Below are 57,671 nucleotides of genomic sequence, written 5' to 3' on the forward strand. Positions count from 1 at the left end.
AGAAATGGTAATGCCAGGAGATAACGTAAACTTAAAAGTTGAATTAATATCTCCTATCGCAATGGATGAAGGCTTAAGATTTGCTATTCGTGAAGGTGGTCGCACTGTTGGTGCTGGCGTTGTTGCTAAAATTTTAAAATAGCAATATTTATAACCATAAAAACTACCTAAGCTGACCTAAAAATTAGCTAAGGTAGTTTTTTTGCTTAAAAACTAAAAAGAATACTTGATTTATTGAGTAATAGTGTTATTAATCAATACTCTTGATCTTTCAATGCGATTTAGGCATTGACGTTAAAACAACGTAAAAGTTATAAAAATACTAGGAGTGTAGCTTAGTTGGTAGAGCGTCGGTCTCCAAAACCGAAGGTCGGGGGTTCGAGTCCCTCCGCTCCTGCCAATTTAAAAATATTTTGGTGTAAAATATGGTAAAAGTAGTAGAATTTATAGATCAGGTAATCAAAGAAACCAAAAAAATCACTTGGTCGAGTAAAAAAGAGACCATGGTCTCAATTATGCTAGTGCTTGTAATGGTTGTTATAGCGTCTTTGTTTTTTTTAGGCGCAGATGTGGTTATATATAAGCTAGTAAGCTTAATATTAAATCTAGGAGTTAATTAAAGTGGCCTATCAATGGTATATAGTCCATGTAGTCTCTGGACATGAAAAGAAAGTAGCTAAAGTAATTGAAGAGCAAGCAAGAAAAAAGAATCTTCAAGAGCAAATAGCAAAAGTTGTGGTACCAACTGAAGAAGTAATGGAAGTCAGAAGAAATCAAAAAATAAATGTAGAAAAAAAGTTTCTTCCTGGTTATATTTTGATTAATATGGAAATGAATGATGAAACTTGGCATTTCGTTAGGAATGTGCCAAAGGTAACTGGTTTCCTTGGTAGTGCAAGCAAGCCCTCTCCTGTTAGTGAATCTGAGGTTCAAATTATATTCAAACAGATGGAAGAAGGGATTGATAAGCCTAAAGCTGCAATAGTTTTTGAGGTGGGTGAATCAGTTAAAATTAACGATGGTCCATTTGAATCTTTTGTTGGTTTAGTATCAGATGTTGATGAAGAGAAGTCAAGGTTGAAAGTATCTGTAACTATTTTTGGTCGTTCAACTCCTGTAGAATTAGAGTTCTCTCAAGTAGAAAAAGAATAAATATAAAGGTTAATGTTTTATGGCAAAAAAAGTTCAAGGTTATATAAAATTACAGATTCCAGCTGGTAAAGCAAACCCCTCTCCTCCTGTGGGACCAGCTTTAGGTCAACGTGCTTTAAATATTATGGAGTTCTGCAAAGCATTCAATGCTATGACTCAATCAATAGAGCCAGGTGCTCCAGTTCCTTGTGTTATAACATATTATGCAGATCGTACCTTTAGTATTGCAGTTAAAAAACCTCCGGTATCATATTTTATTACTAAAGCAGCAAAATTAAAGAAAGGGTCTGACAAAACAGGTAAAACTGCCCCGGTTGGTACGTTAACGATGGATCAAGTAAAAGAAATAGCAAAAGAAAAAATCGAAGATATGAACGCATTTGATGTGGAATCAGCTTGTAAGTCTGTGATTGGTACGGCTATATCAATGGGCGTAAAAGTAGAGGGATAATAAAAATGACTAAAACAACTAAAGTAAAGCATCTTGAAGAAGGAAAAGGCGGTAAAAACATTCGTCAGAAAAGGGCTCTTGTTGATAGCGCTAAACAATATAGTATTGGCGAAGCGGTAACATTCTTAAAAACTAATAGTTTTACAAAATTTGATTCTAGTATTGAAGTGATATGCAATCTTGGTGTTGATACGAAGCATTCTGATCAACAAGTTCGTGGTGTTGTTTCTATGCCTCATGGTACTGGAAAAGAAGTTAGAGTTGCAGTTTTTGCTAAAGAAGCAAAAGCTGAAGAAGCTCAAAAAGCTGGTGCTGATATTGTAGGTAGTGATGATTTGCTTCAATCAATTCAATCTGGTAAAATTGACTTTGACTGCTGTATTGCCACTCCAGATATGATGGGATTTGTTGGTAGAGTAGCTAAAGTTCTTGGGCCAAAAGGATTAATGCCGAATCCTAAACTAGGTACAGTTACAGTTAATGTAGCCGAAGCGGTAACAAAAGCTAAGGCTGGCCAAGTTGAATTTAGAGCTGAGAAAGCGGGAATTGTTCATGCCGCTGTAGGAAAGTTAAGTTTTGAAGAAAGTCATCTTCTTGATAATGTTAAAGAATTATTATCAGCGGTGATAAAAGCTAAGCCTTCTGCTTCTAAAGGCACTTACTTAAAATCATTATATATTTCATCGTCTATGGGACCTTCGTTACCTATTGATGTAGCAAATTTATCGATAAATAATTAGGAGCTAATGGTGAATAGATTAGAAAAAAAACAAGAAATTAGTGATATCAAAGACTTAGTAGATTCCTATTCTTCTACTGTGATTGTTCATTACCAAGGATTGAATGTTGATCAGCTAAACTTCCTTAGAGGAAAAATGCGTGAATGCGGAGCGAAGTTTAAGGTAATAAAAAATAGTTTAGCAAAATTAGCTATCGCAAATACTAATAGTAAAGATTTAGACTCTTTATTATCTGGACCTACTGCTTTAGTTGTTTCAAACGACCCTGTAAGTATGGCAAAAGAATTAACTAGTTTTGTAAAAACTAATGCAAGTTTAGTACTACTAGGTGGAGTAGTTGATGAAGAAATTTTGGATAAAAAATCAATTATTGTACTGTCCGATATGCCATCAAAAGATGAATTAAGAGCAAAAATAATTGGTCTATTAAATGCTCCTGCTACTAAGGTGGTTCGCGTACTTACAACTCCATCTGAGCAAGTGGCTAGAGTTGTGGGTGCTTATTCAAATAAATAACAAACTTCATTGTTTGTTATAAAGTTTATGTTGGTTTTTTAGTGTTTTTTATATAGCCTAAAAAATAATATAAGTAATATTATTATTAATAATTTTATTTAAGAAAAGAGGATTAAAATGGTCGATTTAGTTAAAATAGCAGATGAGTTATCTGAGTTAAGCGTAATGCAAGCCGCTGAGCTAGCAAAAATGCTAGAAGAAAAATGGGGTGTTAGTGCTGCAGCTCCTGTTGCAGTAGCAGCAGCTCCTGGTGCAGCAGCAGCGGCCCCAGAAGAAGCACAAACAGACTTCAGTGTAATTCTTACTTCATTTGGTGATAAAAAAATCGAAGTTATTAAAGAAGTAAGAGCAATTACAGGTTTAGGTTTAAAAGAAGCTAAAGATTTAGTTGAAGCTACTCCTAAAGCTCTGAAAGAATCTGTTTCAAAAGATGAAGCTACTAAAATTAAAGAGCAAATTGAAAAAGTTGGCGCTTCAGTTGAAATAAAATAATTTTATTTTATTTTACATCTAATAGATCTTTATATTGATTGTCTTATGGCAGTTTAATGTAGAGATCTATTTTTATTGGTAAAGAGTTTTATAGTTATAGCATAAGCAACGCAAAGCTCTCTAATATTTCTATTATTTCTTTAATTTAGTCGGAGTTATTCATGGTTAGTTCGTTCACTGCACATAAGAAAATTCGTAAGAGTTTTGGTAGAGTTGAACAAATTGCGTCAATGCCAAATTTAATAGAGCTTCAAAAAAATTCCTATGATTTATTTTTGCAAGCAGATGTTGATTCAGAGCAACGTAAAAATTTAGGTTTACAGCAAGTTTTTAGTTCTGTTTTTCCAATTGAGGACCCATCTGGTCAAGCTACATTAGAGTTTATACAATATGAACTTGGCGAAGCAGTTCTAAGAGGAGGAAATCACTCCGCATCTTTGAAAGCTTTGTTTAGATTGATAATTTGGGATATAGATGAAGATACTCAATCAAAAGAAATAAAAGGCATAAAAGAACAGGAGGTTTTCCTTGGTGATATTCCAGTGATGACTAATCAAGGTACTTTTGTAGTGAATGGAACTGAAAGAGTTGTTGTTTCACAAATGCACCGTTCTCCTGGAGCATTCTTTGACCATGATATGGGAAAAACTCATAATACTGGTAAATATTTATATTCAGCCAGAGTAATACCGTACCGTGGTTCTTGGTTAGACATTGAGTTTGATGCAAAAGATATTCTATATTTCCGAATAGACCGTAAGCGTAAACTTCATCTTACTTCATTACTGCGCGCCTTAAATCTTTCTTCAAGCGATATCCTAAATTATTTCTACAACAAACTTACAGTTGAAAAAGTTAAAAATGGCTTAGCTATTGACTTTAATTATGAAAGAATGAAAGGTATTAAATTAAATTCTGATTTAATTGACGCAAATACCAATGAGATTGTTGCCACTGCAGGATCTAAAATAACTGCACGTCTAATAAAACAACTAAAAGAGCGTAATTTTAGTAAAAAATTAATTAATCCAGAAGAGCTAATTGGATCGTTTATTGGTCAAGATATTTTCAATCCAGAATCTGGAGAAGTATATTTAAATGTAGGTGAAGAATTAAAAGCTGATAAGATTGCGTTTTTAGAAAGAATTGACCTTAATGAGTTCACAATACTTGACATAGATCACGTTAATGTAGGACCTTATATACGCAATACTTTATTTGCAGATAAAAATAATACATCTGAAGAAGCTCTAATTGATATTTTTAGAGTAGTAAGACCAGGAGAACCTTCAACTCTTGAAGGTGCTAAAGAGGTATTTAATAGCTTGTTTTTTGATGTTGAAAGATATGATCTTTCTGCAGTTGGAAGAGTTAAACTTAATGCAAAACTTAATCTAGATTTTCCGGAAGAATTAGTAACTCTCACAAAAGATGATATTTTAGAAATTATAAAAAATCTTGTGTTGCTAAGAGATGGTGTAGGTGAAATTGATGACATTGATCATTTAAGTAACCGTAGGGTTAGAGCTGTTGGTGAAATGGTAGAAAACCAATTTAGAGTAGCTTTAGTACGTTTAAGTAGAGCAATTTTAGAGAGAATGGGTTCTGTTGACCTAGATTCAGTAATGCCTCATGATCTTATTAATTCTAAGTTGTTAGTTGCAACCATAAAAGATTTCTTTTCTTCCTCGCAATTATCCCAATTTATGGATCAAACTAATCCTTTGTCAGAAATTACTCATAAAAGAAGAATGTCTGCTTTAGGACCTGGTGGATTAACAAGAGATAGAGCAAGTTTTGAAGTTCGCGACGTACATCCAAGTCATTACGGTCGTATTTGTCCAATTGAAACTCCTGAAGGTCAGAACATTGGTTTAATAAGTAGTATGGCTACTTACGCTAGGGTAAATAAGTATGGTTTCATAGAAAGTCCTTATCGTTTAGTTAAGGATTCTAGAGTTACAGATGAAGTTGTTTATCTTTCAGCTATAGAAGAAGGAAAATATATTATAGCTCAAGCTAATGCTGACATGGATGATAATGGTAACTTTATGGCAGACTTAGTAAGTTGTCGTAAAAATGGCGAATTTATTATGGTACCCCCAGAGGAAATTCATTATATGGACGTATCTCCAATGCAAATGGTCTCTGTTGCTGCTTCTTTAATTCCCTTCCTTGAAAACGATGATGCGAATCGTGCTTTGATGGGATCAAACATGCAACGACAAGCTGTTCCATTATTAAGAGTTGATGCCCCTATGGTTGGGACTGGCATGGAAAGCGTAGTGGCAAGTGACTCTGGAGCAACAATAACTGCTACTAGTAATGGAATTGTTGAACAAGTAGACGGAACCAGAATAGTGATCCGTAGTATTGAAGATTCTGAGGAAGATTCACCTGGTATTGAAATTTATAACTTACAAAAATTTCAGCGTTCAAACCATAACACTTGTATCAATCAAAAACCTTTAGTAAAAGTTGGCGACAAAATATCTAAAGGTGATATCATTGCTGATGGTCCTAGTACTGAATTAGGAGAGCTAGCTTTAGGTAAGAACGTTCTAGTAGCCTTTATGCCATGGAATGGATATAATTTTGAAGACTCAATATTGATGTCTGATAGAATCGTTAAAGACGATGTGTTTACTTCTATTCATATTGAAGAATTTGAATGCGTGGCTAGGGATACCAGACTTGGACAAGAAGAAATAACAAGAGATATTCCAAATATAAGTGAAGAACATCTTCGTCATTTGGATGAAGTCGGGATCGCTCATATTGGAGCTGAAGTTAAAGCCGGTGATATTCTAGTTGGAAAAGTTACTCCTAAGAGTGAATCTCCAATGACACCAGAAGAAAAATTACTACGTGCTATATTTGGTGAAAAAGCAGCAGATATGCGTGATTCTTCTTTACACCTTCCTCCAGGAGTTAGTGGTACTGTTGTTGGAGTTGAAATTTTAACAAGACGTGGTATAGAAAAAGACCAAAGAGCTTTATCAATTGAACGCACCCAAATTGACCGTTTGTCAAAAGATAAAAATGATGAACTAAATATTGTTGAAGGAGTAATGTTCTCTAGATTAGAAGAACTATTGCTAAATAATATTGTTGTTTCCGGTCCAAAAAGCTTAAAACCTGGTACAACTCTTACTAAAGAAATTCTTTCTGATTACACCACAGGTCAATGGTGGAGTATTGTAGTAGAAGATACAAATACAATGTTAGCTATTGATAAAGTGAGAGAAAAATATCGATTAAGTGTTGATAAAGCAAACAAAGTATTTGCTACTAATGTTGAAAGAATCCAGTCTGGAGATGATCTCCCACAAGGAGCCTTAAAGGTTGTAAAAATATTTATTGCCATGAAGCATAAATTACAACCTGGGGACAAAATGGCTGGTAGACACGGTAACAAGGGTGTTGTTTCTAGGATTTTACCTTCTGAAGACATGCCTTATTTAGAAGATGGTACTGTAGTTGATATAGTACTAAACCCATTAGGTGTTCCTTCTCGAATGAACATAGGACAAATACTTGAAACTCATTTAGGCTGGGCTGCTGTTAATTTAGGAAAACAAATAAAAAATTCTTTAGATGAGCATCTAAAGTCAAAGAAAGACATTACAGCTCTAAAAGAAACTATTATTAAAGCTTATGATGATAATAAAATTACCAAAGTTATAGAAAGTTTTAGTGACGAAAAAGTTTTAGAATTAGCAAGCAATCTACAAAAAGGTATTCCTATTGCAACCCCAGTATTCGATGGTGCTAAAGAAGCTGATATTGTAGATATGTTAGGAAGAGCGAATCTAGACTCTTCTGGTCAAGTAAAACTAATTGATGGACGTACAGGTGAATATTTCGAGCGTAAAGTTACAGTTGGTTATATTTATATGTTAAAACTTCATCACCTAGTTGACGATAAAATACATGCTCGTTCTATTGGGCCTTATAGTCTAGTGACTCAACAACCATTAGGTGGTAAGTCACATTTTGGTGGACAAAGATTAGGAGAAATGGAATGTTGGGCTCTCCAAGCATATGGTGCTGCTTATACACTTCAGGAAATGTTGACTGTGAAATCAGATGACGTAAGTGGTAGAATTAAAATATATGACTCTATTATACGTGGTGATAATAACTTTGAATGTGGTATACCTGAATCATTCCACGTTATGATAAAAGAATTACGTTCTTTATGTTTAAGTGTTGAATTAGAACAAAAAACAATTACGAACTAAAAGACTAAATGATTTATTAGGAGATAATTATTAAAATGATGAATTTGTTTAATTCTGAAGAAAGTTATGATTTTGACTTGATGAAAATTTCTATTGCCAGTCCTGATAAAATTAGGTCATGGTCTTTTGGTGAAGTAAAAAAACCAGAAACTATAAACTATAGAACCTTCAAGCCAGAACGCGATGGATTATTTTGCTCAAGAATCTTTGGTCCGGTAAAGGATTATGAGTGTCTTTGTGGTAAATATAAACGAATGAAATATCGTGGAATTGTTTGTGAAAAATGTGGAGTGGAAGTAACAACTTCCAAAGTTCGTCGCGAAAGAATGGGACATATTGAACTTGCAGCCCCTGTATCACACATATGGTTCTTAAAGTCATTGCCTTCAAGAATTAGTACTCTCCTGGATATGACCTTGAAAGAATTAGAAAAAATTCTATATTTTGAAGCATATGTTGTCATAGATCCTGGAATGTCACCTTTCTCAAAGAACGAGGTATTAAATGAAGATCAATACTATAAAGCATTAGATGAATATGGTGAAGATAGCTTCACTGCAATGATTGGTGCAGAAGCAGTAAAAGACTTGCTTTCTAAATTAGATTTAGAAGAAATAAAGAATGAATTAAGAGCAGAAATAGCCGAAGTAAATTCAGAGACAAAAAGGAAAAAGATTGTAAAAAGACTTAAGTTAGTTGAAGATTTTCTAGACTCTGGGAATAACCCTGAATGGATGATTTTGGAAGTTCTTCCAGTTATTCCACCGGAGATTCGTCCTTTGGTAATGTTAGATGGTGGACGTTTTGCCACCTCTGATCTTAATGAATTATATCGTAGAGTAATTAATCGTAATAATCGTTTACGCCGCCTGCTTGAGCTAAGAGCTCCAGATATTATTGTTCGTAATGAAAAAAGAATGCTTCAAGAATCTGTAGATGCTCTGTTTGATAACGGACGTCGTGCTAGAGTTGTGAAGAACGCTAATAAACGTCCATTCAAATCTCTAAGTGATATGTTGAAAGGTAAACAAGGACGCTTCCGTCAAAATTTATTAGGAAAGCGTGTTGATTATTCAGGTCGTTCAGTAATCGTAGTGGGACCTGAATTAAAATTACATCAATGTGGTTTACCGAAGAAGATGGCGCTAGAATTATTTAAGCCATTCATTTATTCAAAACTTGAATTATATGGAATATCAACAACTATTAAAGCTGCTAAGAGAATGGTTGAAAGTGAAAGACCTGAAGTTTGGGATATTCTAGAAGAAGTTATTCGTGAACATCCAGTAATGCTTAACAGAGCTCCAACACTTCATAGACTTTGTATTCAAGCATTTGAACCAACTTTAATCGAAGGTAAAGCTATTAAGCTCCACCCTCTAGTTTGCGCTGCGTTTAACGCTGACTTTGATGGTGATACAATGTCTGTTCATGTACCTCTTTCTCTTGAAGCTCAGCTTGAATGCCGTGTATTGATGATGTCCAGTAACAACATTTTAAACCCATCTAATGGTAAGCCTATCATCGTACCATCTCAAGATATTATCCTAGGTTTATATTACTTAACTATGGAATTAGATAATGAACCTGGTGAGGGAATGTGCTTTGTTGATAACTCTGAGATGAATCATGCTTTATACGCCAAGAAGGTTACTCTTCACTCTAAGATAAAATATCGCCGTAAACAAAAAAATATTAACGGAGAAGATGAAGTTGTTCTTGTCGATAGTACACCTGGAAGAATACTAGTTTCTGAGTTATTAAAAGAGGATAATATTCCTTTTGAAAACATCAATAAATTACTAACTAAAAAAGAAATTTCTCATTTAATTGATATTGTGTTCCGTCATTGTGGACAAAAACAAACCGTTATATTTGCAGATAGATTAATGCAACTTGGCTTTAAGTATGCTTGTAAAGCTGGTGTTTCTATTGGTAAGGATGATATGATTGTTCCAGAGAGCAAAGACACTCATATAAAAAATACTTTAGCTGAAGTAAAAGAATTTGAAAAACAATATTCTGATGGTTTGATTACCTTAGGTGAAAAATACAACAAAGTTGTTGATATTTGGTCTAAATGTACTGATAAAGTAGCTGCTGACTTGGTTAAAGAAATCTCTGGATTACAACCAGACAAAAAAGAACACTCAAATCAAACAAGAGTTAACTCAATATATATGATGGCTCATTCTGGAGCTCGTGGTTCTGCCACTCAGATTAGACAGCTTGCTGGAATGAGAGGTCTAATGGCAAAACCATCTGGTGAAATTATTGAAACTCCTATTACTTCAAACTTAAAAGAAGGTCTGAGTGTATTAGAATTCTTTACTTCCACCCATGGTGCTCGTAAAGGTCTTGCTGATACAGCGTTAAAAACAGCAAATTCTGGTTACTTAACAAGACGTCTAGTTGATGTTGCAATGGATTGTATTACCCAAGAAATTGATTGTGGCACAGATAATGGAATAGTTGTAAAAGCCACTATTGATGGCGGTCAAGTTACGATTCCTTTAGCAGATAAGATCTTAGGAAGAACTACAGCTACAGATATTCATCACCCTGTTACTAATGATATAATCATTAGTAAAAATGAGATGATTGATGAAGATATAGTTGAAAAAATTGAAGCTGTTGGAATTGATTCATTAAAAGTTAAATCTGTTCTGACATGCGAAGCTAAAACTGGAGTCTGTTCAAAATGTTATGGACGTGACTTAGCTACCGGTGATTTAGTAAGTCCAGGTGAAGCAATTGGTGTTATTGCTGCACATTCTATTGGTGCGCCAGGAACTCAGTTACCAATGCGTCCTTTCCATAAAGGTGGAGCTGCAACTACAGGCGCCGAAGTATCCAATGTTGAAGCCTCTCATGATGCTAAAGTATTCTTTGTTAACCACAATGTGGTGGTTGATAGTCAAGGTAATAAAATCGTAATGAGTAGATCATGTGAAGTTATCCTTGCTGATGAAAAAGACCATGAAAAAGCCCGATTTAATATTCCTTATGGTGCCAAGTTGAATGTTAGCGAAGGAGAGTTAGTTAAGAAAGGAAACATTATGGCCCAGTGGGATCCATATACTATACCTATTATTACAGAGAAAAGTGGTAAAATTTCTTACAAAGACTTGCTCGAAGGTGTTTCAGTAAGAGAAGTATTAGATGAAGCCACTGGTATTGCAAGTAAAGTAGTAGTGGATTGGAAACAACAAACTCGTGGAGCTGACCTAAGACCAAGAATTATGCTTCTTGATGATAAAGACAATGTTATCGTTCTAGCTAATGAGTTGGAAGCAAGATATTTCTTACCAATTAATGCAATTCTTAGCGTTGACGATGGTGCAGAAGTTCATGCTGGTGATGTTATTGCTCGTATTCCTAGAGAATCTAGTAAAACTCGTGATATTACTGGTGGTCTACCTAAAGTAGCTGAATTTTTTGAAGCACGTAAACCTAAAGATCATGCTGTGATCTCTGAAATTGAAGGTTATGTTGAATTTGGTAAAGATTATAAATCTAAGAGAAGAATTATAATTAAGCCTACAGATGCTTCTATTGAACCTGTAGAATATATGATTCCTCGTGGAAAACATGTTTCTGTTAACGAAGGTGATTACATCAAGAAAGGTGACCTATTATTAGATGGAAACCCAGTATTACACGATATTCTAAAAGTTATGGGCGTTGAAGCTTTAGCGCATTATATGGTTGCTGAAATTCAACAAGTATATCGCCTGCAAGGTGTGATAATTGATGACAAACATATTGAAGTTATCATCCGTCAAATGCTTCAGAAAGTTGAAGTAACAGATCCAGGTGAAACAACCTTATTAACTGGTGAACAGATTGATAAGCAAGAATTAGATGAAATTAATCAAAAAGCTGAGAAGAAAGGTTATGCTCCTGCAACTGCTATTTCTGTATTGCAAGGTATTACTAAAGCTTCTCTACAGACAAGATCATTTATTTCTGCTGCTTCTTTCCAAGAAACAACCAGAGTGTTAACAGAGGCTTCTGTGGCTGGTAAGTTAGATCGCCTACAAGGCTTTAAAGAGAACGTTATTGTTGGACGTCTAATTCCAGCAGGAACTGGATTCTATGCTAACAAAATGAAAACTAATGCTGCAATGCTTGATGCAGATGAAGCAACAAAACAAGCAGCAGCGGCTGAAATAGCTGCTGCTACATCTGAAGAATCTTTGGATAACCCAGAAGAATCTGCTAACGTTTAATTTATCCGTAACAGCCCCTGAATAAATAATAATTCAGGGGCCACCTCCCCTATCTACCTTCTAATTAATGTTTTATTAATCTTCATCTATTATTATTAGATCTAGTAGTATTATTTTCTATAATATCAACTGAGGAAAATATTAGATGAAATTTTTTAGCAAAGAAAAAAAAGTCTCAGATGATTTAACTGCTGAATTACAGCAATTTGAAGAATTAGCAAAAAAAAACGATCCAAATGCTGTTAGTATAATACAGAATATACTTGCTCGGAACCAAGAACTTGATCCTTATGCAAAGAAAGCAGGTGGGTCTTCTCTGTTTGAACGGACCTTTGACAATGGAGATCTAAAATCACTCTATAAAATGTATCAGCATAAACCTGATCGTATATATAAGTCTTTATTAGATACACTAGCATCAGAAAAATTATTAGAGGAAATGCAGAAACCCTCCCCTTCTATTGAGGACATCCAATTTCTTCTAGAAGCAGGTGCTGATCCAACTAAAGAAAATACAGAAAAACAATCTGCATTAACTATAGCAAATGAGAAGAATAAGATTGAGTTATTACACATAATGAGCCCTTATATTTCCTCAAATGAAGCTCCTTTTTATGTGCAAAATGCTACTCAACAAGCATTATTCAAGGAAGCATCCGAAAAAGCCGATCATGACAATATTAAATTCTTAATTGAAAAAGGAGCTAATCCCTTCTTAAAACTACCTGATACTAGAGAAGCTGATAGAATATTAGAAGAAAAAGTTGAAGAAAAGAGTCCTAACACAGAAGAACTAAAAAATGTATTAAATGAACATGACAAAAATTCTAAAAACGCTAAAAAAATTTCTGCTTTTGATATATTAGCAGAAAATCCAGATAATTTAAAACCTCTCCATCTGATGTATCAGAAACTCCCTAAGGAATTAGAGCAAGATAGGCAATCATATTCAGAGACTTTAACTGATTTAGTTAAGCACAAACTTCAACAAAACTTAATTAACCAAGAATTGAATAAAACAAACAATGATAATAAAATTAGTTTTACTCAATTCAATCAAATTGTAGCTGAAGCAGAAGAAAGTAAATTACCAAAAATTAGTGAATATGCAGCAGAATTAATGGCTCCTCATTTTCATAAAGTCTTAAAAAAAGAATTAACATATGATGCTGAACATTACTATCAAGATAATCCTGGAGTATTACCTTTTGAACAATTATTAGAAAAAATTGATGAACACAAAGCTACATCTTTAAAAAAATCTCCCTCTATTGAAATAGCTTCTGCTGAAGAATATAAAAAATATATGCTATCTAATACGAAAGCAATTATTAATGAATACGCAGATACAAGCGCAGATAATAAGTATAATTTCTTAAAGAAACAAAACCCTGATTTAAATGATCAAGAATTATTAGATAAATTTATTCATAAAGAAATGCAGCAAGATATATTTCATGCTAACAATCCTAATAAAATACTAGAAGAAACTGTTACTGAGCTTGTTGGACCAGAAAATCTCGAACAACTTAAGCGTGCTACAAAGAGAGAAATTCTCACCGAATCACAAATAACTAAGGCTATAGAACAACAAAACGAAGCATTACATGTTCAAAAGGTTGAAGCTTTCCTAGATAGAGCACCTCTTCTAACTAATGATTCATATTATATTCAAGGTCCAAGACTTATAAATTTGGCATTAAAGAATGTTAATTCTAATCCACAGCTTCTTAGAAAAACGATAGAAAACATTAAAGAACAAAATCAAAATAATCCTTCTATCATAGAAAATATGGTAAATAAAATAGTTACTCATAGTAATGACTTAGAAAGCCCTGCAGAAGCTCTAAAACTTCATTCTGTTCTAAGAGAAACAGGTGTTTCTCTACCAAATGATTATAAACTAGGGCAGTTATCTAAAGAGGAATTTGAAGCACTACAAACACTTACAACGCTAACCAAAGATAGAGCAAAATTCTTAGAAGGTAATTTTTCTGCAGAAGAAATGAAACAACTCTATAACACAGTCTCTAAATTATCTTTAAAAAAACTACCAACCAATATATCTGGAGATATTATCTCCTTAATAGAAAAATCAACTAAATATTACTTTAAGAAGGAAATAAAAACATTCCAAAATATTGTAAGAACAATAGAAGATATGGTGGAAGTCTCTGAGAATTCCTCCCTTATGCTAGCAATTTATGCCACGGAAACTCCAGAAATACTAAGGAACCACTTAACACATATAGCCGTCAATGATATTATCTCTGCTAAAGAAAAATCTCCCACAAAACTACATAAGAAAAAAATGGCAGATCATGAAAATGAGTTCAGCTTAAAACAAGAAGAACTTAGAGCCAAAGAAGATAGACTAGAAAAAGAACTAAAAGAGCTTCCCCCGGCCATTCAACCATCCAATCTTATGACTATTGATGCTAGCAAAGTTACCAGTCCAGATCAATTAGAACTATATAGCGAAAAACGAAAAAAAGCTATAGATGAAAAACAAACAGAACTACTACAGGCAAGGGATAATATTGATAAATTAAGCAATAATTTTCATGCTAAGAAGCTCGAATTGGAAAAAGATCTTAAAGGCAAAGAGTTATCTAGCAAACAAAAAGAATATGATGATAAATTAAAACAATTCCATCAGTTTTTATCACAAAAACCAATTCTTAAAGACGCTCCCACACCAAATGGAGATCTTCTTAGCTCTCATGTATTAGAAGTGGCTATAGAAAATATAGATCGAAAACCAGAAATGATAAATCAAGTTGTAACACTTTTTAAAGAGCAATATAAGCAAACTATTATGGAAAAATTGGAGGATTATCGAAAACACGTATTAAGAGATTATCCAGACCAACAAAAACAACTAACTGCAAGTGAAAAAAGAGACATTAATAAATATTTGGATAAAGTTGTTTCATTAATAAAGAACCATTACAATCCGAATAGTGTAGATGGAAATGCAAGACTTACACAAGAGTTAGTTGATTTATCTACCAAACATGAAGAATTTGAAGAATTTACCAAAGATATCAAAAAAGATATAACAACCCCAAATTTTCCACAAATAAGTAAAAAAATAAGAACGAAACTTCGCAATAAAGATACCACCGCTGAGCAAACTGAACTCCTTACAAAAGTTCTTGTAGAGCAATTAAATGAATCCCCTCCTATAAATGAAAAAGTATTGCAATATCTTCATGATAAAAACCTTGAAGAACTTGAAAATTTATTACGGAATGCACATCAATATGACATTTCTAAAGAGATATTAGACGCTAATAATGACCTGGCTAAATATATATATCTTACAGCTCCTAAATATGAAGCTAGAAATCATTTAGAAGTTAGCAAACTTGTTGGCATAGCCTTAGAAGAAGGCGATGACCAAATGTTGCGTAAAATTGTTAGTAATATTATAAATGAAGCTAAAACAGTATCTACTCAAGAAGATCAACAGAATAAACTACTATCTATTGAATTATTACAATCTTTACATAAAAAAAACAAATTAGAGAAACTATTCGAAACAAAAGACGAAAAAACATTAGAAATTCTCAAGAATCAGGTTGTAAATAATATATTAGAGAGCAAACAAGACATAGATCCTAACCTAATCTGTGATGTTCTAAAGAACACTCAAGGGGTTGATAATGACAAACTTGCTAAAATTGCCAATATTGTATTAAACGATAAAAAGAAAATAGGGAAGCTTTCTAAAGAAAATATTGAAATTCTGGCACCTCATTATAATTCTTTAAAACATAATCCCCTATTTTTGAAAGAATTAATAGATATCCATGATACAAGCTTTGAACCAAATTCTATCAGGAGAGTATTTTCCGAAGGAAAAACAATCACTGATGACAATGTAATAGACATGCGAAATAAAATTCTTGCATCAATGACTGGTGGTTCTGCAGAACTATCTTTACCTGAAGAGTTTGATAAAAGTTTAAAGAAATATCTAAAAACAAAACGTAGTGTATTTAAAGCATTCTTTAGAGATCAAGATGCAAAAATTACAAAAAGAATTGGAGAATTAGACAGAGGGTCTAATTACTTTAAGGCTATAATGAGTGAATGGGAAGACGACCCTGAGCAAAAAAAGACAATGCGTGAGAAATTCATGTCAATATTTGGCTTCTCTAAAGAAAAAGAAAAGACTTTAACTTTGGACACTATAGATAGTAAAGAAGATATTCATAGAGTTCTAAAAGATGCTGCTGCTCAAAAAGAAATCGATCCTGCTTTGGCTACTAAAATCTTCCATAAAGCTATGCAATTAACTTTGGACACTATAGATAGTAAAGAAGATATTCATAGAGTTCTAAAAGATGCTGCTCAAAAAGAAATCGATCCTGCTCAAAAAGAAATCGATCCTGCTTTGGCTACTAAAATCTTCCATAAAGCTATGCAATTAGATGCATATTTAGACGAAGATGTCAAAGAAAGTATAAAAAAATTAGCAGAAATTGCATATAAAAACAGAGAAACTGGAGACTCTCCACAACTTACTAATGAATATATTGATATACTCTATCTAAGCGACCCTAGCGATAAATTTTACAAACAAGCAAAAGCTGAATTACAAACTGCCGCTGCTCCTACTCCAACTGAAGAAGCGAAAGAAAAAGTAAAACGAGATGGTATCATTAAACGTATAAGAAAAGCCTGTAAGAATCAATTAGATAAAGAGAATACTTCTGGACTAATAAAAAGACTAAGCGAAAGCACGAAAAAGAAAACTAACCGAGGTGCAAGAACTTAGCTTTATCCTTTATCTTTTCAAAAGACTTAGGATTAATTCCAGTGAGCCAACTTTGTGCACCAATAGATAATATCTGTTCAAATAGCAAGCTTCTATTTGTTTCATCTAAATGGGAAATAATTTCATCCAATAGCAATAAAGGAATTATCTTATTTTTCTCAATTAAGGCATAAACTTGAGCTAATATTATATTAAGCAATAAAGCCTTTTGTTCACCTGTAGAACAAAATTTTGCTGACATATTCTTCTTGGTATATATAACTTCCAAATCAAATAAATGGGGCCCAAGATTGGTTCTTCCAGAGGCGCCATCAAGCCCTCTATTCTTCTTCAATCTCATTAAAAAATCCGCTGGTATTGGCTCATTCACAAGCTCTAGTATTGCTTTAGGAAATGGAGTTTCATTAATTTCAATTGCTTTATTTAACAGCCCCAAAGTTTTCATCCTGGCATCACTAATTTCTCCTCCCTCATTCCACATATTCTGCTCTAATGCACTCAGCCAATAATCATCATTCTGTTGATTCTTTAAGAGTCTTAATCTTTCTCTCATAAATTTATCATATTTGCTAATATTAGAACTATGCTGCGGAAAGAAATTATTTACTACTTGATCAAAAAAACTACGTCTATTACTGCTAGAACCAATAAATAATTGTTGCATTGGAGGAGTTAGCCAAACCACATTTATAATTTCAGATAATTCAGTTTTTTTCTTTATGGGCTGACCATCTATATGAATTACTCTAGTATCTCTTATACTATTAGGCTTGACTAAACGTTGAGTATGAATCTCTTTTAGGCCATATATACTTCTTATTTGAGCATTTATTTGCCACATATGATCTGCATTAGACTGATTATTAAAATCAGATATCTTAGCTCCTCTAATACCTTTAGAATGAGTAAGCAAAGATATAGCCTCCAAGATATTAGTTTTGCCTATACCATTCCTGCCAGTTAGAACAACAGATTCTGTTCCCAACTCTAAAAACTTTATTCTATTATGATTACGGAAATTATATAATTCTATGGATTGAAGTGACGTCTGAAAAACATCGCTCATTTTAGGCTACCCTAATTCTTCAAGAGCCAACAAAGCTTCATTTATATTCTTTATATTAAGTTGATGTAATAAATTATTCAATTCTTGTTTAGCTGCTATATGAGATAAACTTAAACTAACTTCCATCACACCTTTCTTCACGTCAAGTAAGGTTAAACCATGCAAAAACAATTCTCTATAAATAACCCTTTCATTAAAACCAGAAGCAACTTTAAAGCCCAGTCTTGCTGAAAGTTTATCTAACACATTAGACATTTTACGTTTGTTTTTAGCATCTAAAGCACTAAGACGATTACGCAACACAACCCAGTTAATTTCTCCTCTGGAGCGCTTAGCTTTTTCCATCTTTTGCTCCCAAATGGCCTGAGCATAAAAACTTGGTCGAATAATTTTAAATGTATCTGCCTCAATCTGAGCAATAACATCCAAATCTAAAAAACTATCATTAATAGGAGTGATAATAGTATCGGCTATTGAATGAGCATAATTAGAAAGATAAGTATTACTACCCGGTGTATCAATAATTAAAAAGTCAGGAATATCTTCAGAGGATAACTCTGCTTCAACCAATTTTTTTAGTTGTTGATGATCTTGAATTCTTCTTTGTTCAACTTCACGGTCTGTAGATTCTTCTAAAGTAAAATGTTTAGGAATTTTGAGATCCACAGCATGTTTTTTTATATGTTGGGCTCTATTCTCTAAATATCTAGACAAAGATTTTTGTCTACAATCAGCGTCAACTGACGTTACTTTAAAACCTAGATGCAATAAAGAAGCTATAAGATGCATTGAAGTGGTTGTCTTACCTGCTCCACCTTTTTCGTTACCAATAACAATAATGTGAGTGTTGTTATTCTCCATGACGATCAACACATTTTATGCAAGTCATCTGATCAGCCATAGCAGATCTACGTATATCATCAGTATCCATATCTTTATCACATTTTATGCAATGAGGATGATCAGCGTCTAACTTTTTATCTAAAGACACTCTTTCATCAAATACAAAGCAACTACCATGCCAAGCTTTTGCTTCAGTATCCTCAAAATATTTTAAAATACCTCCTTCAAGATGATATACATTATTGAATCCTTGAGATTTCATATAAGCTGTGGATTTCTCACAACGTATTCCACCAGTACAAAACATAGCAATCTTTTTGTTTTTATCCACATCGCTTAAGTTTTCTTTTACCCATCTAGGAAATTGTCTGAAAGTATCAGTTTTAGGATCAACAGCTCTATCAAAGCTTCCAAGCAATGTTTCATATTTATTACGAGTATCTATAACAAGAACATCTTCCTTAGCAATAAACTCATCCCATTCTTGTGGTTTTATATATTCACCTTTTAAATTATCTACATCTAAATCTTCAACTCCAAGAGCAACTATTTCTTTCTTTAGTCTTACTTTCATTTTCTCAAAAGGAAACCCTTCATTAAAGCTCTCTTTATAGACTAAATTATTAATTCCAATCTCTTCTTTTAAATATTTATATAAATTATTTATTCCTTCTCTTGAACCTGAAATAGTAGAATTTATACCTTCTTTTGCTAATAATATTGTACCTTTAAGGCCTTGATTATTACAAAAAGATAGTAAAGGATCTTTCATGTTCTCAAAGTTGGGGAAATTAAAAAAATGATAAAATGCTGTAATAACAATCGTCTCTTTAGATTCCATGTCTTTATCCACTACTTAATACTAGTTATAAGTTTATATTTTTTAAAATCAATATATTTTATTGTCACTAATTAGTCAATATTAGTTCTTTGTCAATCTTCAAAAGGATTGTGCTTTTCTTAATTACATTTTTTACCTCTATATCACTCTTCTTTGTCAGAAGAGTTAGAATCAGAAGTTTTTTTATTATTGTTACTTGCTTTTTTTCCTCTCATTTTATTAATAGCAGCCTTTGTTCTAGCAGCAAGTGAAGCTGGAACACCAACAGCAGCTGTAGCGTCTGCCGCCGCATGTCCTACGACTACTGCTGCCCCTACGGCATAAGGTGCCGCTGTTACCATAGCCGCACCTTTTATCATTTTACTTCTTAGTGCTTTATATCCCTTCTCATCCTTAACAAGTCCTGTACCTGTTGCAATACTCTTCATTCTATTATCCATTCCTGAGAAAGGATTAAGCCCCATACCTGAAGCTTTCGCCCCTGGAGTAGAAATTCCATCTCCTCCAGTTATAGCCTTACAAACCTGTCCAGAAATTTTACCAGTATAAAGTTCCATCACAGTGGTTACCATACAGTAAATAATAGCTAATGGAATGGACATCACTGCATGAGTAGCCGGGCTATTCACATTATCATCTCCCCAAGCAGTAAACCAACTAATACAGAATAAAGTAGTTGTTCCAACTTGTGGATAACCAGGAATTGCAAAAGTAATTGGTATTGCACATTTATAACACACATAATAATTAAATATACTATCTAAAAGTGTAGCTAACATCCCATTAATTATTATTAGACCTATGAGCAAAAGAACTGGCTGTATTGCAAATCTTACCATCAACCTAAACCAAGCTGTAAATAAATATTTAGTTTTATCAAATAACAGAAATGCTAAATATATAGGCGCCACAGCCATACCTATTCCTAACCCTATTAAAGATATCATATAAACTAAAAATGACTGGAAGAACGCTACTATAAACGAAATAGTGCCATATAATATCAGGAAGAATACCACAAGGCCCAGTAATCCTTGGACCATCATTCCCATTAACTTATAATAAGTTGTTTCATCAAGAAGAAGAACATTCATATTCTGATTTAAAAATCTAAATGGATTATCAATGGGAGCACCAGTTGCATTAGCAATTATGGTATTAGCCATAGTACTAAATCCTTGAAATAAATAGGTATTAAAGAATTCAAAACTACCTGGCTGAATTAAAACTGTAAGAGTTCCTATCTTTACTATTCTTATTACAAAATCTAACTTATCAGTCCTAATAAGACCAAATAAATACATCATTCCCCATATAATGATATATAAGTACAGCATAGCTGTTATAATCTTAAGATATTTTGAACATTGCCATGATGAACCTCCATCAGAACATGTTAAATTTTTAAATATACGCTCTGAAGTAACATCAACAGTATCTTTTATGTCTTCAATTAAACCAGTTGCCAAAGCATCAAATCCTTCTTTATAAGAAACCTTTCCAAAGGTAACATCGTAATATTGACTATTATTATCCCATCTACCATCTGGGTCATCTATAAAGGTCCATACATTGCCACTAGACATGGCAGTATAAACTGTATCCATATAAGTTATGCTTTGTCCCGCAGGAACATTTAATATGGGAGAAAAATCTGTTGTAATTGTTGTTGAATTTGCTACATTAGGGTCACCATCACTAACCACTGCATGCATATATTCACCATTATCTGCCACCAGCGCTCCAGCACTAACATGCACAACATATCCGCCAACTAAATCATCATTACCGTAAGAAGTTTCTTCTAAAATATCTTGATTTATTTCCTCATTTTCATATTCTAAACTTACTATCTCTTCGTTATTATCATCAATATCGCCTTGTATAGCCACCGCTAAAGCCATATCTTCTTCAAGTAAGGACAAGGTCTCATCTAAATCTTGTATAAAATTTTGGATGTCCTGATGAGTGGTTCCCGTGTCGTTAGTTACATAGCATTCGCTGCTCCAATTATCTACATACTCTTTTTTACTGGAATCATAATAACTATTATTTGTACAGCCTGGAGCAGAAGTATCTAAATAGGTTGAACCATCTGGCTCAGTTATATTTTTTGATAAATCCTCTAAATCATCACCAGCATCGATAATATCTTGAGCTTTATGTGCTGTATCTGATGAATCTTTATAATCCATCGCATCTATTGTAATCTTCCAACAAGTTTCCACCTCTGGATTGCCTGAATAATCTTGAATATCACTACCTAAAGTCATGAACATCTGTTGAATTCCCTCTTCTGCCGAAGGGAGTACACAGCCAGCATCATAGCCATCATCAGAATCATCAGAATCTGTTCCAGTATCAATCGTGTAATCAAATAATGTTACTATGTAATCTAATTGGTTCTTTATTGATTCATTCTGATCGGCTCCACCACTGTCATCAATTAATCCAGCACTCAAAGTTTCAGCCTCTGCTCTTAAACTATCAATAACACTAGCATCACCAACTCCATTAGGATTATATGCATCAATTAACTCTAACTGTAGAGTTAACTCATCATATAAATCATCATTCTGATCCTCTAAGTAACTGATGGTCTGATTATTTTCATCTATCTGGTCTAACTGACTTTGGTAATGTTCCTCATCAACTGTAGATTCGCCAAGAGGATTAATAATTTGTAAATTTAGCGTATCTCCTCTAGAGGCAAAACTAACTCCTCCTACGAAATCAGCTGTCTCGCCTTTGGTTTCATCAAAAGTTGCATACCCCCCCCTAAGATGAGTACATCCATCAGGGCAAGGGTTATCACTATCCGCCTTATTATCACAACCAGATGGACATACAATCCCCCCCTCCATTGCATATAATCTATATCCACCAGTATTCCAACAAGTGTCAGTTTCCCCCAATTGATTATATGAATAAGGCTCTTCAGCATAATCTTTACTATTACTTCTATCTCCACATTTTGGAGCGCTATGACTACCATCATCTCCATGACCATCACAATACCCATCTTTATCTGGAAGATATGGTGGGTTAGTATTATAAACATAGTAATCATTGGGGGGGTTGCCATCACAAATATATGGATAAGCATATATGCCAGGTTCATTATTTGGACAAGCATTATAACTAATATAATTACCATCGGAGTCTGTATATCCAGATGAATAAGCATTTTCTTGAATTGTTGTGAAGTGAGCACAATCCCACTTCTCCCAATACCAACAAGTTCCAAAGAAATCTTCAGCACAGCATTTATTCGCATAACATTCGCTTCTTGCATCATTACCAAAATAAAAATCTATTACATCTATATAATTGCAATTTATTTCATCTCTCTGCCAACCAGTAGCCCAAGTCCATTTATTTGGTTTGCAACCATTATCTTCAATACAATAATCAAAGGTGCTAGTAGAACAATCAACAGGAGTGCAGTAATCAGCGCTATTAGTGCCACAATCATCAATAATTACATTAATCTGTTGATTGAGAGCAAAATCAAAATATTCACCATCCTCATCTAAGATTGGAGTAACATTGTCTTTAGTAGCTGGAATAATGAATTCTTTACCATCCCCCAAATTAGTATCATCTTCATAATCTGTGGCTATGATAATTTGTCCTGTGGCACTAATTTGAAAATCATCATCTTTACTAACATAAAAACCTGAATCAACCCACACTCCATAAGTTGAAGTATCTCCATCAGGATCTTGAGCGCTCACAGAATAAACTTTTACAGTGGTTTCATTAACTTGCTTAATACCGTCTGAATCTGAATAAGCGTCTGAACTACTCCCTTCACACCAAGAGTCATTGTCATTACAAGCAGAAACAACAAGCACCATCAATAATAAGAGAATAATTTTCTTAAATTTTATCACGCACACAAGACATTAGATTAGATTTTCAATATAGACTATCCAAAATACAATCAAAAGTATAGATATTTTCTTTTAAGATAACAATTAGATGACATAATCTCTTCACTCAACCAGAAAGTATTAAAAAATATTTAAGTACGAACACAATTTGTAAAGCATTTCAAAGTCCAAACCTCTCCATGGTTAGCTAAAGGTGGAAAGGAAGTTTTGGAAACATACCTAAAAAATCTCTTTGAAGATGCAGCAAATATTGAAAATTATCCGGCCGAAAAAATAAAAGCTATGTTATTAGACAATTTTCGTTCAGACAACACATTAGACCAAAAAGATTTCACAAGCATAATAAAAAGTATAGGAACAAATGTAAATGATGTGATATTTACTTTCCAAGATGCAGTAAGAGAGCTCAATATTCATTCTGTATTTGGTAATACAATCGAAAATCCTGAGGATGCCCAAACGGCAGCAAATGGATTACTCGCAGATATACTCAATCAAGCTGATCATAAATATATCCTTTACGTAGCCATAATGACGGCACTTCCTTTGATTAATTCCGAATAAATCGCCACTGAAGATAACTTAAACAACAATGCAACCGAATGGCATTCTTTATCTATGATAACTGAAGCTGACTTTGATGATGAAGGTAGTGAAGGTGATGCAATTCACTATAACAACACTCATCCTCCATTGATATTAAAAAACCTGACTAAGTATATTGAAAATAGCTATGAACTCTACCCTCACTTAGACCTAAACTACCTTTCAGACGGCAATATTAAATGTAGACTTGCTTTAAAGAAAGCCATATCAGACACAGCAGATGTTTTATACATTTCTAATATGATGATTACTGAGATGATGCTGCAAGGAGGAGGAATAGCTTTAAAAGATATATTCTCCCTTTCCTACCTGAATCAGTTTGTGATTATACCGCAGTTGCTTTCATCTAAAAATGCAGATAAAGCAGTGGATGAATTCTGTGACCTGGCTGAACAAGGCTATGAAGCTGCTTTAGAACTCCTAGGAATTGAAGATTCTTCCGAGTAATCTTTTCCTATCTTTTGAGGGAGCTCTCCTCTCCCTCATTAGATTTAATAATCCTTGGATCCAATAAGGAACATAACGAAGCAAAAAAGTTTTTAACTAGATTCTTAAAAAACCTAACGATTTCTAAGAATAGCGAGTTTTGTGCTCATCTTCCCTTGCATCCCTTAATAACTCTTAAGCTTTTTCATTGACTTTGCCCCTAGTTTTATGTTACATTCTTTGCAATTTATGAGAGAGTATTTATGCATAATCATTTCAAAAAAGACCCTAAAGACACTAAAATTGTAGTAGCCATGTCTGGTGGTGTTGATAGCTCTGTTGTGGCCGCTATGATGGTTGAACGGGGATATCAAGTTATTGGTGTGACCATGCAGTTATATGATCATGGCCTAACTGTTGGCAAGAAAGGGTCTTGCTGCGCAGGACAAGACATCTACGATGCAAAAATGGTGGCAGATCGTTTAAACATTCCTCATTATGTTCTTAATTATGAAACTGCTTTCAGAGAATCAGTTATTGATGACTTTGCTGATAGTTACCTGCGTGGAGAAACTCCAATTCCTTGTGTTAGATGCAATCAAACTGTAAAGTTTCGTGATCTTCTAAAAATGGCAAAATCTTTAGATGCAGAAGCATTATGCACCGGACATTATGTTCGTAAGGCAGCAAAACCTCATGGATTTGATTTGCTTCGTGGCGCAGATCATAGCAAAGATCAGAGTTATTTTCTCTTCGCCACAACAAAATCTCAATTAGACTACACCTTCTTTCCTTTAGGTGGCCAATCAAAAGAAGAAACTCGCAAGATAGCAGCAAAACATGGTTTGATAGTGGCAGACAAACCAGATAGCCAAGACATCTGCTTTGTACCGGACGGAAATTATTCTGATATCATCAATAAATATCGCCCTGGATCTTTAGATAAAGGCGAAATAATCCATGTTGATGGAAGAGTTCTTGGCGAACATCAAGGAATTATTAATTATACTATAGGACAAAGAAGAGGGCTCGGAATCTCAAGTGCTGAACCACTATATGTAATTAAAATTATTCCTGACACCCGACAAGTAATCGTAGGCCCTGCAGATGCCCTGCATAAAAGAAAATTTATTATTAAAGAGGTGAATTGGTTAGGAAATTTCCAAAGCCATCCTATAAGTGCATCAGCAAAAATTAGATCCACCCATGATGCGGTGCCTGCAAAAATAAAACTTCTTTCAAATAAAACAGCAGAGGTTACTTTGCTTTACCCTGAAAAAGCTATAACTCCAGGACAAGCCTGCGTGGTATATCAAGATGAAAGAATTCTTGGCGGGGGCTGGATCACTAATAAAATAAGCTAAGCTTTATATTCATCCACATGTTTGAGATAATTATTAGCTGAAATCATAATATAATCCACCTCTTCCTGGGTCATATTTCTAAAAAACTTAGCTGGGTTACCTGCCCAAATTTCACCTTTCTTGATCCTTTTGTTTGGTGTCACCAAACTTCCAGCAGCAACCATTCCTCCAGTTTCCACCACCACTCCATCCATAAGAATTGCTCCCATACCAACAAAGCATCCATCTTGCAATATGCATGCATGAAGCAAAGCTTTATGACCAATTGTTACATCATCTCCAATAACGGTTTTGCCACCACCTCTAGTGCAATGAATCACTGTCCCATCCTGAATATTAGTATTCTCACCAATGGTAATTGGCTCAACATCCCCACGAATCACACAATTAAACCAAACACCACTTCCCTTACCTATTGTAACATCTCCTATTATAGAAGAATTTGGCGCTATAAATGCCCCTTCATCAATCTTTGGTAATATTCCTTTATAAGGAAAAACACAAGATTTATTCATCATTATTACCCTCCTCTTCTAATGTCTTGCCCTCAATCATGGTCATCTTCTTACCTGAAATAACTTGATATCTATCTATCATTTCTGGCATCTGCTTATTAGTTTTCACTGAAACCCCAAGCTTCTCTAGCTTCTTAGATCTGGACAACAAGCTGCTATTAAAACTGGCTGCAAATTTATCAAAATAATTCATTGAACTATAAACGCTATTGCCCAATTTTCTAGCATGGCCAGCTAAGTTTGCAATGTTATATAAAAGAGAACTAACCTCTTCAATAATTGAGTGATAATTCTCATTTTTTCTATCCTCACTTATCTGGAATTTAGAATGAGATAAAATATTTACCAACCCCATAGGCCCAGCTGGAAAAATATTATTTTGCCAAGCATCACTAATTATTTGTTTATCAATCTGCTGTAACTGCTCTAAAGCAGACTCTGTTGGCAAGAACATCACCGTGGAAATGTGATTGATTTTCTTTTTATGCAAATGGCTTGATATAGCCTGACGATAATCCTTAGATCCTAAGCTCTTTAAATGATTTCTCATGGAATTCTTAAGCTTTGATTTAATTTCAATTGCTTCTTTCTCACTGGAAGCCCGACCTAGCTCTAAAAAGAATTTTGATGCCTTACTATCAATCACTAAAATATTATCTCCAGGCAAGAAGATAACCGCATCAGGACGCAAACGATTATTATCACTATCAGTAATAGAATACTGCATTTGATAATCAACATTAGCAACAAGATTCAAAGATTTAAGAATATTCTCTAAAGTAAGCTCCGCCAAACTACCTGTGGTGTTTGGAGCAAGCAAAGCCTTATACACCATATCTGTTGTAGATTGAGATGTGGTAACTTGATCCTTTAATGAAGATATTGTTTGAGTCAAACTCGAAAAATCTTTATATAACCCTTCAGTTGTAGTTTTAAATTGTTTCTGGGATTCCTCTTTTTGAAGATCACTCTCTCTTTTATGCTCAGCAATTAATTGATGTGACAGCTTGTTACCAACATCGAAAATAGCAGCTTTAGCGTTTTCTATAGATTGCTGCTTGTGAACTTCCCACGCTTCCATTTTTTCTTGAATTGCCTGGCATTTTTGATTCGCTAAAGCTTCATTCTGTTGAGCTAAAAATTTATCTTCTAATGCTTGCTGATATAATTGATTAATTTCATTCTTTTGGTGCAATAATTTATCGTTCTCTTCCATCAACCATTCTATTCTACTATGAAGTCTATAATGTTCAGCTTGCATCCTATTGCTGTAAGTTCTCATCACAACAAATATTATAGAAAAAACAGCTATTGATATTGTAATTATCAAGTAAATTGGCATATAACTTATCCTATGTAATTAAACTATACTTAAGTTAGAAATTTTCTTTAAACCAAGTGATAAACTTTCTAACCAAAGAAATTTTGGATAAACCTTTAGAAGATCTAGCAGCGCTTTTATCTGCAAAATACTTTAACACACCTATTGCTGCAGAATAAGTAGCATTAATTGATTCAGCACTAAGCCCTGAAACGGTTATTGGTTTGCCTAATCTGACCTTACTTCTAAAAATCTTAGAAGCTTCATGGCTTATACCAGATAACAAGCTCCCCCCCCCAGTCAAAACGATATTACGCTGAGTTTCACAAAAATTTTTCTTCTTATCAAAAGTAGCTTTAAGAAGAGTTAGAATTTCTTCTATTCTAGCATTAATTACATCATTTAATTCAGCATTTGAAATGTTTCTTTCTTCATGATCAAAAGGATCATCCAAGTTATCAATCTTGCAATGAATCATCTTCTGAGAATCAGCATATCCAATACTTGCTGCTCCATTAATGGTTTTAATTCTTTCAGCTGTAGATAAATCAAGCATAAAGCTTTTAGCTATATCTTCGGTTATCGCTCCACTTCCTATCGGAACAAAACCACAATAAACTATATTTTTTTGCAGGAAAAAAGCATAGGAAGTGATCCCTGCCCCAAAATCAATTATAGTGGCACCTAATTCTTTATCACTATTATTTAAAGTGGCTAGACCTGCAGCATATGGAGCAAAAACACAATCTTCCACATCTAGCTGACAACTGGCCAAGCAGTTGATGATATTTTCAAGCATAATAGATGGTACAGTAACAAAGTGAATCTTAGCTGATATTTTATTTCCAAGTAATCCACTGGGATCATAAATTCCATCATTCCCATCAATAATATACTCTAAAGGAAAATAGTGAATAACTTCACGTCCCTGCTTCTCAAGATCCCTAACTCCTTGAGTTATAAGAGCATTAATATCACGATTATATACTTTATGCTTTTTAAGCTCTAAAGAAGGACAAATGTAATGGGAGCGTATTTTATTTCCATTTAATGCAAGAATTATCTTATCAACTGTTATTCCTGCTATTTTCTCTGCTTGATCAACAGCTGCTATTATTGATGTTTTGGCTAATTCACTATTGGTAATAACCCCATTTCTGAAGCCATTAGCACTATGACATCCACTACCAATGATATTAATTGTACCAGACTTAATATTAGCAATCAAACAAACCACTTTACTAGATCCAACGTCCAGAATGCTAACTATTTCTCCATCATAAGAAGATGTGGACATGATTTTTTTGAAATTCATTTTTTCTCTACATATATTTTATTGGCAACTCTTAAATCCAATGATTTAATATCAGGCAAAAATAACTCATTATTCTTATAAAGTTTTATCACCTTTTTCCAGGCCTTTTCCATATTTTCCTCTGGCAGCTTCACTTCTAATTTATTATCAAACCTAACATTCCAACGACGCTCACTAACTCTGGTAACCGAACTAATTCTTTTAAATAACTCAGAATCTTCTTTTAATGTTTCCATCAAAGAATTAACATAAATTTCCGCTCCATCACCTATAATTATAGGTAAAGACATATGAGAAGCCAATTCTTTTTCATTAATAATAACCCCTTCATTATCTATAATATATAATTTACGATTTTTTTGCCCCAAAGCTAGAGGAACTCTCTCTTTTATATATATATGAATATCGTTTGGAAGCTCTCTTTCTATAACGGCATGTTTAACCCACGGCAAAGATTCTAGATTTTCTTTCAACTCTTCAAGTGAAACAGAAAAAATAGGCATCCGTTTTTTTAAATTTAATTTTCGACCAATCTGATCATTATTAGTATATTTCTGACCATCAACACTTACATGCTCTAAAACAAACCCAGCTCTAGCTGTGATTTGATACCAATCTTTCACTATGCTATCTATACTCAAATAAATTAGAATAAACAAAGACACAACCGCCAAAATTAACAATGCTTTTGCAAAAAGCATAATCTTCTTCACCAAAGAACGTGACTTTCGCGCACGTGCCCGAGCAACCTTCGGCTGTGTTTTCGGTTTTCTTTTTGTTTTAGCAACCAATGTTTAAGCACCAGAATTGTTAATAACCTACTTATAGAATAAAGAAAAACCTTAAAATATCAATGGATATCTAATTAGATTTATTCTATAAAATAATCAAAAGATATAGAAATAAAGAATCTTGCGAATCAACAGCCCTTTAGTCGTAACATCTTATATAAACGTTATTTAAGAAAAATATTTACTTATATTAGTAAATTATATAAAATATATATTAACCAAGGTTAACAAAACAACACGAAACTAGTTCTACTATGAGAAAATATATTAGATCGATGCCAACGAACTCAAAAATACATTCTGTAATCTCGCTAGGCAGTAATTACTTTAAAAATCAGTATAGCACAGCCGAAGAAAGAATGGAAAAACCTTCGTAAATTCATTAGAAGTACCTGAACCTTCGTTATATGGGGTATTCCAAAGCACAGATCATTATCTAAAAACTCTAAATTTGCTTATGCTATCTACTATAGAACCTCAACACAAAGAAGAGCTTTTATTAAGAAAGATCATACCTGAATTGCAACAACATAGAAATTTACTGGATATTGGAACTGGAAGAGGAGATTTTACACAAATTATAGGAAAGTATTTTAACAATATAACTGCAGTAGATAACAGTGAAGAGGCCCTAAATAACCTACCAAGCTTTATTGGATTATCCCCCGTACATAAAGTAAAAGGATCTATCTTAGATTGCAACTTAAATATCTATAACATTAAGTATGATATGATTCTAATATCACACACCATTTATTATATACCTCAAGAAGAAAGACTTCCTTTAATAGAAGACATGACTCAACTACTTAGCAAAACAGGAGTTCTGGTCTTGGTATTTAATGATGAGGGAGACAGAGCGTCCCTAGGAAAACATTATGGAGCTATAGACTCGGGATTTAGCTCAATTCATAATACTCTTCCTCAGTTACATAATAATTTTCAATTATATAGGATAGATGAATTTCTAGACGGAGGAGATTTAAATTCTATGATGCATATTGCAGGAATTTGCCTTAATGATTACGAAGTAAATGCCACAAAAGAGAGTCTATCTAGCTATCTAACAGAAAACTACTGTCCTAACAATATTTGCCAATTAAGCATGACCCAAAACATTATGGTGATAGGACAAGATGAGAGTTATTAATAATATAAAACATAGTTTATGGTCAAACATGACTACTAACACTAGAGAGTCTGAACCATACTTCACAATATTGGGATATTTCTTAGGAATCTCTTATCTAATTTTTTATATTTTTAATAAGGAAGTATCATCCCCAGAAATATATGAAAATGTATACCTTAGAGTCACCATTACCATACTTGGATGGATCTTAGTACTTTACAAATATTGGCCCAAAATCTTAAAAACCATCTGTCCTTTATATTTCTATATAACTATATTTATTAGTTTTCCCTTCTTTTTTTCTTTTATGCTTCTGCACAACCAAAACTCTACCATGTGGCATGTAAATGGATTAGTGGGCCTAGTATTTCTTGCAATTTTTGTGGATTGGATTTCTTTTTTACTATTATCCATTGCAGGGGCAACACTATCTGTAATATTATCCTCGGATAACATCACTTATAACTCTACCTTATTAATTGCACTTAGCTCGTATGTAGCTCCTCTATTCTATCTATTAATCTTTTCTAAAAAGAAACAAACTCTTATAGAAGAAAGAAGTAAATATATTACTAAAATAAAAAAACTTAATGAAGACTTGGAACAAAAAGTACAACAACGCACGAAAGAACTAGAAAAAGCTTTAACAGCTAAAACGGATTTTCTTAATAATATGAGTCATGAAATTAGAACTCCAGTCCATGGGTTTACAGTTCTTTCCGAAGGATTAACAAAATCCTGGGATATATTGAGCGACGAAAAAAAATATAAATATACAGAAGATATTTCCACTAATGCAAAGCGCCTAGAGAACTTAATCGGTAGTATTTTAGACTTATCCAAATTTACTGTCGATAAAATGGTCTTAAATTTCAAACAAGTGGATTTTAACAAAATAATTGAAGATATTATAGAAGAATGCAAGGGATTATATTTATCTAAAAAACATATTAATATTGAATATATATCAAATGGTGAATGCATGATCACCTCCGATCATGAAAGACTTGGCCAGGTATTGCGTAATTTATTTTTTAACGCCATAAAATTCACCCCAGATAATGGACATATAAAAGCTAGCTTTACAGTTAAAAATAATGAATGCCTTCACTTCACCATTAGCGATTCCGGTATAGGAATTCCAGAGCAAGAATTAGATTCTATATTTGAACCATTTACTCAAAGCAGCTTTACCAAAACTTCAGCTGGAGGCACGGGGCTTGGGCTTGGAATTTGTCAAAATATTATTAAAGCGCATTCCGGACTCATTTGGGCAAATAACAATCCTAAAGGAGGTGCCAGTTTTCACTTTACCATCCCAACAAACCAAGGATCATCTACTCACTCTTGCAGCTCACATACCCCCCCTCCAAAACCATTCTAATGATTGATGACGAAGAAATATGTAGAACAAGCATGGAAATCTTACTTCTAGAAACAGAATATTCTTTAATCACAACTAATGGGGGTGATGCAGGTATGAAATATCTAAAACAACACTCTGATTCAATAGATATAGTATTATTAGATTTGATGATGGTGGATATGAATGGTCTAGAATTTTTCGAACAAATGAAAGAAGACCCAAAACTTACTGAAATCCCAGTTATTTTACAAAGCGGAACTTCTAATCAAGATTTGATAAATAAAGCATATAAAGCAGGAATTTCTAGCTTCTTGAGAAAACCTTACCAAAAGAAAGATATCCTATCAGCAATACAAAAATCTTTGAGAATATAATAGATAATTTTTAGATGGAGCGGGTGAAGGGAGTCGAACCCTCGACATTTACCTTGGCAAGGTAACGCTCTACCACTGAGCTACACCCGCTTATTTTTCCTCTACCATAGGGTAGAGTAGAAAAATATACCTAAGCAAAAAAATAATGCAAGTATAAACTTCAGATTTATTATAGTTTTTTAAAACCTGAAATTTATACTTTTTACAAACTATATAAAAATCTGATCAATATTAAGCTTCTCCCCCCCAAAAAACATTACTGGAGATTCACTAAATGGTAATTTAGGCATCATATATTCATCTTGAGATATTGGAACATAGTACGAAGCATTCTGCAGTTTCATATCAAAATGATAAAAATCACCTAACTGAACATGTGGTTTGTTATCATCTAGTCTTTTTTGAACTTCTTTGATAGCGTCTTCATATTCTTCTTTTTCAGCATCTACTACCTTTACCTCAGGAAGTGAAGATAATGATATACTTATCTCTTGCAACTCTCCCTGAGAACTATCTTCCTCAGTAGAAACTTTATGCTTCTTAACACCTTTATATCCTTTTTTGTTCTTTTTAGGAGATGATTTAGCAACCGCTCCACCACCTCCACCATCATCACCACCATAATTGTGAGCAATTGTTGATGTTTCATTAGCAGAACCATAAAAACCATTAGGGTTGTATGGGTAATAAACAGGCCCAGTAGGCCCAGTAAATTGATTCCCCCATTGATCAATACAAACACCATTTGGGTCCATATAAAAATGTTTTACACTACCATCATCAGGATTGAACACACAAGCATTACATACTACTGGAACAACAGGAGGTAATTGTTGCGGATCATTATAATAAAGATCTTTATAATAAAAATGAACTCCATCAGGACCTGGAACGGAAATATATTCACCACTAATATTACTCACTGAATCACAGGAAGCTGCGCTGCCATCTGTATGACCACTGGAAATTGAAAATTCCGCATCCTGATTCTTTCCATCATCTTGTATTTCAAACTCTTTTTTGTAATTTAGGCCCCCTGAATCTTGCTCATCTTTCATTTCTTCTGAAGACGCTGTATTAACTGCTGAATTACTTACCAACTCTTTTGTACTTTCTTCTCCTGATTTATTTTCTGCCTCTTCTAATAACATTGCCTTATAAGAATTTACTCCCACCTTACTAGGCTTATCTAAACTAGTTTCCTGCTTAACAGACTTCAAAGGTGAAGCTTTTTTAGAAGCTGGTTTAACCTTTGAATTTCTCTTAATATCTTTTGAATTCTCTCTTTTCTGTGGTGACTTTATAGAGCCACCTCCTCCTGCTCCACCTGGCTTATCAGCTCCACTTGTAGCCTCAACTTCTCTCCCTCCTTTTTTTGTTTTTTTAGAAGAAACCTCTTGCCAATCATTTCCTACAATTTCTGTCCCAATTACAACCTGATTATTCAAGCTATAATCACCTTCTTTATCTTGTTGCTCAGTTAGAGCCTGATTCTTTAATCCAGAATCATCGGGAGTTGTGTCTTCGGCTTCAATTTCTCTATCAGGATTAGCTTTCTTCTTTTTGGTTTTATTCTTTTTCTTCTTACCTTTAGAAGAAACACCGTCCCTTTGAGGTAAAACTTCACTAGGAGAATCCACCTTACCTTTAGAATATGCTTGAAAAGGACTATCATCTTCTCCAAAAAGTAAAGAACCCTCTAAGCCAGTAATATCCTTTATCGCTTTATTTGCTTTTTTCTTATTATCCTTACTAAATAAATTATTTTTTTTAATCCACTCTAACTTGCGACGCTCACCTAGTAGAAAGTCTAGCTTTTTCTGATCTACGTTATTATCATCTAACTTTTCTTTTATCCCTTGAAACACCTCTTGAAGAAATTTTTCTTTTTCTTCATCGCTTAATTTTCCAAAAGAAAAAATAAAATCTTTTTTTATGACATCACTCTTATTTAAAATTTCCTGCGGACTTAGGGTATAAATTTTCGTATATTTAGAAAATAATTTCTTTGCCTTTTCCTTAAACTCTTGTCCTACACACTTGTTTAAAATACTTTCAAATAAATCAATACTTAAAAGACCTTTTTCGTATAATTTTGTTAAAATAATATCTTCTTGATCTTCTTCAGCAACTTCAATAATACTATACATTGTTCCCTCTAGAACTTCATTAATAGTGGCGCCTTTAACTGTCGTCACTTTAGAATTCCAATAACCTACAATATATTCAGCAATAAATGGTGCAATAACGGCTTTTAATTCAGTATACTCATCACCTTTAGATTTTTTTAAGAGATTTTTATATAAATGTATTCCAGCCACTACAATATTCTTATTAGTGAAAATTTCTCTTAAAAGAGCCTCTCTTGTTTCATGCCCTGACCTTAAAATAATGAACCTTACTATTTCCACCTTCTCATGCTCGGTATAACGATCCCATGAAACAGAATTAAGAAATTTTAGACAAGTATCGTGATCTCCCCTAATAAGAGCAGAAAACAAAATAGAAACAAATTTTTCCATATCATAACAGAACACAGTCTCCGCTAAATCTGTAAGCAGATCCTTTTTTATTATAGAAAGACCATTATTAACAATAAACTCAACTATCTCTGCTCTATTAAACTTCACAGCCATAATAAGAACAGATTCTACGCATGTATTTATATACTTCTCTAAAGCAGACCTATTAACACTTAACGATCTAATTTTCATCAGCATAAAAGTAATCACATGTAATTTCTCTCCCCTTATAACATTAAGAAGCAAGTCTAGCTGCTCAAAGGGTATAATATCTTCACTAATATTAGATTTTACCCCTTGCCACTCTCCTTCCGATATATCTCCAGTCAACTCACGCAATTCTGCTGGAGATAAATAGTCGCTAGCTTTACTCAATGCAAGAGCTATAGGGTTTATTATTTCCAATGCAATGATATTCTTCAATAAAGCGCTCAATATTATAGGTGCATAATATTCATAATTATCTGTTCTGCCAATGCTTGCGCTTAACCCACCTTCAATAGTAATATTTGCTGTCTGCAAGAGAACCAAAGGAATATAATTATCAATTAGATAATTAATAATTTTTATCTCTTCTTTTAAACTACTCCCCTCTTCATTTTGAAAACCACTATCTGCAAGCAATTGCTGTAATAAACTTGTCTTATTATCCTTAGCTTTTTTCATAATTTCTATTATCTTATCTTCAGATAATAAATTATCAATGAACCGTGAGTAACGCACTTTATCTAGGGCTATTTTTGCTAACTGATCAGACTTATTAATTATTATTTGATTAATATCAATTATCAACTGCATCAGTTTAGTGTGCGCTTCCTTAGAAAATCCAATTCTTTCTAATAATTTTTCCCTCTCAATAGTTCCATCTGAAGGTGTAATTATTCTATATTGAAATGGCTCAGCCTCAAATAGCGGCCTTTGCATACCTAAACGCTGCCTAACATACTCAAAAGGCACGGGCCCTTCCATCCCAGGAATATAATGGTCTATGGGAACCTCACCGAACTGAATTCCTAGCCCCCCCATATTATTATTTAAAAAATTCAATATCTCTTGATCTGATTCAGTTGATTTTTCTTCTTCTGGCTTTTTTCCTTGCTCTTCCATATAATCTCCATCTTAATTTTACATCTAAAAATGGATGATATATCACATAAAATTATTAAATTCTAGGTTTTTTCACTAATAATTATGATCTAAATACTTCTTAAAGTTTCTAAAATTAAAGTTTTATTAGATATATCTTTAAGATGATTCTAGACAAACTAATAGAACCGACTATAGTTATTAACATTATTGTCCTGCAAGCAATTTATTGGTAAAAATATTGAAGCATAAAACAAGTAGTAGAAAAATAGCATTTTCTATAATATTATTAGTTGTAGGCATGACTATGCTTACATTTGCTGCAGTGCCAATTTATAATTTATTTTGTAAAGTTACAGGATATGGAGGAACAACCAAATATACTTCTATAGCCTCCACTAGAGTGGGCACTAAAATGATGAAGGTTCGCTTTGATGCTAATGTTGCTAGCGATCTGCCTTGGAGCTTTAAAAGTGAACAAAATGAAGTTACTATTAAAGTTGGAGAAAATAATTTAGTTTTTTATAGCGCTGAAAATAAAACAGATAAGCCTATAATAGGAACGGCAATTTATAATGTCACTCCACATAAAGCAGGAGCTTATTTTAATAAGATTCAATGCTTTTGTTTTGAGGAGCAATTATTAAAGCCCAACCAAAAAATGATAATGCCGGTATCTTTTTTTATAGACCCGGCAATTGAAGATGATAAAAATTTACAGGATGTGGATACTATTACTTTATCCTATACTTTTTACCCAATAAGAGAGAATTAAATGAGTACCAAACAAAATCACCCATATCACTTAGTTGATCCTAGTCCACTGCCAATATTCACAGCATTCTCAATGCTAATATTAGCTATTGGCGCTGTAATGTTTATGCATGATCAATTCCTTGGCAAATTGGTCTTACCACTGGGTTTTGTATTAGTATTATCATGTATGTTCTCTTGGTGGAGCGACGTGATAAAAGAAGGTCAACAAAAGCATCATAGTAAAGCCGTGCAGAATGGATTATCTATTGGAATGATGCTGTTTATTCTATCTGAAGTAATGTTTTTTGTTGCGTTCTTTTGGTCATTCTTTCATGCAAGACTCTTTCCTCATGAAATGATAGCTGATGAACCATGGTCTGTTATCTCTTCTATATGGCCACCGAAAGGAATTGTACCTTTAGATCCATTTAATTACCCCCTAATTAATACTTTGATTTTATTACTTTCTGGAACCACAGTTACCTGGGCTCATTATGCTCTGCATCATAGAATGCGTGAAGAAGCTTTGAAAGCCCTAAAAATTACTATATTTTTGGCTATTTCATTCACCATGCTTCAAGCTTATGAATATCATCATGCTAGCTTTGAATTCACCGAAGGTATTTATTCAACCAATTTCTATATGGCAACAGGATTCCATGGTTTCCACGTAATTATAGGAACCATATTCTTGTCAGTATGTTATTTTAGAGCAAAAAAAGGGCATTTTGATCATGGCAATAATATGCTTGGATTTGAGTTTGCCGCCTGGTATTGGCATTTTGTTGATGTGGTATGGATATTCCTATTCATTTTTGTGTATATATTAGGATAACAAAAATTCCACTACCTACTACGACCAGATTTAGCAACTTTTTCAATAGACTTGCCTATGGCGGTTGACCTTTCTGCTAATTTGTTATATTTCTCCTTGCTTCTTGCGGGTGACTTATCATTACCCATAAGTTTCCACTTTAAGCGTTTTACAAAATTAATTCTATTTTTGAAAATTTTTCTATCTAACTCACCTTTAACTTTTTCTAATCGCTTTTTTAAATCTTTAAAAGGAGCTCCTTCTAATTCTTGAGCCGCAGGATTCTTCATCTTATCTCGAGCTGCAATTAACGTAGATTCTTTTAAGTTGGCTCCTCTATCAACTAAATCTACAATAACCTTAGTATAAGGTTTTTGTTTATTTAAAGGCCTATTTTCTATCCTATCAACAAAATTTTCTAAAGGGGTTTTTCTCTCTTTATCTGGAGCATTAATATCTGCTCCCTGCACCATTAACTTAGGTACAAGCGAGATTAAAAGCTCTGGATAAGCTCTTTTTATAGCATCATGTAATCTTTCCGTTGCTTGATCTGAATTATATGATATTATATCGGTGAACAACTGATCCACTTGCTTTGAATCATCATAATCAATAATCTCTTTATCTTCTGTCGCAGGTTTCTCTACAACCTTTTTCTTTTTTCTAAAGAATTCACCCATTCTTTTCATAAACTTCATATTTTTTACCTAACAATCAATTCTCAAAGTTTTTATCTATTATAATAGGGTAATAGCCTAAGGGTAAATAAACAGTTAACATTCCATAGATTATTGACTTTTAGGTTATGGATTATTATATTTATAGGAGTAACACATAAATATATGGCTCTATGACTACAGCTGAATCAACGCAAGATTTTTCACTCTCTGATAACGCCTGCAAGCGCATTGCATTTCTTATTAAGAAACGCAATGACCCACAAATAAAACTTCGCATATCAATAGAGGGAGGAGGATGTTCTGGTTTCCAATATCGTTATAATTTTGTTTCTGAAGAAGCAACAAAAGATGATTTATATCTTGAAAAAGATGGAGCTAAAGTTTTGATTGACCTAACCTCCCTAGAACTAGTAAAAGGATCTACCTTAGATTTCAAAGAAGATCTCAACGGGTCCTATTTTCAAATAAAAAATCCAATAGCTGCAAGTGGTTGTGGCTGTGGAAATTCATTTAGCATCTAAGATCAATTTTCAACCTACGCGAGAATAAAGCAATATTTTTATCAATTATTTCAATTTATACGATAATATCTATTTACAACTCCTTCAAAATCTCCTACTAATATTAATAACCAAGATTTATTCAACTATTACGAAAGTAATATTTGCTTGATAACCAAGTAAACAGGGGCTGTTATGAAAGAAAACAATAAACACACTTACTCTCTTCTAGGTAGATTTATTAGTTTAATATTTCTTATATTAATTGGCATATCAGCATATATCACTTGGAAGATTGAAAACAAGTATAAGAAAGAAGTAGAGAATAATTTAGCTAACATTGCATATAACATAAAACAAAATATTATTACTAATTCTCCAGATAAATTACCTTCAAGAATTTTAGCAAATGAACTTGATCAAATAATTCACACTAACCAATATAATCAGGAAATTATTACATATTATGCAGTGTTCGACAAACGTAACAATTTAGTTATCACACATTCTCCTCAACTTAACATTAACAACCGAGAAAAAGTAACTAAAAACCTCTCTCAACTCATCTCAAATAAAAAAGAACAAATATTACATGTAACAAAGAGCGCAAGTTATGTACTCTTTAAATTGGAAAACTCACCTTTTATTCTTCTTCTTGGAACCAATCCTGTAACAATAAATTATAAAGATTATTTTTATAACCTCTTAGATTATAAGCTTGAATTATTATTCTTATTAACAACCATTTTAAGTTTAATTTATTTCTTTTATAAATCTATTTTAGAACCATTTCTAGCTTTATCTCAAGCAGCACTAGATATTTCAAATGGCAACATAGATAGCGCCATTCCTAAGACTAACAGCAAAGAAGGTACTATGGTTGCTAACGCTCTTGAAAAGATAAAAAACTCCCTAAAAACTGAGAAGGAACTTGTTCAAGAAATTAGTAAGACAAGAAACTCTCTGTCTCTAGTAAATTTAAAACTTGAAAATAATGTTGCCAATAAAACAACAGAGTTGAAAAAAGCTTTAGAAGAGAAAACTTTATTCATTAATAACTTAAGTCATGAAGTTAAAACACCTTTACAGAGCATTTCACATATCTTAGAGAACTTAGTATCTAACTGGCCTGAATTAAATGAAGAAGAAAAGTTTAACTTCTCTACTCAAGCCGCACATAGCTCGCAGCACTTATTATCTTTAGTAGGAAACTTATTAGAAATAGCAAAATTTTCTGATGGAAAAATAATCCTAGATCTAAAAAACACTAATTTAATTGAAGCAATTACAGAAGTGGTAGAAGAATGTAAAATGCTATATATGAATAACAAAAAGATTAAAATTATTGTTTCTAATAAAGACCCTGTCTATACAAATATAGATAGAAATCGTATCAAACAAGTTATACGTAATTTATTACTCAATGCAATTAAATTCAGTGGAAATGATGCCTATATCTCAATTGCTGTGTCTCCAACAAAAATATTAGGTCAAAATAGTTTTATGTCAGACGCTTTACAAATCTCTATTCATGACCAAGGAATAGGTATTCCGGAAGATGAATTATCTAATATTTTTTCTCCTTTTATCCAAGGAGCTAATACCAAAAACAAATCAATAGGAACTGGATTAGGACTAACAATTTGTCACGAAATAATCTCTGCTCATTATGGAAAAATATGGGCTGAAAACAACAAAGATGGAGGAGCAACTTTTAATATTAGCATTCCAGTAACACAACCTATTGAATTAACAAACTCTATCTCAGATTCAATAACGCTTCATAATAACGGCTATAATATATTAATGATTGATGATGAAGAAATTTGTTTAAATAGTATGGAAATGCTCTTATATGGAACTCAATATAACTTAGTTAAAGTGAAATCAGCTCAATTTGCTTTAGAATATTTAAAAGAAAATTATAAGTCTATATCCGTAATCTTTATTGATTTAATGATGCCTGATATTTATGGTCTTAATCTACTCTCTTTAATTAAAGAAGACCCCCATTTATCTTTAATTCCCATAATTCTTCAAACAAGCAGTAGTGATGAAAATGAAATACTAAAAGCTTTTGAAAAAGGCGTTTTTAGCTTTATAACAAAACCATACAAAAAAAATAAACTACTGGAAGAAATAAAAAGAGCTATTCAATTTAAAGAATTGGGAACAGGTGAACAGCCCCCCTCGCCTTTATTACCATCGATGAATAATCAAAATAAAACCTTTACTTCTACTAATTTATAACTAAAGTTTTCTTATAATACTGAGCTTACTATATATTTACATAAGATTTACCTTCAATTATGTAATTTTTTGATAAAAACTATTGCTTTATATGATAAACTGTATATAAATAAACTCTTTAAAGTTTCTTTGTCGGGGCATAGCGCAGTCCGGTAGCGCACCTGGTTTGGGACCAGGGGGTCGGGAGTTCGAATCTCTCTGCCCCGACCACTCCTATTAATATAACCAACCTTAAACAACTCTTCCTGTAAATTCAACTATCTTTAATTAACATCGTATGTCTCTTATAGCAACGCTGTTTTACTATTTATAATAATCACCTGGAGATACAAAGAAAAATCTGCATAAGAAAAAGACAATTTAACAACCTCTCTTCCTGACAAAAGTCTTCCCAATAATTAATCCTTAACCCAACGCTCATTTAAAATAATATCTTCAGGCTTAAGATTAATATTACCCAAAAGAGCAATTCCTGTGTCGGTATGTTTGCCTTTAATTGCCACATAAGTCATTGGCATATTATTAAATTTCTTATGAACCACACGAATTGCTTCAGGAGATATATCTCTCATACAAAAAATTTTTAATTTATCTTGGGCAGGATTAAAACCTTCAATCACATTCACCTTTCCATCAATAATCTTAGTACTACAAAGGCTATAGTAAAGCTCGTCCGGTCCTGTATTAGCAACAACATAGTTTAAACCACCTTTAGCAAATATCTTAGACCCTTCGGGTGAAGCAATTATTAAATCATCCTCTGGAGTTCCCTCTATCACTTTAGCATTTATAAGACTATTAATACTCAAACCATTAGCAGTTATCGCAAAAGGCTCAAAATCTATTCTATTTTTTCTTTGATAATCCTGATAGTAAAGATATGCCGCAATAGCTATAAGAGCTATAATCACCTCCACTATACAAACTTTCACCATTCTAGATTTAAAAATATCTTTTATCATATTATTTTAACTCCAAACTTCGTTTAAAATGATATCACTCACCTCAATTGATATATCTCCAATTAAGGCAATTGCAGATATTTTATTTTCTCCAGCAACCTCAATATAAGTTACATCTGTATTATCCACCTTATCATGAATTATTTTTATATCCTCTGGATAAACTGTTTTTTTAGTACAGAAAAATTTTATTTTATCTTGGGCAGGGCTAAATCCTTCAATTACCCCAACTTTACTATTTATAACATCGGTACTGCAAAGACTATAATATAACTCATCTTCTCCACTACCAACCACAACGTAGTTCAAACCACCTTTAGCAAAAATCTTAGACCCTTGGGGACATGCCACCATCAAATCATCCTCCGAAGTGCCCAGCATTTTAACTGAGGTTCTAACCACATTCATCTCATAACCTGGAGTATCTGAAGACAAGGCAAAAGGTTCGTAGTTAATTACTTTAGATTGATAATTAAAGTACTCGCCAAATTTTGCAAAATATCCTCCTATAGCCGTGCTCACACCCACTACCGCTGTATACACTATCTTTTGATTAGTTTTACAAGCGAGAGAACCCGCTACTTGTCCTGCTGCTCCAGAACCAGTTGCTGCGGTTACAGTAGCACCAACAACATTTCCTCTGTTACACCCACAGCTACTCACCATATAAACCTCTTTATTAATTAAAATTAAATACCCAGCACTTTATTGTAAGTATTTATAATCTTTTTACCCATAGTTTCAAGGGAAAACTTTTTTTCCACGTTATTTCTTGCGGCTTTAGCATGAACAAGCCTAGTAGAAAGATCCATTTGAAGAATGTTTTTGATTGTCTCAGTAAGTTGTTCAACATTATTTGGCTCTATCAACCAACCCGTCTTCTTAGAAATGATGGTTTCAACAATACCACCAATATTAGTAGCAATTACCATCCTTCCCATAGCCTGAGCTTCTATAGATACCAACCCAAAAGATTCAGGCTTTGTTGAAGCGCAAACCACAATATCAGATAATCCATAAATAGCAGGCATATCCGAAACATTACTAGTCATAATAACTGTTTTACTTAAACCATACTCTTTGATTTTATCTTGTAATTCTTTCCTATAGTTTGAATATTCCTTTCCACCACCTACAAATAGACAGGTAACTGACTGAGACGGCAATTCCCTTATAGCCTCCAATAAAAATAGATGCCCTTTATTGCGAACTAAACGCCCTGGAAGCATGATAATAGGTTTATCCGTTGGAATACGAAGATTCCGTGCTATATCTATAATCCTTTTATCTCCAACTTTCGAATAGTTAAATTTATCAATATTAGTTCCACAATGAATAACTTCTAATTTTTTATGATCAAATTTATAATTATCCTTGGCGTATTGAGCTATGAATTTAGATACAGCAATCACTTTTTCACCTTTGGTCATCACTGAATTATAGAGCTTTTTAAATAAACCGGTTGTGCTATGAGCACCATGGATAGTGGTTACAAAATGACATTTAGCCAATTTAGCAGCATAATAAGCACTCCATGCGGGAGCACGAGACTGGGCATGAACAATATCTATATTATTTAATTCAATTATCTCTCTAAGCCTAAAGATATTTTTTAATATTACAAATGGATTCTTACTATCTAACTCTAAAACAAAATGCCTTGATCCCTGCTGATATAACGAGTTTACTAAACTCCCACCTGAAGAAGCCAAAAAAGATCTGTAACCTGCTTTTACTATAGCTTCAGCAGTATCCATCACTTGTCTTTCAACGCCACCAGACATTAATGCGGGCAGCACCTGCAAGATACCTGGCTTTCTAACTATATTATGGGAAGTTTTTACTTTTTTCTTAGACATGTTATAAACTACTTGTATTATTTATGAGCAAAAATCGACTACATCATAACATAAAATATCTACAAGAAAAATAACAAAGAAAGTATAATAAAATAAAGGTCTTCTATTCTCTAGTTCAAGATTTCCCCTGTTTTTGCAAATATAAATATTTTGTAATTCATATTAACTTAATGTTTAAGTTGCACTTTAATTAACAAATTATAAAGCATTGCAAATGCTAAAACAATCAACTAAATTATAGAGTAGAATATATCACTATATACTTGAAGAACCAAACTTATGAATAATTATAAAAAACTACATCACAAAGATGGATCATTCTCCACATATCAACAAGTTCATGCCAAGCAAAACAACGAACAAGGAATACTCTTCTTAAGTGGATTTAAGTCTGATATGAATGGTACTAAAGCCCAAGCTCTAAGCAAATATGCTAAAGAAAACAATCTAGATTTAACTCTTTTTGAATATTCAGGACATGGCAATTCATCAGGTGAATTTATTGATGGAACTATAGGATTATGGCTAGAAAACACTCTAAATGTTATTGATCTATTAACTGATAAACCGCAAATTCTAGTAGGCTCCAGTATGGGGGGGTGGATTATGCTTCTTGCTGCTCTTGCAAGACCTGAAAGAGTATCAAGCTTAATAGGCTTAGCTGCAGCTCCAGATTTTACCGAAGAATTAATTTGGGATTATTTAAACTTAGAACAGAAAGATGATCTTCTTAAGAATAAAAAAATTGATTTTAGCAATGAGTTTTGTGATACACCATATCCTATTAGTCTTAATCTAATCACAGAAGCTCGCAACCATCTATTGTTAGATAAAGAAATTCCTCTTGATATACCTATTCATCTTATTCATGGAATGAACGATAAAGACGTTCCTTATCAAACCACAATCAGAATTGCAGAAAAACTTACTAGCAATGATGTTAATGTGCATCTAATTAAAGAAGCTGGACATGGCTTATCAAGACCACAAGATTTAGAATTTATTTACGAGATAATAAAAAAAGCGCTTAGAAAATAAGTTTAACTTTTTCTTTACATATTTTAAATACACTATTAAATACATGTGTTTTTTTTAATATATAAGTAAATGAATAATCTACCCGTTAGATATAAAGCCTTAGTAACCCCCAAGTGGAAGAACATTCCTGGAAGAGTGTTTGGTTCAGCTCAACCTGGATATCTAATCAATAGTGAACATGACAATAATATGCTCAAACTTCTACTAAGTGGAAAATCTATATCTGAAGCTAAGATTGACAACAAACTACTTTTAAACTTAAAAGCAATTTATAAACAAGGCATTAGAACCATTTATAGCTTGGCTAGCTTTCCTAGCGATAGAAAACCAGAATTAATAAAACATCTCTGGGAAAGTTTATTTGATGATACAAACTATGTATTAACGCTTAATGACCTTACTACTGAAATCAAAGATTTTCATGCACCAACTTTAAAACAATTACAAAATTTAGTGAGTGATGCCTTAGAAAGAATCACTAACGGAGAGAAAATTTTAATTCATTGCGGGGCAGGAGTTGGAAGAACCGGAACTTTTCTGACAGCAATTCACATGCAAATACATGGTGAATATAATGTTGAAGAATGTATCCAGCTAATTCGCAAAAACTATAATTCTCAATCTGTTGAAGGAGAATTACAACGCAAAGCATTGCAAGAATTTAGTAATCACTTACAGACAATGTATATAAAAGATAATCCACATAGTGATAATTCTTTAAAATTTGCTGTAAATCTGGATCTGAGAAAGGAAGCATTAATAGCTTTAAAAAATGGTGCTGATATTACCGCAGCCTTTAAAAATGAAATAAATAAAAATAAAGCTCTTATATTCACTATCAACAATAAATTATATTCAGAAGCACTAGAGCTTATTAAAATAGGAGCTAACATTAACTCCCAAAATGAATTAGGCGACAGCATTTTAAGTATAGCTATAAAAGAAGGAAATATAGAAATAATAGATCAGCTTCTTACATTTTCTGAAATTGATTTAGAAATAAAAAATGATAAAAACATATCTCCCATTATGCAAGCCTGCATAAATAAAAACTACGATATTATCTGGAAATTAATTCAAAAAGGATGTCCATTAAAAGAAGCTAAAACTTTAAATAACGATGAATTATTTCAATATTGGAAAAAATCGTTAGATGAAGGAAATCTTAGGGCCATCAACAACCTTGCTAAATTCAACGTAGATCTAAATACCTATCCTATAAATGGAATGTCAGCTTTAAAATATGCTCAAAAAAACAAAGAACTGTATGTGGGAATGGCAAGCTTAAGGATAGGGTCTGATCATAGAAATGAACTTAAACAATCGCTTATTGAAGCTAAATATCTTATATCTACCTATCCACAAATGACTAGGAATTTAATTTTAAGCGGAGCTAATTTAAATAATTTAGATATTGTCTTGTCTCAAAAAAAACTAACTGAATTCTTAAAAGAAGCTATTGATAATGCTAGTTTATTCTTTTTAATGAATTTAATTTCTTATGATAAAAATATTAAAAACCTAAAAATAAAGAGAGTATCAGCCCTACAATATGCAATTGTGAATAATCATTATGAATTAGCGATAAAAATGTCCGAAATCGGATTTTCTAATGATAATCAATATTCTAATCTTACCAATGCACTAAACTTAGCAATCACTTACCAAAACAACAAAGAAGTTAAAAGACTAATCACCGCAGGAGCTAATGTTAATGCTAAATTCAATGATATTCCCCTCCTGATAAAGGCTATTCATACCAAGAATCCAATAATAACAAACCTTCTTATAGAAGGGGGAGCAAACATAAGAGATTCGGATAAGAATGGCAAAACTGTTTTGATGCATGCCATCGATGTGGACATTATAGAAATACTTAATCCTATTTTAAAATCATTAAAACCCGCTGACCTTAAAGTGGCTGACAAAAACAATAAAACTGCTATCATGCATGCCGTCTCTGCAACCGCTCCCTTTGTTATAAAAGAGCTTATAGACCATGGTGCTGATATTAACCAAGTGGTAAATGATTCAACAGCCTTAATGGAGTCTGTTATCTTAAAAAAACCATCTATATTAAAAATACTTATAAAAAATTATAATGCAGATGTTAATTTAAGCGATATCTCAGGGATAACTCCACTAAAAAAAGCAAAAAACCCTAATATTATTAAAATACTTGTAGAAAATGGAGCAATTTAAACTCCATCTTCTTCAAAATCACCGCCTAAACCAATAAGAACATTTGCGTTTTCTTCTGCTGTTAACTGAAAATTAGCATCCGCACCTTTAATAAAAAGTTGATCAATTACGTCATTTAGTTCATGTATTACTGCTAAGTACATTGGAGTGAATCCTTCTTTAGTTTTCTCATTAATATTTGCACCGCCATCTATCAACATATTGGCGATAACAGAATTATTATTTTTGGGGATGACCCCTAATTATTTAATATTATGTCAAATATTCTTTATTTTTTCTACACTTCTAAAGAATGTACTTTACCAGCCAGACTTAATATATACTATATTTTCTAAACTATAAGCTTTAAAATCCACCTTGTATCTTGCAAGTTATTAGTTTATATTTTTCGTTAAATTATATAAGGAGAGAGTCATGCATCAGAAATATAGTAGCTTAATTAAATTATTGCTTATCTTCATAGTCGGAACTTTGATGTGGTTCAACCCTATATCCAATGAAATTACCCCGCAAGCCTGGCATTTATTCGTTATATTCTTAGGAACCATGGTGGGGATTGTTCTAAGCCCATTACCCATTAGTGCAATGGCCATGCTTGGTGCAGGAATGTGTTTACTAATGGGAGTGTTAACAACTCAACAAGTTCTTGATGGATTCAGCGAAAAGGTAGTGTGGCTATTAGTTTTTGCTTTCCTAATTGCCAGAGGAATTATAAAAACTGGTCTTGGAAAACGAATGGCATATTATTTTATATCTAAAATTGGAAAAACTACTCTTGGTCTGTCTTATGGCTTAGTAATTACAGAATTATTCCTTGCTCCATTAATTCCAAGCGTTACTGCACGTGGTGGTGGTGTGGTTTATCCAATAGCTACGTCATTAGTTGATGCTCTAGCAACTGAACATCATGATGATAATAAAAGCCATATTAAACGAACAATGGGATATCTCAGCCAAGTATGCTTCCAAACTAATCTTGTTACCAGCGCAATGTTCTTAACTGGGATGGCTGCCAATCCGTTAATTCAAAGCTTTGCTAATAAAGCAGGCGCTGAAGTTTCATGGAGCAGCTGGGCTTTGGGTGGAATAGTTCCTGGTTTAATTAGCTTATTTGCTATGCCACTTATCATATATTTACTTCACCCCCCTGCTATTAAAACTTCTCCTAAGGCACCTCAGCACGCTCTAGAAGCATTAAAGAAAATGGGAAAAGTTACTATCCATGAACTAGTAATGATTATAACCTTTGCATCATTAATTGTTGGCTGGATATTGGACAAAAAGATTGGTGTGGACGCAACTTCAGTTGCAATGATAGGAGTTGTGGCATTACTAGTAACTGGGGTTCTTGATTGGAGTGATGCTCTTAATGAAAAAGGAGCTTGGGACAGCTTCATCTGGTTTGCCATTATGATAATGCTTTCTGGTTACTTAGCTGAATATGGGGTAATTAAATGGATAGCCACTCATATTGCTGAAAGTTTAAAACATTATCCTGCAATAATTGCAGTGCCCGCACTTATGTTGCTATATTTCTATTTACATTATTTCTTTGCAAGTGTGGCTGCACAAGTGACTGTGTTATTCAGTACATTCCTTATCTTAATTATGAGCTTTAATGTGCCTGTGATGATTGCGGCGATGACCTTGGCTTATTTTTCTTCACTTTCAGGGGGATTAACTCATTACGGAATTGCTACTGCACCAATATATTTTGGTACCAAATCTGTAACCACAAAAGAATGGTGGAAAATTGGTTTCATAGTCAGCTTAATTAACATTGCCGTTTGGAGCGTTGTTGGTGGAGTATGGTGGAAATATTTAGGATGGTTTTAAAAAAGATGCCACAAATTATTCTTGAAGCTAGCGATAATATAATTGAAAGGGATTTTAAACAAACATTATCTAAGATTCATCATATATTAGTGGACACTCTTCCTACTAAGCTGGAGTCTTGTAAAAGCCGAGTTATTCTCCATAAAGATTTTTTAATTGGCAATGGATATATGAACAACGCATTCATCCATTTATCTATAAAGATAATAGAAGGCAGAACAAGAGAAACCTGCAAATTAGCTGCCAATAAAATTCTTGAAGAATTAAAAGATAGTTTCCAAGAATCAATGAATAGATTAAATTTAAAATTTAGTATAGCCATTGATAATCTTCCTAAAGTATATATAAAAACTTAAAACTTCTTGGCTATTTCTATAGATAATTTACATCCTAGTTTTATTGCATTATACAAAACTTTATGACCAAAATTTAGATCCTTCATATTGTCTTTAGCCATATGATGATGCTCTAATTCTTCCTGTCTAAACTTTTCAATGTTTTTAGCTAAATTTTTCTCTTTTTTGGAGTCAAGTTTCTTTAATTGATCTTGATAATGTTGATCTATAACTTCTTCAACCGCCTCTGTGCAAACCATTGCAGAATTTTTTCCTAAAAGAGCAGTGCCAGCCCCAAGAGCATATCCCAATGCGTGCCAAACGGGTAGAAAAACAGATGGCCTGATTTTTCTTTGCTGCATTTCTTTTACAAAATAATCTAAATGAATTTCCTCTTGATCTGCCATATGCTTTAGCATCTTCTGATCATCAACATTCCTTAGAACTGCCATTTGCCCTTTATAAATACGTTTAGCGCCATATTCTCCAGCGTGGTTAACTCTAATTACCTGATCCATTAACTGATCACCATTTAAATCACCTGGCATTTTACTCATGATTTTCTTTCTATATTTTTAAAAATCCATAAAGCAGACAAACAGCATATATAACATTCCACTCAGCCATTGAAAGCATCATAAATTTAAATGGAACTTCACTACAGCTGGCAGCAACCTCTTTAAAACTTAAAACGCCTGCTGGATTTTTTGCATTACAAGTATATACTTCATCTATCCAATAATGCTCCACCCCAACATGATAACCAGCCAAAGATATTTCAACTATATACAATAGCACAACTAAAGGTATAGTATATTTTCTAGATCTTGGAAATAATATAACACCCCCAGATAATAACAATAAAATGAAATAAGGAATCCTTTGATAAATGCATAATGAACATGGAGACAAATTAAATAGAAGCTCTGATACATATGCCAAAAACAATGCTGCTCCACTACTAAGCAAAACCAGCCAATATGGATTCTTTTTAATTTTATCAAGCAAAGGCATAATTAAGCTTCCATTTCTTTAACAGAAGATAAAACTTCTTCGACATGACCCTTTACTTTTACTTTAGGCCAAATTTTTTGGATAACTCCTTCCCTATCTATTAGGAAAGTTTTACGAGCAATTCCCATATATTTCTTACCATACATAGACTTCTCTACCCAACAATTAAATAATTCACATACTTTAACTTCAACGTCTGAAAGCAATATATGTTCTAGATTATATTTAGCACGGAATTTTTCATGACGCTTTAAATCATCCTTGGAGATTCCTATTATAACGGTATCAAGCTTCTTAAATTCTTTTATATTGGAGGTAAAATCCTGCGCTTCCATTGTACAGCCTGAAGTATCATCTTTAGGATAAAAATAAATAACTACATTCCTCCCTAAAAAGTCTTTAATAGCAATATCTGCTTTTTGATCTGAAGGAAGAGTAAAATCTGGAGCTAAATCTCCAATCGATAATTCTTTTGCCATGACTATTCTCCTTACAACTTAGATTATAAGTGAAGGATATCACCTGAAGCAAAAGTGAACAAGAAATTTTTAGGATGGAAATTATCTAATTAACTAACTACCGTCTAAATCACTTACGCATACATCAGGAACCTCTCCATAAAGATAGTTCTTAAGATGGTTTGATGCAAGTTCTTGTCCTTTGTTAGCTGAAAGAGTGCTATATACTGATGATACAGCAGCTGATCCAATCGAAAACATAAATTTTCTAACATGACTATTTGTAGCAGCTACAATTGTAACTTGAGTAAAAAATGATTGCAACATAACCATTCTCCTTATCTTTAGTTTATATACTATAAGCTCATACTAAAAATGATAACTTGAGCCCCTCTTTAAGTCAATTTATACTCTTAAAACTGCACAGATATTCATCTTATAATTAAAGACATAACTCTTTTAAATTTTATTTAATTATATGATAATAAAACTTGCATTATATTAAATATTAGTATAGATTCTTCCCAATTCATTCTTAATAGCCCTTTTTAGAGTAGATTAGTGCATAATCGTAGAAACTTTAAATATAATCCTTGGTATTGGCTCACCAAAATCGCTGCAGAGTTTTCGAAGAATAAACAATATATTCTTTGTAAATATCTTCCAACATCATTGATGTTATTGCTTTCTGCTTATTTAAATAGTTTTTTAAGAGGAGCAAAAGATATTGTTTTAGTTCCATCCTTAGGCCCAGAACTTATTAGTTTCATTAAATTTTATGGAGTATTACCAGGAACTTTACTTTTCTTCGTTTGTTATACAAAACTTGCTAATATTTTATCCAGAGACAAACTATATTACACCATTACTTTATTCTTTGGTGGTTTCTTTTTATTATACGCCTTTGTATTAAACCCTTTACAACCTTATCTAGAACCAGATTTTTCTTCATTAATTGGAAAATACCCTGGACTACAATATCAATTCATGATGATTCAGCATTGGCCCACAAGTATACTTTATATAATGTGTGAAATTTGTGGAACAGTTACTCTTTCTCTTATGTTCTGGCAATTTACTAACGAATTATACACCTTAAAAGAAGCTAGAAAAACTTATGCCTTATTTGGTATTATTGGCCAAGGAGGAATAATTCTAGCTGGCTTAATTCAAACCGGAATTTCAGAATATTTTATTAATAATATTGAAGAAACACTCGTTTGGGGATTAACTTTAAAATGGATGATGTCCAGCGTAGCATTAGCAGGATTTGGACTGATTGCGCTCTATAGATGGATGTATAAACATGTATTCTTTGATCCAATATTATGTACTAGAAAACATACCGGAATTCGTGAGAAAATTAGTCTATCTGTAAGAGAAAGTATAAAATATGTATGCGCCTCTCGTTATATCTGGTTAATAATGCTAATAGTCTTTAGTTATGGTGTTGGAGTTAATCTTATTGAAAGCTTATGGAAATATGAATTAAAACAAGTATATACTACTAGCAATAGCTATGGCGCGTTTATGGGTAAATTCAATATGTATTTTGGCCTAACATCCATTACAGTTATGATATATGGTACTTATATATTACGTAAGTTTAAGTGGCTAATAGCTGCTCTTCACACCCCTTTAATAGCAGGCATAACTGGGGCTACATTCTTTATCTTTATTCTTTACCAAGATTCATTGAAACCATTCTTTGCAAATTTCAACAGTAATGTTGCAATGATGGCAGTATTACTTGGATCGGCCCAAGTTATTTTATATAAATCATTAAACTATACTTTTGTAGATGCAACCAAAGAAATGGCCTTCATGCCACTAAATCGCGAACTTAGAACAAAAGGTAAAGCTGCTGTGGACGTTATTGGAAATAGAGGTGGAAAGGCATTTGGAGCTATATCTCAGCAATTAATGTTCCAATTTATTGATCCAAGCATAGGAAACTTAGTATATCAATTCTTTATATTCTTTGTGATAATTATGGTTACATGGACTCTTAGTGTAATTGCCCTTAACAAACAATTTATTAAAATTGCCGACCAAGCCAATCATTAGAAAAGAATATAAAAATAATTAAGGCCTAGGAAGATTAGTAACTTTTTCTATTCTCTTTTCAAACTCACCTTTAAATAATCTATCAACAAAGATTCCAGGAGTATGAATCTGATCAGGGTCTAGCTCACCTATCTCCACCATTTCTTCCACCTCAACTATTGTCATTTTTCCAGCAGTAGCCATAATTGGAGAAAAATTTCTTGCTGTTTTCCTAAACACTAAATTCCCAGCTTTATCGGCCTTATACGCCCTAATTATGGTTAAATCAGCCAATAAACCTGTTTCTAGAACATAGGTCTCACCATTAAATTCCTTATGTTCTTTTCCTTCTGCTACAACAGTTCCTACTCCTGTTTTAGTATAAAAACCTGCAATACCTGCTCCTCCAGCACGTATTCTTTCTGCCAATGTACCTTGAGGATTAAATTCTATTTCTATTTCTTTATCTAAATATTGCTTCTCAAAAGTTTTATTCTCTCCAACATAAGAAGAAATAGTTTTCTTAATCTGATGTTTATCTAATAAAACACCTAAGCCAAAATCATCAACACCACAATTATTACTAATAACAGTTAAACCTTTAACTCCTGAATTGTATATTTCTTGGATTGCATTTTCAGGAATACCGCATAATCCGAATCCACCAGCCATTATACTCATATTATCAGACAAAACTCCCTCTAAAGCTTCTTTAGCATTATTATATATTTTTACCATTTAATTGATTCTCCAAATTGTTATTAAGCATCTAATTATCATAGAATATTAGAATTTAGCAAGCTTTTGTTATTAGTTGAAACACCTTTTGGTGTTCATCAACTATAAATTATAGTACCCTTATATAAAGGTAACTAAATTATAGTAAAATAATGACAAATTTATATCACGTTTTTTATAAAATGCCAGTTCTACGTAAAGAAGATATGTATATTGAGCTAGAAGAAATTGCGGTGAAATTTGTTAAATCTGGCTTATTAAGAATTGAAGCTGAACCTAAGCAAAATTTTGTTCGGTTTTCCATTCCCTCTCGTAATGTTCACATTAACTTCAGCAAACGTGAAATTTATGAGGAATCTTTACGCCCCAGAATAACTAAAGCAATAAAAAAAGCTCTCAAAGAATCTGGCAAAAGCACTGACTTAGACAATAAAGTTATTCATGAAATTGAAAAATTAAAGGATCAATTAAAAAGATTTGTTGAAGTTGAGCCAGAATTGGAAATGAAGATAGCAAGAATACTTATCCAATCTGCTCATCCTGTAGTGCCTTTAATGATTATGCTAGAAGAAGTTGAAGTATTTGTATCTTATGGCCATAGTATTGGAGAAGTAATGGACGTTGCCTCTTGGAGACAAGCAGGATCTAATAGCGGCATGCAAAGCACTGATGGGAAAAATGTGGCTATATTTGTATCCTGTGGAGGAGACCCATTATTTGTAGACCCTCCTCTTAGCAAAGAAGAAATGAAAGCAAAAAAGGCAAGAGAAGCTAATGAAGGAGAGAAAGAAGAAAAAACACATGGAGATGGAAAACCTGCTTTAGCAAGATTAATGGGAATAGCAGGACAAGAAATTGGTCATTATAGTGATATTGTTCGCAACGAGAGAGGACAGCAAGTAACTCGTATCTCAGCAAATTTTAGCGGAACCAAAGCTGATCCTCAGGTGAATTTGGCACGAAAAACAGATATGAAGAATATTTACACTTATATAGATTTATTAGGTAAAATAGGCCTTAGTGATTTGCTTGATAAAGAAAAAGAGATTCGCTTCCAACGTCGTAATCCTAAAAAGACTGTAGGATATTACTTCAAACTTATGATGCTGAAGCTTGCTAGAATGAAATTCATCAAAAAGGCTAAAGAGATCAATTTTCTTCCCATCACTGAGTTAGAAAAGAATGAATATCTGGGCTTTAGCTTTCACGACCTTGCATCTGATATGTTATTTAACTTAGAACCAAAAGCAGATGTATATAGCAACTCAGACAAAAACATAGAAGAAGCAATTGCATGTATTGAGGCGTTGGCTAGAGTTCCTCAACAGGCAAATAAATGGGGTCATCAAAATACTAAGTTCTTCTGGCGAAATCTTTACAAAATATATTATAACAAGCTCATACCGAGCTGCATTAGAGATTATGAAAATATGTCGGGGCAAAAATTTACTGCATATCCTAATAGACTACATAAATATAGCTTAGAAAATAAAATAAGATTCAGGATTGAAGAATTCAAAGACAAGGTAAAAAAATATTTTACTCCTCCAAAAAGGTAATAAAAGCAATTGTTACTTATACTATATTGACCTTACCCCCCTATTAGCTTATTATTCATATCTTAAGTCAAGCAATTATCATCTAGGAAAAACGTATGGATTTCATCGAAGAATTTATTGCCCGTGGTTTTTACCATCAATCTACAGATTTAGAAGGTTTAAAAAAACTTACCTCAAGCAAAAAAATCTCTGCTTATATTGGTTTTGATCCAACTGCCACATCTTTACATGTGGGAAATTTAATGCAAATAATGATGCTTAAATTACTTCAAAAACATGGCCACCGACCCATCGTGATTGTGGGGGGAGGAACAGCCAAAATTGGTGACCCTTCTGGCAAAGATGAAATGCGTAAGATGTTAAACGCAGAAGGGCTGGAAAAAAATATAGCGGGCATTAAAGCTTCTTTAGCCAAATATATTAATTTTGGCAAAAATGAAGCCATCATGCTGAATAATGATGAATGGCTAAAAAAACTTAATTATTTAGATTACTTGCGTGACTATGGAAAATTCTTTTCTATCAATAGAATGCTAAAATTTGATAGTGTTAAATTAAGATTAGAGAGAGAACAAAATTTAAGCTTTCTTGAATTTAACTACATGCTCTTGCAAGCTTATGACTTCGTGGAATTAAATCGTCGCTATGATTGCCGCCTGCAACTTGGTGGATCAGACCAATGGGGAAATATTGTTAATGGAGTGGAATTAAACCGCCGCTTAGAAGAAAAGGAGGTGTTTGGATTAACCTCTCCTTTAATTACCACTGCTAGTGGAACAAAAATGGGTAAAAGCGCTAATGGAGCTGTTTGGCTTAGTGAAGAATTATTATCTCCCTATAATTACTACCAATTTTGGCGTAATAGTGATGATCGAGATGTTATAAAGTTCTTAAAATTATTCACTGAATTACCTCTAGAACAAATAGAAGAATATAGTAAAGCTAAGGGAAGCGAACTGAATGAGATAAAAAAGATTCTTGCCTTTGAAACAACAAAACTATGTCATGGAGAGAAGGAAGCTAAGAAAGCAGAAGCTACTGCTATAAAAATGTTTGAAGAAAAAACATTATCAAATAATTTACCAACTATAGAACTTAGCAAAGAGAAAATAAAAAAAGGAATTCCAGCCTATTTACTTTTTCAACAAGCAGGTCTCACTTCATCTGGAGGAGAAGCACGTAGATTAATTCGTGGGAAAGGCGCTAGGGTTAATGACAAAGTAATAGATGAAGAAGCTATTAATATTGATGTTTCTTATTGCAATAAAGATGGCGTAATTAAACTTTCTGCTGGAAAAAAACGCCATGCTTTGGTCTCAATGCTCTAAAAATTTATAAAGCAGACTCAATCCATTTGGCAATATCTGCTTTAGAAAGAGCACCAACTTTAGTATCAACAATTTCACCATTCTTAAACAAAATCATTGTTGGAATTCCACGCACGTTATGCTTAGCTGCAGCATCTGGATGATCATCAATATTTATCTTAGCAATTGTTGCTTTATCTTTCATTTCTTCAGAAAGAGCATCTAACGTTGGGATAAGTTGTTTACATGGACCGCACCAAGGGGCCCAGAAGTCAACCAATAGAGCTTTATCTGAAGCTTTAACTAATTCTTGAAAACTTTCTTCAGTTAAGTCTTTTATCATAATATTTTCCTTATATTTTTCTTATACTAAGTTTATCCTAACCTAATATGATAAATCTCTCAAGATAATTTTATTTAAATACCGCGCCCCTGTTGTTTACCAGATTGCTTAGCATTGCTTCCATACCCCATCCCCTTATTATTTTCTTGCAATGTTTGCCTCATAGAGTTTGTCTCTTCTCTTTCTTTCTTTAATTTTTCTGCGTTATCTTTTACCCTCTCTAGAGCCTGTTTAAATTGAGGAGACTTCTCGTTCATATCTTTCATACCATTAACAATAGTCTTACTAGTCATATTATGCCAGATATCCTTAACACGCTCTAAAAATGTCATTTCCTTTATCGCTGCTCTTGCATGACAATCGTTAGCTACTTTTAAAAATGTTGGAGATTGTTTATCGATATATTTATCAGGGAACATTTTCTTAACTAGTTTATTTTTAATATTGAATGATGCATCTTGAATACGCTCCAAGGGTGTCATCAATTTTCGTATTCCTTGTTTTTGTGTTTCTCCTATATTTTTATAAACACTTTTGTTCAAAACTTACTCCTTCGAGCCTTCTTGAGCTTCCCTATAATACACTTCCGAAATATATCTTCTTCCTTTGTCAGCTCTTTTTAACTGAACTACAATATCAACCACCGCCAATATATAATTACGAATTTCATTAGGAGGCATACCTAAACCAGCCTGCATTACCTTTAATTTCAGCTGTTCTAAAGCCATTGACGGAGTGTCAGCATGCAAAGTTGCAATAGCCCCAGGATGACCTGTATTTATTGCTCTTAAAAAACTAAAAGCTTCAGCTCCACGAAGCTCCCCAACAATAATTCTATCTGGTCGCAAACGCAAACAGGCCTCAATCAAATTTTGAGTAGTTACATTCGCCCTACCC

49 protein-coding genes and 3 tRNA genes (1 of these 52 running past the window's edge) are annotated in these 57,671 nt (G+C 33.1%); 29 read left to right on the top strand and 23 right to left on the bottom strand.

The genetic code is table 11. The features are described from left to right. The 11 genes from tuf to N4A31_06740 form a co-directional block, all read left to right on the top strand. Window positions 1-142: elongation factor Tu (gene tuf, locus N4A31_06690; GenBank protein ID MCT4635906.1), on the top strand; the 142-nt coding region annotated here is incomplete at its 5' end. Between the two features lie 182 nt (window positions 143-324). Continuing rightward, window positions 325-400 (top strand) — tRNA-Trp (locus tag N4A31_06695). 25 nt (window positions 401-425) lie between these two features. Next, on the top strand, window positions 426-620 hold the full coding sequence (gene secE / locus N4A31_06700) for a preprotein translocase subunit SecE (GenBank protein ID MCT4635907.1): 195 nt from the start codon (window positions 426-428) through the stop codon (window positions 618-620). 1 nt (window position 621) lies between these two features. Further along, window positions 622-1,152 carry a transcription termination/antitermination protein NusG gene (nusG, locus tag N4A31_06705; GenBank protein MCT4635908.1) on the top strand — a complete coding sequence of 177 codons (531 nt, stop codon included), beginning with the start codon at window positions 622-624 and terminating at the stop codon, window positions 1,150-1,152. Between the two features lie 19 nt (window positions 1,153-1,171). Beyond that, window positions 1,172-1,603, top strand: coding sequence for a 50S ribosomal protein L11 (rplK, locus tag N4A31_06710; GenBank protein ID MCT4635909.1), 432 nt, complete (start codon window positions 1,172-1,174; stop codon window positions 1,601-1,603). Between the two features lie 5 nt (window positions 1,604-1,608). Continuing rightward, on the top strand, window positions 1,609-2,343 hold the full coding sequence (rplA, locus tag N4A31_06715; GenBank protein MCT4635910.1) for a 50S ribosomal protein L1: 735 nt from the start codon (window positions 1,609-1,611) through the stop codon (window positions 2,341-2,343). A 9-nt stretch (window positions 2,344-2,352) separates the two neighbouring features. Continuing rightward, window positions 2,353-2,859, top strand: a complete 507-nt coding sequence (gene rplJ, locus N4A31_06720) for a 50S ribosomal protein L10 (protein ID MCT4635911.1) — start codon at window positions 2,353-2,355, stop codon at window positions 2,857-2,859. 117 nt (window positions 2,860-2,976) lie between these two features. Further along, window positions 2,977-3,351 (top strand): 50S ribosomal protein L7/L12, encoded by a 375-nt coding sequence (rplL, locus tag N4A31_06725; protein MCT4635912.1) that lies wholly within the window; start codon window positions 2,977-2,979, stop codon window positions 3,349-3,351. 161 nt (window positions 3,352-3,512) lie between these two features. Further along, window positions 3,513-7,595, top strand: a complete 4,083-nt coding sequence (rpoB, locus tag N4A31_06730; GenBank protein ID MCT4635913.1) for a DNA-directed RNA polymerase subunit beta — start codon at window positions 3,513-3,515, stop codon at window positions 7,593-7,595. Window positions 7,596-7,630: 35 nt separating this feature from the next. After that, entirely contained in the window at window positions 7,631-11,827 is a 4,197-nt protein-coding gene (gene rpoC, locus N4A31_06735) for a DNA-directed RNA polymerase subunit beta' (GenBank protein MCT4635914.1), read from the top strand. A gap of 145 nt (window positions 11,828-11,972) precedes the next feature. Further along, complete coding sequence (locus N4A31_06740) at window positions 11,973-16,613, top strand: ankyrin repeat domain-containing protein (protein MCT4635915.1); 4,641 nt, start codon at window positions 11,973-11,975, stop codon at window positions 16,611-16,613. Here N4A31_06740 and recF read toward each other — a convergent pair. The 4 genes from recF to N4A31_06760 form a co-directional block, all read right to left on the bottom strand. Then, entirely contained in the window at window positions 16,591-17,679 is a 1,089-nt protein-coding gene (gene recF, locus N4A31_06745) for a DNA replication/repair protein RecF (GenBank protein MCT4635916.1), read from the bottom strand. The two genes, N4A31_06740 and recF, sit on opposite strands and share 23 nt — an antisense overlap. Before the next feature lie 6 nt (window positions 17,680-17,685). Then, entirely contained in the window at window positions 17,686-18,540 is an 855-nt protein-coding gene (locus N4A31_06750) for a division plane positioning ATPase MipZ (GenBank protein MCT4635917.1), read from the bottom strand. Continuing rightward, the gene (locus N4A31_06755) at window positions 18,530-19,363 is read right to left on the bottom strand and encodes a rhodanese-related sulfurtransferase (GenBank protein MCT4635918.1); all 834 of its coding nucleotides are present in this window, start codon (window positions 19,361-19,363) and stop codon (window positions 18,530-18,532) included. The genes N4A31_06750 and N4A31_06755 overlap by 11 nt, the downstream gene beginning before the upstream one ends. A 143-nt stretch (window positions 19,364-19,506) precedes the next feature. Beyond that, window positions 19,507-23,259 carry a type IV secretion system protein gene (locus N4A31_06760; protein ID MCT4635919.1) on the bottom strand — a complete coding sequence of 1,251 codons (3,753 nt, stop codon included), beginning with the start codon at window positions 23,257-23,259 and terminating at the stop codon, window positions 19,507-19,509. 207 nt (window positions 23,260-23,466) lie between these two features. Here N4A31_06760 and N4A31_06765 point away from each other — a divergent pair, with 207 nt between their 5' ends. From N4A31_06765 to mnmA, 3 genes are all read left to right on the top strand, one after another. Continuing rightward, on the top strand, window positions 23,467-23,823 hold the full coding sequence (locus tag N4A31_06765) for a hypothetical protein (GenBank protein ID MCT4635920.1): 357 nt from the start codon (window positions 23,467-23,469) through the stop codon (window positions 23,821-23,823). A gap of 54 nt (window positions 23,824-23,877) precedes the next feature. Beyond that, window positions 23,878-24,312 (top strand): hypothetical protein, encoded by a 435-nt coding sequence (locus N4A31_06770; protein MCT4635921.1) that lies wholly within the window; start codon window positions 23,878-23,880, stop codon window positions 24,310-24,312. A 242-nt stretch (window positions 24,313-24,554) separates the two neighbouring features. After that, window positions 24,555-25,655: a tRNA 2-thiouridine(34) synthase MnmA gene (gene mnmA / locus N4A31_06775; GenBank protein ID MCT4635922.1), complete on the top strand. Its 1,101-nt coding sequence runs from the start codon at window positions 24,555-24,557 to the stop codon at window positions 25,653-25,655. Here mnmA and N4A31_06780 read toward each other — a convergent pair. From N4A31_06780 to N4A31_06795, 4 genes are read right to left on the bottom strand one after another with little or no spacing between them, the layout of a single operon-like run. Further along, window positions 25,652-26,170, bottom strand: a complete 519-nt coding sequence (locus N4A31_06780) for a gamma carbonic anhydrase family protein (GenBank protein MCT4635923.1) — start codon at window positions 26,168-26,170, stop codon at window positions 25,652-25,654. The two genes, mnmA and N4A31_06780, sit on opposite strands and share 4 nt — an antisense overlap. Continuing rightward, a complete protein-coding gene (gene rmuC, locus N4A31_06785; GenBank protein ID MCT4635924.1) occupies window positions 26,163-27,512 on the bottom strand; it encodes a DNA recombination protein RmuC in 1,350 nt (449 codons plus the stop codon). Before rmuC ends, N4A31_06780 begins: the two co-directional genes overlap by 8 nt. Before the next feature lie 34 nt (window positions 27,513-27,546). Next, a complete protein-coding gene (ftsA, locus tag N4A31_06790; protein ID MCT4635925.1) occupies window positions 27,547-28,806 on the bottom strand; it encodes a cell division protein FtsA in 1,260 nt (419 codons plus the stop codon). Further along, on the bottom strand, window positions 28,803-29,597 hold the full coding sequence (locus N4A31_06795; GenBank protein ID MCT4635926.1) for an FtsQ-type POTRA domain-containing protein: 795 nt from the start codon (window positions 29,595-29,597) through the stop codon (window positions 28,803-28,805). The genes ftsA and N4A31_06795 overlap by 4 nt, the downstream gene beginning before the upstream one ends. A gap of 457 nt (window positions 29,598-30,054) precedes the next feature. On the opposite strand from N4A31_06795, the gene N4A31_06800 reads away from it, so the two are divergent. Genes N4A31_06800 through N4A31_06810 form a run of 3 tightly spaced genes read left to right on the top strand, consistent with a single transcriptional unit; the run spans window position 30,055 to window position 32,469 of the window. After that, window positions 30,055-30,747, top strand: a complete 693-nt coding sequence (locus N4A31_06800; GenBank protein ID MCT4635927.1) for a class I SAM-dependent methyltransferase — start codon at window positions 30,055-30,057, stop codon at window positions 30,745-30,747. Further along, window positions 30,734-32,113, top strand: a complete 1,380-nt coding sequence (locus tag N4A31_06805; GenBank protein ID MCT4635928.1) for a HAMP domain-containing histidine kinase — start codon at window positions 30,734-30,736, stop codon at window positions 32,111-32,113. The genes N4A31_06800 and N4A31_06805 overlap by 14 nt, the downstream gene beginning before the upstream one ends. A gap of 32 nt (window positions 32,114-32,145) precedes the next feature. Next, window positions 32,146-32,469: a response regulator gene (locus N4A31_06810; GenBank protein ID MCT4635929.1), complete on the top strand. Its 324-nt coding sequence runs from the start codon at window positions 32,146-32,148 to the stop codon at window positions 32,467-32,469. Window positions 32,470-32,484: 15 nt separating this feature from the next. Here the strand turns inward: N4A31_06810 and N4A31_06815 are convergent. Both N4A31_06815 and N4A31_06820 read right to left on the bottom strand, forming a co-directional pair. Further along, a tRNA-Gly gene (locus N4A31_06815) sits at window positions 32,485-32,559 on the bottom strand. 119 nt (window positions 32,560-32,678) lie between these two features. Beyond that, window positions 32,679-36,098 carry a hypothetical protein gene (locus N4A31_06820; protein MCT4635930.1) on the bottom strand — a complete coding sequence of 1,140 codons (3,420 nt, stop codon included), beginning with the start codon at window positions 36,096-36,098 and terminating at the stop codon, window positions 32,679-32,681. Between the two features lie 220 nt (window positions 36,099-36,318). Between N4A31_06820 and N4A31_06825 the strand changes: the two genes are divergently transcribed. Both N4A31_06825 and N4A31_06830 read left to right on the top strand, forming a co-directional pair. Next, a complete protein-coding gene (locus N4A31_06825; protein ID MCT4635931.1) occupies window positions 36,319-36,852 on the top strand; it encodes a cytochrome c oxidase assembly protein in 534 nt (177 codons plus the stop codon). Next, on the top strand, window positions 36,853-37,668 hold the full coding sequence (locus N4A31_06830; GenBank protein MCT4635932.1) for a cytochrome c oxidase subunit 3: 816 nt from the start codon (window positions 36,853-36,855) through the stop codon (window positions 37,666-37,668). 11 nt (window positions 37,669-37,679) lie between these two features. On the opposite strand, the gene N4A31_06835 is transcribed toward N4A31_06830, so the two are convergent. Continuing rightward, on the bottom strand, window positions 37,680-38,345 hold the full coding sequence (locus N4A31_06835; protein ID MCT4635933.1) for a hypothetical protein: 666 nt from the start codon (window positions 38,343-38,345) through the stop codon (window positions 37,680-37,682). Between the two features lie 152 nt (window positions 38,346-38,497). On the opposite strand from N4A31_06835, the gene erpA reads away from it, so the two are divergent. From erpA to N4A31_06850, 3 genes are all read left to right on the top strand, one after another. Next, the gene (gene erpA / locus N4A31_06840; protein MCT4635934.1) at window positions 38,498-38,848 is read left to right on the top strand and encodes an iron-sulfur cluster insertion protein ErpA; all 351 of its coding nucleotides are present in this window, start codon (window positions 38,498-38,500) and stop codon (window positions 38,846-38,848) included. A 174-nt stretch (window positions 38,849-39,022) separates the two neighbouring features. Beyond that, window positions 39,023-41,077 carry an ATP-binding protein gene (locus N4A31_06845; GenBank protein ID MCT4635935.1) on the top strand — a complete coding sequence of 685 codons (2,055 nt, stop codon included), beginning with the start codon at window positions 39,023-39,025 and terminating at the stop codon, window positions 41,075-41,077. A 133-nt stretch (window positions 41,078-41,210) separates the two neighbouring features. Beyond that, window positions 41,211-41,287: transfer RNA gene (locus N4A31_06850), tRNA-Pro, on the top strand. A 188-nt stretch (window positions 41,288-41,475) separates the two neighbouring features. Here N4A31_06850 and N4A31_06855 read toward each other — a convergent pair. The 3 genes from N4A31_06855 to N4A31_06865 are packed head-to-tail and all read right to left on the bottom strand — an operon-like array spanning window position 41,476 to window position 43,898. Then, window positions 41,476-42,039 (bottom strand): hypothetical protein, encoded by a 564-nt coding sequence (locus N4A31_06855; protein ID MCT4635936.1) that lies wholly within the window; start codon window positions 42,037-42,039, stop codon window positions 41,476-41,478. A 6-nt stretch (window positions 42,040-42,045) separates the two neighbouring features. Further along, entirely contained in the window at window positions 42,046-42,705 is a 660-nt protein-coding gene (locus N4A31_06860) for a hypothetical protein (GenBank protein MCT4635937.1), read from the bottom strand. A gap of 23 nt (window positions 42,706-42,728) precedes the next feature. Further along, on the bottom strand, window positions 42,729-43,898 hold the full coding sequence (locus tag N4A31_06865; GenBank protein MCT4635938.1) for a glycosyltransferase family 4 protein: 1,170 nt from the start codon (window positions 43,896-43,898) through the stop codon (window positions 42,729-42,731). A 279-nt stretch (window positions 43,899-44,177) separates the two neighbouring features. Between N4A31_06865 and N4A31_06870 the strand changes: the two genes are divergently transcribed. Together N4A31_06870 and N4A31_06875 are read left to right on the top strand one after the other, a co-directional pair. Further along, window positions 44,178-44,936: an alpha/beta hydrolase gene (locus N4A31_06870; GenBank protein ID MCT4635939.1), complete on the top strand. Its 759-nt coding sequence runs from the start codon at window positions 44,178-44,180 to the stop codon at window positions 44,934-44,936. Between the two features lie 69 nt (window positions 44,937-45,005). After that, window positions 45,006-47,138, top strand: coding sequence for an ankyrin repeat domain-containing protein (locus N4A31_06875; GenBank protein MCT4635940.1), 2,133 nt, complete (start codon window positions 45,006-45,008; stop codon window positions 47,136-47,138). On the opposite strand, the gene N4A31_06880 is transcribed toward N4A31_06875, so the two are convergent. Continuing rightward, window positions 47,135-47,338 carry a hypothetical protein gene (locus N4A31_06880; protein ID MCT4635941.1) on the bottom strand — a complete coding sequence of 68 codons (204 nt, stop codon included), beginning with the start codon at window positions 47,336-47,338 and terminating at the stop codon, window positions 47,135-47,137. The genes N4A31_06875 and N4A31_06880 overlap by 4 nt on opposite strands. A 214-nt stretch (window positions 47,339-47,552) precedes the next feature. On the opposite strand from N4A31_06880, the gene N4A31_06885 reads away from it, so the two are divergent. Next, a complete protein-coding gene (locus N4A31_06885; protein ID MCT4635942.1) occupies window positions 47,553-48,974 on the top strand; it encodes an anion permease in 1,422 nt (473 codons plus the stop codon). Then, window positions 48,965-49,330 carry a hypothetical protein gene (locus tag N4A31_06890; GenBank protein ID MCT4635943.1) on the top strand — a complete coding sequence of 122 codons (366 nt, stop codon included), beginning with the start codon at window positions 48,965-48,967 and terminating at the stop codon, window positions 49,328-49,330. The genes N4A31_06885 and N4A31_06890 overlap by 10 nt, the downstream gene beginning before the upstream one ends. Here N4A31_06890 and N4A31_06895 read toward each other — a convergent pair. From N4A31_06895 to N4A31_06910, 4 genes are all read right to left on the bottom strand, one after another. Beyond that, a complete protein-coding gene (locus N4A31_06895) occupies window positions 49,327-49,866 on the bottom strand; it encodes a demethoxyubiquinone hydroxylase family protein (protein MCT4635944.1) in 540 nt (179 codons plus the stop codon). The genes N4A31_06890 and N4A31_06895 overlap by 4 nt on opposite strands. A 10-nt stretch (window positions 49,867-49,876) precedes the next feature. Further along, the gene (locus tag N4A31_06900; protein ID MCT4635945.1) at window positions 49,877-50,323 is read right to left on the bottom strand and encodes a disulfide bond formation protein B; all 447 of its coding nucleotides are present in this window, start codon (window positions 50,321-50,323) and stop codon (window positions 49,877-49,879) included. A gap of 2 nt (window positions 50,324-50,325) precedes the next feature. Next, window positions 50,326-50,802, bottom strand: coding sequence for a thioredoxin-dependent thiol peroxidase (bcp, locus tag N4A31_06905; GenBank protein MCT4635946.1), 477 nt, complete (start codon window positions 50,800-50,802; stop codon window positions 50,326-50,328). Window positions 50,803-50,895: 93 nt separating this feature from the next. After that, window positions 50,896-51,108 carry a hypothetical protein gene (locus N4A31_06910; protein MCT4635947.1) on the bottom strand — a complete coding sequence of 71 codons (213 nt, stop codon included), beginning with the start codon at window positions 51,106-51,108 and terminating at the stop codon, window positions 50,896-50,898. A 234-nt stretch (window positions 51,109-51,342) separates the two neighbouring features. On the opposite strand from N4A31_06910, the gene N4A31_06915 reads away from it, so the two are divergent. Beyond that, window positions 51,343-52,848, top strand: a complete 1,506-nt coding sequence (locus tag N4A31_06915; GenBank protein ID MCT4635948.1) for an NTP/NDP exchange transporter — start codon at window positions 51,343-51,345, stop codon at window positions 52,846-52,848. 18 nt (window positions 52,849-52,866) lie between these two features. Here the strand turns inward: N4A31_06915 and N4A31_06920 are convergent, their stop codons facing one another. Further along, window positions 52,867-53,565, bottom strand: coding sequence for a CoA transferase subunit A (locus N4A31_06920; protein MCT4635949.1), 699 nt, complete (start codon window positions 53,563-53,565; stop codon window positions 52,867-52,869). A 152-nt stretch (window positions 53,566-53,717) separates the two neighbouring features. Here N4A31_06920 and N4A31_06925 point away from each other — a divergent pair, with 152 nt between their 5' ends. Together N4A31_06925 and tyrS are read left to right on the top strand one after the other, a co-directional pair. After that, entirely contained in the window at window positions 53,718-55,124 is a 1,407-nt protein-coding gene (locus N4A31_06925) for a DUF2748 family protein (GenBank protein ID MCT4635950.1), read from the top strand. A 95-nt stretch (window positions 55,125-55,219) separates the two neighbouring features. Further along, a complete protein-coding gene (gene tyrS / locus N4A31_06930) occupies window positions 55,220-56,452 on the top strand; it encodes a tyrosine--tRNA ligase (protein ID MCT4635951.1) in 1,233 nt (410 codons plus the stop codon). Window positions 56,453-56,456: 4 nt separating this feature from the next. On the opposite strand, the gene trxA is transcribed toward tyrS, so the two are convergent. From trxA to virB11, 3 genes are all read right to left on the bottom strand, one after another. Next, window positions 56,457-56,774 carry a thioredoxin gene (trxA, locus tag N4A31_06935; protein MCT4635952.1) on the bottom strand — a complete coding sequence of 106 codons (318 nt, stop codon included), beginning with the start codon at window positions 56,772-56,774 and terminating at the stop codon, window positions 56,457-56,459. Window positions 56,775-56,848: 74 nt separating this feature from the next. Continuing rightward, on the bottom strand, window positions 56,849-57,316 hold the full coding sequence (locus N4A31_06940; GenBank protein ID MCT4635953.1) for a hypothetical protein: 468 nt from the start codon (window positions 57,314-57,316) through the stop codon (window positions 56,849-56,851). 3 nt (window positions 57,317-57,319) lie between these two features. Next, window positions 57,320-57,671: the 3' end of a P-type DNA transfer ATPase VirB11 gene (virB11, locus tag N4A31_06945; GenBank protein MCT4635954.1), read on the bottom strand. Its footprint extends 650 nt past the window's final position; 352 of the gene's 1,002 nt are visible here — the last part of the coding sequence; its start codon lies beyond the right edge, outside the window — the gene reads right to left on this strand; it ends in the stop codon at window positions 57,320-57,322.

This window comes from Rickettsiales bacterium (assembly GCA_025210695.1).
In the GTDB taxonomy this organism is placed as follows: Bacteria; Pseudomonadota; Alphaproteobacteria; order Rickettsiales; family CANDYO01; genus CANDYO01.

Coding starts and splice junctions, on each gene's coding strand:
- N4A31_06740 (MCT4635915.1), top strand. CDS start 11,973: ATGAAATTTTTTAGCAAAGAAAAAAAAGTCTCAGATGATTTAACTGCT.
- rplK (MCT4635909.1), top strand. CDS start 1,172: ATGGCAAAAAAAGTTCAAGGTTATATAAAATTACAGATTCCAGCTGGT.
- N4A31_06885 (MCT4635942.1), top strand. CDS start 47,553: ATGCATCAGAAATATAGTAGCTTAATTAAATTATTGCTTATCTTCATA.
- rpoB (MCT4635913.1), top strand. CDS start 3,513: ATGGTTAGTTCGTTCACTGCACATAAGAAAATTCGTAAGAGTTTTGGT.
- rplA (MCT4635910.1), top strand. CDS start 1,609: ATGACTAAAACAACTAAAGTAAAGCATCTTGAAGAAGGAAAAGGCGGT.
- N4A31_06750 (MCT4635917.1), bottom strand. CDS start 18,540: ATGGAGAATAACAACACTCACATTATTGTTATTGGTAACGAAAAAGGT.
- trxA (MCT4635952.1), bottom strand. CDS start 56,774: ATGATAAAAGACTTAACTGAAGAAAGTTTTCAAGAATTAGTTAAAGCT.
- N4A31_06910 (MCT4635947.1), bottom strand. CDS start 51,108: ATGTTGCAATCATTTTTTACTCAAGTTACAATTGTAGCTGCTACAAAT.
- rmuC (MCT4635924.1), bottom strand. CDS start 27,512: ATGCCAATTTACTTGATAATTACAATATCAATAGCTGTTTTTTCTATA.
- N4A31_06890 (MCT4635943.1), top strand. CDS start 48,965: ATGGTTTTAAAAAAGATGCCACAAATTATTCTTGAAGCTAGCGATAAT.
- N4A31_06810 (MCT4635929.1), top strand. CDS start 32,146: ATGGAAATCTTACTTCTAGAAACAGAATATTCTTTAATCACAACTAAT.
- N4A31_06895 (MCT4635944.1), bottom strand. CDS start 49,866: ATGAGTAAAATGCCAGGTGATTTAAATGGTGATCAGTTAATGGATCAG.
- N4A31_06900 (MCT4635945.1), bottom strand. CDS start 50,323: ATGCCTTTGCTTGATAAAATTAAAAAGAATCCATATTGGCTGGTTTTG.
- N4A31_06770 (MCT4635921.1), top strand. CDS start 23,878: ATGATAACTGAAGCTGACTTTGATGATGAAGGTAGTGAAGGTGATGCA.
- bcp (MCT4635946.1), bottom strand. CDS start 50,802: ATGGCAAAAGAATTATCGATTGGAGATTTAGCTCCAGATTTTACTCTT.
- erpA (MCT4635934.1), top strand. CDS start 38,498: ATGACTACAGCTGAATCAACGCAAGATTTTTCACTCTCTGATAACGCC.
- N4A31_06865 (MCT4635938.1), bottom strand. CDS start 43,898: ATGTCTAAGAAAAAAGTAAAAACTTCCCATAATATAGTTAGAAAGCCA.
- N4A31_06800 (MCT4635927.1), top strand. CDS start 30,055: ATGCTATCTACTATAGAACCTCAACACAAAGAAGAGCTTTTATTAAGA.
- rplL (MCT4635912.1), top strand. CDS start 2,977: ATGGTCGATTTAGTTAAAATAGCAGATGAGTTATCTGAGTTAAGCGTA.
- ftsA (MCT4635925.1), bottom strand. CDS start 28,806: ATGAATTTCAAAAAAATCATGTCCACATCTTCTTATGATGGAGAAATA.
- N4A31_06755 (MCT4635918.1), bottom strand. CDS start 19,363: ATGGAATCTAAAGAGACGATTGTTATTACAGCATTTTATCATTTTTTT.
- N4A31_06830 (MCT4635932.1), top strand. CDS start 36,853: ATGAGTACCAAACAAAATCACCCATATCACTTAGTTGATCCTAGTCCA.
- N4A31_06870 (MCT4635939.1), top strand. CDS start 44,178: ATGAATAATTATAAAAAACTACATCACAAAGATGGATCATTCTCCACA.
- N4A31_06860 (MCT4635937.1), bottom strand. CDS start 42,705: ATGGTGAGTAGCTGTGGGTGTAACAGAGGAAATGTTGTTGGTGCTACT.
- N4A31_06920 (MCT4635949.1), bottom strand. CDS start 53,565: ATGGTAAAAATATATAATAATGCTAAAGAAGCTTTAGAGGGAGTTTTG.
- N4A31_06835 (MCT4635933.1), bottom strand. CDS start 38,345: ATGAAGTTTATGAAAAGAATGGGTGAATTCTTTAGAAAAAAGAAAAAG.
- rpoC (MCT4635914.1), top strand. CDS start 7,631: ATGATGAATTTGTTTAATTCTGAAGAAAGTTATGATTTTGACTTGATG.
- N4A31_06855 (MCT4635936.1), bottom strand. CDS start 42,039: ATGATAAAAGATATTTTTAAATCTAGAATGGTGAAAGTTTGTATAGTG.
- N4A31_06880 (MCT4635941.1), bottom strand. CDS start 47,338: ATGTTGATAGATGGCGGTGCAAATATTAATGAGAAAACTAAAGAAGGA.
- tyrS (MCT4635951.1), top strand. CDS start 55,220: ATGGATTTCATCGAAGAATTTATTGCCCGTGGTTTTTACCATCAATCT.
- N4A31_06845 (MCT4635935.1), top strand. CDS start 39,023: ATGAAAGAAAACAATAAACACACTTACTCTCTTCTAGGTAGATTTATT.
- mnmA (MCT4635922.1), top strand. CDS start 24,555: ATGCATAATCATTTCAAAAAAGACCCTAAAGACACTAAAATTGTAGTA.
- N4A31_06875 (MCT4635940.1), top strand. CDS start 45,006: ATGAATAATCTACCCGTTAGATATAAAGCCTTAGTAACCCCCAAGTGG.
- N4A31_06925 (MCT4635950.1), top strand. CDS start 53,718: ATGACAAATTTATATCACGTTTTTTATAAAATGCCAGTTCTACGTAAA.
- N4A31_06780 (MCT4635923.1), bottom strand. CDS start 26,170: ATGAATAAATCTTGTGTTTTTCCTTATAAAGGAATATTACCAAAGATT.
- recF (MCT4635916.1), bottom strand. CDS start 17,679: ATGAGCGATGTTTTTCAGACGTCACTTCAATCCATAGAATTATATAAT.
- N4A31_06820 (MCT4635930.1), bottom strand. CDS start 36,098: ATGGAAGAGCAAGGAAAAAAGCCAGAAGAAGAAAAATCAACTGAATCA.
- N4A31_06805 (MCT4635928.1), top strand. CDS start 30,734: ATGAGAGTTATTAATAATATAAAACATAGTTTATGGTCAAACATGACT.
- secE (MCT4635907.1), top strand. CDS start 426: ATGGTAAAAGTAGTAGAATTTATAGATCAGGTAATCAAAGAAACCAAA.